This window comes from Sediminibacterium ginsengisoli, from assembly GCF_900167075.1.
In the GTDB taxonomy this organism is placed as follows: domain Bacteria; phylum Bacteroidota; class Bacteroidia; order Chitinophagales; family Chitinophagaceae; genus Sediminibacterium; species Sediminibacterium ginsengisoli.
The window spans coordinates 1-57671 of record NZ_FUWH01000007.1 but is presented as its reverse complement, the minus strand read 5'-3'; the positions used below and the strand labels follow the sequence as shown (position 1 = coordinate 57671).

Sequence of the window (57671 nt, the reverse complement as noted above, 5' to 3'; positions counted from 1 at the left end):
ATGGCGGTGATCTTATTTGGCTGCTGGCAACTGAAAAAGATCCGTTTTTTTCTATTGGCGTTCATACTCGGTAATATTGGTATCATCAGTATCTGGAGCGCCAGGAGTGGTAACCGTTACCTTATTTGTTTCCTGCCCATCCTGTTCATTGCATTTTATTATGGGGTCTACAGCATCATTGAATGGGTGAGGAATCATAAATTAAAATTCAATACTGCTTATTTATGGGGAGCGATGAGCCTGGTGCTGGGGGTGATCCAGTTCCGGAACCTGGCGTTGCTGCACGATTTTAACAAGGACGATTACCCGGCTTCCTACCAGAGCTTTTTCGATATGTCTGAATGGATCCGCGATAACCTGCCCGACACGGCGGTCTACTGCACCCGTAAACCGGAACTTTTCTATATGTTCAGTAAAAGACAGGCGGTGAATTACCTGTATTCCAACGATCCTGCCAAAGTGGTGAATGCCCTTGCCGATGATAAAGTGGATTATGTGGTATTGGATCAGTTCGAATATTCGTCTACCGCTGCCTTCCTGGCGCCGGCCATCGAGAAATACCGGTCTCATTTTGCCATTGTAAACTACATAGGAGAACCGAGGGTATACCTGCTGCGGTTCGACAAGCAGAAAATACCGCCGGAAGCCGCAAAATAAGCCTTGTAAAAGAAGATAACCGAAAAACGGTATTTATTTCACACCTTTGCCGTTTTGAAGCATAGTATTATTATTTCCTCTGTATGAAGAAAAAAGTTGCCATTATCGGCGCCGGCCCCGCCGGACTTACCGCGGCCTACCTGTTGGGCAAGGAAGCCCAGGACGTGACCGTATTTGAAAAAGACCCGCAATATGTCGGGGGAATTTCACGTACCGAATCGTATAAAGGGTATCATTTTGATATCGGTGGCCACCGTTTCTTTTCCAAATCGAAAGAAGTGGAAGATTTCTGGACCGAGATCCTCGGCGATGAAATGCTGGAACGCCCGCGCAGTTCACGGATCTATTATAATAAGAAGTTCTTTTCCTACCCGCTGGTAGCTTTTGAAGCATTGAGCAAACTCGGCGTGATCGAGAGTGCGCTTTGTGTACTGAGCTATTTAAGGGCAAAACTGTTCCCGGTAAAAAATCCAACCAACTTCGAGGATTGGGTTACCAACCAGTTCGGTAAAAGGCTGTTCAATATTTTCTTCAAAACCTATACTGAAAAAGTATGGGGTATTCCCTGTAAAGAGATCAGCGCCGACTGGGCTGCACAGCGTATCAAAGGACTTTCACTCAGCAGTGCTATCTGGAACGCGCTTTTTCCTAAAAAGAAATCAGCAGGTGGCGATAAGGGTAAAGTGATCAAAACCCTGATCGATTCGTTCCGTTATCCGAAGTACGGACCCGGTATGATGTGGGAAGTATGTGCCGAGAAGAGTAAGAAAATGGGGGTACAGATTGAAATGAATTGCGGCGTGAAAGATATCACCCTCGCAGATGGCAAATGGACCGTACTCACTACCGACGGCAGGTCATGGCCAGGCTATGATTATGTATTGTCTTCCGCACCCATGCGCGAACTGGTGCAATCCGTGATCCCGCCATTCCCGCAGGCCGCACAGCAGTCTGCAAAGGCGCTGGGCTACAGGGATTTCCTTACAGTGGTACTGATCTGTAAAGATGAAGATGCATTCAGTGATAACTGGATCTATATCCACGATCCGAGTGTGAAAGTTGGACGGATCCAGAATTTCAAATCCTGGAGCCCTTATATGGTTCCGGACTCTGCAATGGCTTGTTACGGACTTGAATATTTCTGTTTTGAAGGCGACGGACTCTGGACCAGTTCTGATGCAGATCTGATCGCACTGGCTACAAGAGAAATCACCCAGATCGGCCTTACATTGCCGGCTGCAGTGGTGGATGGCTATGTGGTGCGCCAGCCAAAAGCTTATCCTGTATACGACCAGGAATACAAGCATAATGTAGACGAGATCCGTAATGCGTTGAAAGAGTATCCGGGTTTATATCTCGTAGGCCGTAACGGTATGCACAAATACAATAACCAGGATCACAGTATGATGACGGCTATGCTGGCTGCAAAAAATATTGTTGCCGGTGAAGAGCTTTACGATCTCTGGGATGTAAATGAAGATGCTGAATACCACGAAGGCGGCAACAGGGGCGCTGAAGAAACGGGCAAGGTCAGCGAACGACTCGTGCCTGTGCGAAACCAGTAATTATAAAAATATAGGCTATAACAAACCCCGTCTGCAAAGACGGGGTTTGTTATTTTATCGAGAGAGGAGTGAGGGGTAACCTTTGGTGTGGTTATCTTGCCGGTACTACCGGTAAACTTTCATTACCGGTTTCATTCACCGCCTGAACCGCAAAGAAATAATTGTCTTTTGAATACGGTAAGCGGTATTCAAGTTCTGTGGTAAAGAATTTCTTCTGCCAGAATGCGCTGGTGGTTTCGCGCATCAATACATAATACCCTTTTACTTTTCCTGTTTTAGGTTGTTTCCAGGTCAGCGATGTGTAATTGCTGAGTCGCCTCACTTCCACTTTTACATCTTCCGGCATGGCAGGAGCTTTAGCCAGGCTGGCGAGGTTGCTCAGGTTCATGGCCGTATTCTTACGCAGGTATTCAAAATCCATGAATTCGGGAAGATCTCCGTACTGGATGCCGTTCTCAACCCTTACGTTCTGGTGCTGGTGGTAATAGTTTTCGTTCATTTCCGTGATCCTCACAGCTGCATAACCGTTCTCCACATACGGAGAATGATCACCGCCACGCAGGAAACGGTCGTTCCGGTAGATCATCACCACTTCCAGGTTCTCTACATAACGTTCGCCGATCTCTTTTACATAACGGGCCAGCTGGCGTGCTTTACCATCGTTCTCCAGGCCCAGCTGACGGATATTCTTCGCGTTCTTTTCTGTTTCATAGGCAGGTAAACCTTCGCTGAATACGCGTACGCGTGTATTGTCGATGATGTTGGTTTCACTGGTGTTATTGCTGCCCATGATATCGTTGTTGAGCACGGCTTCAATTTCCCAGTTCTCTTTTTTTGCTTTACCAGCCATGAAATTGGCACCGAGCAAGCCCTGCTCTTCGCCACTTACCGTAACAAAGATGACTGTAGCGGGGAAGTTGTGTTTGCTCATGATCCGGGCACATTCTATTACCGCTGCAGAACCGCTGCCATCATCATTGGCGCCGGGTGCATCGCCGGTACGGTCCATCACATTGGTGCGCATATTGTCTAGGTGTCCGCTGATCAGGAAAATGCGTTTGTCCTCAGGGTTAGTACCTTTTAATACAGCCACAACGTTGCCAAGCAGAAGCGTGGTGTCAACCCTTCTTTTATCGGGCTGTAAAGTTGTGGTATCGATAAACGCGGTCATGCGCCCGCCGGACTGTTTCGCAAACTCGTTGAATTTGCTTAATACCCAGTTACGCGCCGCGCCGATACCCCGTTTGGGGTCTGACTGGGTGCTCAGCGTGTTCCTGGTGCCAAAAGCGACAAGGGATTTGATGTACGACTGTAATGAATCAGCAGATGCCTCTTTGACCATTTTATCGATCTCCGGATCGCGGACAATAGTTGTCTGGCTGAAAGCAGTGCCTGCAGAAGATATAAGCAGCAGCAGCGGCAGTAAGGTTTTTCTCATGATAGATGGTTATGTCTTAAAAATACTAAGGATACAGACAAAATCAGCCATCTTTTGATAAAGTGCTAAACAAAGCTTCAGGGCCGATGAACGGGCTATCCAAGGTTATCGAAATGGATGCCGAGATTGTCTAACATTGAATAACCGTCTTCATCGCTACCAACTGCATAATGCATCAGTGACAGGTCTTTATGGCCCGTTGGGGCAAGTTCTGTAGTGGCTTCAGCCAGGAAATTACGATCGTTTTTGGCATTAAGATCTTTACCTCTGAGAGAGGCTGGTTTTACTGAAACCGGAAGTGGTTCGTCTTCGTCTGAGTCGGATCCTTCGGATGGATCAGGTGGTTTAAATCCTGTTTTTACTGCCATTCCGCCTTTCCCTTCAGAGAAATGATCGGCAAATAACAGCGCCTGTGCGACCGAGGGCCACGCATCGGCTACTACAAGGGTATTTTCCGTTTCATGACTATAATCGCCGATAACAACGAAAGTGTGGTCTTTTTTGGAAACCAGTGTCAATTGATATTTTCCGGTTGATTTCAGATATTCAAATACAACAGCTGCATATTGTGCACAAGTACCGCCACGGCTAAGCCCGGCTGCTGCGTTTTCATTTACGCTTTTAATAAGATGATCGCTGGGCATTTCAGCAACCCTTATGGGGTTAATCGCTTTGGCAATATTGCTTCTTTCGCCTGCATTCCCTTCACTCACATGCTGGGCTTCCAGCTGGTTTCCTGCGCCCCACTTAAAAATAGATTTTGCGTGGGCAATTGCGGCTTGTGCCGCTGCAAGCCTGCCAGGTATATCAAAATTTCTGGCATCGCCCGCCTTTATTTTTCTCAGCTTCTGATTTTTCCCCATCATATCGTAGATATAATCCAATACATCATCCAGATCATTCAATCCTGCAAAATCGGATACAAGTTTATTTGCGATCGGAGTGATTACACCCGGATATCTTTTTTTCAGCTTTTCCACTACCTGTGTTGCAGACTCTTGGCCAAAAACACCCTGAACAACCGGTGTTATCATTTCTTTTACCGGTTGGAGAGGGGCGGGCATAAAGGCTTTAACGCCTGGAGGCGCTAATGATTTTCCATTGCCTGTAACAGATGCAGCATTGGATCTGCCGGCGCTTTCTTTCGGGCTGCTGGTGGAGAACATAGGATGCTGTTTAGATGACAATAATTGCAGGCATCCCGGGTAAGATACAAAACAGGTAATGGTAAGATACAAAGAGTTTGTCAGAAGAGGAACATCGGCCTAATAACCGTACTTGTTTTTCCAGCGCTCTTTGAGGAATTTCCTCAGTTCCTGCTCCCGGGCATTATTACCCGGATCATAAAAGCGCGTGCCGGCGAGTTTTTCAGGCAGGTATTCCTGCTCGATGAAATTTCCTTCGCCCTGGTGGGAGTACTGGTAGTTCTTGCCGTAATTAAGGTCCTTCATCAGTTTGGTAGGCGCATTCCTGATATGCAGCGGAACCGGCAGGTCGCCATGTTGCTGAACAGCACTGAGTGCTGCGCCGATTGCCATATACGAGGCGTTGCTTTTTACGGAAGATGCCAGGTATGTGGCACATTGGGAAAGGATGATCCGGCTTTCCGGGTAACCTATTTTTGCAACTGCATCGAAAGTTGCATTTGCCAGCAACAGCGCATTGGCATTGGCATTGCCTATGTCTTCACTTGCGAAGATCAGCATGCGGCGGGCGATGAATTTCACATCTTCCCCACCTTCGATCATCCTGGCCAGCCAGTAAACAGCTCCGTTGGGATCGCTTCCGCGCATACTTTTGATAAAGGCTGAAATAATATCATAATGCTGCTCGCCCTGTTTGTCGTACAAAGCCACTTTTTTCTGTGCAACATTCATCACCAGCGCATTGGTGATAACAATGTTCTTCTGTGCATTTTTCTTTTGCGCTTCTGTTTGCACCACGAGGTCGAACAGGTTCAGTAGCTTGCGTGCATCACCGCCCGAAATATTGATCAGCGCTTCCGTTTCTTTTAATGTGATGATATACTGTTTCAGTACTTCATCCTTTTCAATGGCCTGCTGCAATAATGCAATAAGGTCTTCATCCTGCAGCGATTTCAATACGTATACCTGGCAGCGGCTGAGCAAGGCGCTGTTTACTTCAAAAGAAGGGTTTTCTGTTGTGGCGCCGATGAGTGTAATGGTGCCTTTCTCCACAGCACCCAGCAATGCATCCTGCTGGCCTTTGTTAAAACGGTGGATCTCATCTATGAACAGGATCGCGCCGGGCTGGTGTTTCGCTGTATCGATCACTTCCCGCACATCTTTTACACCGCTGCTGATGGCACTCAGCTGGAAATAAGGCGCATGCAGCGTATGGGCGATGATATTGGCGATGGTTGTTTTTCCTACACCGGGTGGCCCCCATAAAAGCATCGATGGAATACGGCCCTGCTCTATGGCTGTTCTCAGGATACTACCCTTGCCTGTCAGGTGTTCCTGACCGGCAAGGTCGTCCAGTGTTACCGGGCGCATTCTTTCGGCTAATGGTGCTGCATGATTCACAGGGTAAAATTACTTAAAAAAATGTGCCTGTGCTGCGAGGGGATCAGGATGCCCGGAATACGTGCCGGTAAATTTTCATAAGCCTGAAATTCAGGAATACATGTACCAGCAGCAGGATACTGAAGAAGAAGAAAAAGCCGGCCATGCCCTTGAGGATACGCATGAACATATCCACATCGATACCTGCGCCTGCGCCCGACTGTGCCTCGATCAGCTGTGTCATCGCGGAACGTAAAGTAGCGGGATCTGAGATGAAAATGCTTACGGCATTCAAAAAGAACATTATCCCTACAAAAACACATACATACGCATTTACCCTTATCCAATCGCGTAACCCTGGCTTGCAGGGCCTGCCGGATTCAATTCCTTTCTGGAGAAAGCTCAGGCTGGTGAATGAATAAATGGCAATGCACGCGAAAAGAAAGGCGGCAAGTAATATGGCCGGGTTCACAAGCGCTGCCAGCAGGAACAATAATGCGAACAGCCCGAATATACCGGCAAATGGCAAGAGTATAAACGTAAGTAAACGGAAAATAGATAATTGTTTCATACAAAAGTTACCGCAGCAACTGCGCTGCCGTGGCACAAATGTATCAATAAAACGGGCAGCATAAAAAAAGCCGCAATCTTTGGACTTGCGGCTTTTGAAAATGAGGTGGATTTATTTCAGATCCAGTTTTATCTGTAATTCGTCGAATTGCTTGTCGTCTATACTGCTCGGTGCATCCAGCATTACATCGCGGCCGCTGTTGTTTTTCGGGAACGCAATAAAGTCGCGGATACTCTCGCTGCCACCGAGGATTGAACAGAGCCGGTCGAAACCGAAAGCGATACCTCCGTGCGGCGGTGCGCCATATTCAAAAGCACCCAGCAGGAAGCCGAACTTGTGCAGGGCTTCTTCCTCACTCATACCCAGTGCAGCAAACATTTTCTCCTGCAGCGCACGCTGGTAGATCCGGATTGAACCACCGCCGATCTCGTTTCCGTTCAGTACCATATCATATGCATTGGCTTTGATATTGGAATAGGGGTGTTCCAGGTATTTGTCTGCATTTTCAATAACGGGATTGTTATTGATCATCACATCGATCTGGTCCGGCTTCGGTGAAGTGAACGGATGGTGTCGCGCTACCCAGCGGTTCTCTTCTTCCGCATATTCGAACAGCGGGAAATCCATCACCCATAATAACCTGAATTCATCTTCTTTACGTAAGCCTAATCTTTTACCCATTTCAAGCCTTAGCTCACTGATCGCTTTACGTGTTCTTTCTTCACGGCCCGCCAGTATCAATACCAGGTCGCCGGCTTTGGCTCCCGCGGCTTCCGCTATTGCTTTCTGTTTTTCTTCGCTGTAAAACTTGTCAACACTGCTCTTGTAAGTGCCATCTGCATTGCATTTGATGAATACCAGTCCCTGCATGCCGATCTGCGGACGTTTTACCCATTCGGTCAGCTCATCGGTCTGCTTGCGGGTATATTCGCTGCAGCCCGGAACTGCAATGGCCAGCACTGTTTCTGCGTTATCGAAAACACCGAAACCTGCCCCGTTGATCAATTCTCCGGTTGCAGAGATCCGGCCGCCTTTCAGGAATGCCGATTTCAGGTTGGCGATCTGCATGCCGAAGCGGATATCGGGCTTGTCGTTCCCGAACTGCCACATCGCATCTTCCCAGGTCATGCGCTCTACCTTGTCTGTATAATCAATGTCCTTTACATCTTTGAAGATCCTTTTCACGAGGCCTTCGAACATGTTCAGGATATCTTCCTGTTCCACAAATGCCATTTCACAGTCGATCTGTGTGAATTCCGGCTGCCTGTCGGCACGGAGATCCTCATCGCGGAAGCATTTTACGATCTGGTAATAACGGTCATAACCGCTTACCATCAGCAACTGCTTGAATGTTTGCGGCGATTGCGGCAAAGCATAGAACTGCCCGGGATTCATACGCGATGGTACCACGAAATCCCTTGCACCTTCCGGCGTGGACTTGATCAGGAATGGTGTTTCAATATCCATGAACTGGTTCTCGTGCAGGTAGTTGCGCGCCGAACGGTTCACTGCATAACGCAGCTCCAGGTTCCTTTTCACCGCATTACGCCTCAGGTCCAGGAAACGGTATTTCATACGCAGATCATCACCGCCATCGGTATCATCCTGGATGGTGAATGGTGGTACCGCTGATTTATTCAAGATGCTGAACGACTGAATACTGATCTCGATATCGCCCGTAGGGATATGACTGTTCTTGCTGCTGCGTTCTGATACCACGCCCGTTGCCTGCAATACGAATTCGCGTCCGAGCGGGTTGGAATCGAGTAATGTGTTGAGGTCTTCACCAAATAACAATTGCGTAATGCCATAACGGTCACGGAGATCAACAAAAGTGATAGCGCCGAATTTACGAACGGTCTGAACCCATCCGGCCAGGGTTACTTCCTTGTTTACGTCACTGATCCTTAATTCACCACAGGTGTGCGTGCGATACATACGATTGATTTTGCTTGATGTTTATGGCTGCAATCACAGAGAACAACAGCAGGGCTGCTCTTTGCTGCAAATATAGCTGAATTGGGCGTTCGGACTTTTCGTTAAAAAAAATATAAAAGGGACCTGTGACGCCCGGTTTGCAGTTTCTGGTAAAGGAATTGAATAGGTATTCACAGAAACAGTTTGATGTACCAATAAAACCACTGTTATGAAAAGAACTTTACTCATCTCATCTCTTTTACTGGTTCTTGTCTCTTTTACCGCCTGTAAGAAATATGTATCCGTACCTTCTCCGGGTGCTTTATCCGGTTCCTGGATCGTTACGGAAACAAAGGAAAGCAATGGCTATGGCTGGCGCTATTTTAACTCAGGGCTCGAGAACGGCGTTTTCGACTTCTACAGCAACGGCTCTGCGAAATATGATGATGGCTATAACCGTATGAACGGTACCTGGCTTATCAGGTCTGTGGTGGGTGGCTATTACGACCAGTACGGCGATTATTACAATGGTCGCCACGATATGTTTGAAATTCATGTGTACGACCGTTATACCGGAAGCTCTGTAGACCTCTTCTTCGATGATGTGGTGTATACCGGAAACCGCCTGATCGCTACTTTGTACCGCGGCGGTTATGTGTCGAGGTATGTATTCTCACGGTATTAACGAAAGCGGCCGGTTTAACCGGCCGCTTTATTTCTTAGCTGATCAGGTGCGGCACAAACCGGCTGTTGTTGGCCGTGATCAGGTCATTTGCTTCCCTGATACCCATGCCGGCAGGTTCCTGGCCAATAACCCAGCTGCCGATCACAGGATAATTTCCATCGAATTCCGGCAATGTGAACAGTTGCTGGAAAACAGCACCTTCTCCACCATACATGCCTTCCGTATGCTGCAGCAGTTTTCCATCCTGCACCAGGTTGATGTTGGCACCTTCGCGGCTGAGGATCGGTTTTTTTACATAATCTGTAAGCCTGCCCGGCTCAAAATATGCCGGCAGCAGGTAAGGGCAATCCGGGTATAATTCCCATAATACAGGCAGGATCGCTTTATTGGATAAGATCATCTTCCAGGCTGGCTCTATCCATAATGCATGGTTGCTGTCCCGGAGGATATTCTCACCGAATGATTCCTTTAACAGCCATTCCCACGGATAAAGTTTGAAAATATTTTTCACCGGTTTGTTCTCCATGTCTACAAATTCCATGGTGTCGCTGTTCCAGCCCAGATCATCTATAAAGATGAGTTTTGTGTCGATGCCGGCCTGGATAGCACAGTCGCGCATGTACTCGGTGTTGGTCAGGTCTTCCAGCGTTTCTTTCAGGCAGGTGAAATGAAGCGTTCCCGGGTGAAGGTAAGTATGCAGGTATTTCCAGTAGGCGATCAGTTTTTCATGGATACTGTTGAACTGGTCTTTGTTCTTGTCAAAGTCCTGCAGCCAGAACCACTGCACAATGCCGGCTTCATACAGGCTGGTAGGTGTATCTGCATTGAACTCCAGCATTTTTACTTCGCCGTTTTTGTAGCAGAGGTCAAAGCGGCCGTAAATGGCAGGGTGATCTTCTGTCCAGCTTTTTTCAATCAGCGGAATGGCCCATTCGGGAATGGCGAATTTATGATACAGGTTATGATCCATCACATGCTGTACCGCTCCCAGGCAAAGATCCCAGAGCTCCGCAGTTGCTTTTTCAATGAAGAGGATCTCGTCCATCTTCATCTCGTAGTATACAGATTCATCCCAGTAAGGGACGTTGGAAGTATGGAATCCGAATCCCAGTTTTTCTACGGCAGATTGCCAGTTGTTCCGGGGATTGGTTTTTATTCTTTTCATAAGTTGTAATAATGGTTGATGTTCTTGTAAATGTTACGATGAAACACTGAATGCACTGCGTCCGAAACCGCCGCGTGTTACAGCGCCCTTGAACGTGTTGGATCCGATATTCGATCTTACCGGTAATGCCGATGAATAATAACCCGCATGGTTGTATACACCATTGCTGTAGTTACCATAAGGTCTGAACGCATAATACCATAAGTGACTTCCGCCATGATACCTGGCGCGCGTGTAAGGCGCTGTGGAATCGCTTCTGATGTGTATGCGGGCATTATCGTCCCAGTCTGCTTTCCTTTTCGGCTGATTACAACTGGCCAGCGCCGCGGTGATCAGTACCAGTTCTATATAAGATGATTTTTTCATGTTGCTGTTACTTAACGGTAATAAAGATCTCGTAAGCTTTGTTGATCCATACATTTTTTGTTTCGCCTTCACTGTTCTCCGCTTCCGCAAAGGTTTTACCGAGCGAAGGAACGGTATCCTGGTAAATAAAAGCTTTGCTCAGTTCATTCTTTACCCACACGCGGTGTGTGGTAATGAGCAGGTCGTGCTGTTCATCGAGATGTTTCACTTCTACTGAAGTTTCTATGGCACCGTTTTTGTTTACACTTGTACTGATGTCTTCATTCTTCTCTTTACAGGAGATAAGACACATCAGTAATGCAAAAGCAATGATCGTTAAAACGAAGGGTTTCATTTGTTTATTCATAATCGTTGTATAAAAAATAGTGACAGTCCGCTGCATCATTGCAGCATGATCCGTGCAGGCAAAATACCGGCTGTTGACGTGTAATGCCAGGACAGATGTAAAATAGGAAAGAGAAACTAGAGTGTGCGGACTTCCGGTGGTTTTACACGTTGTCTGAAACGGGCAAAAAGGAATTCCAATAAGTGGTTCATATCACATAGGAGCGAGGCTCCGTTTACTTTGATGGTGTAAAGATAGAGAGTGGCTATACCCCATGAAAGCAGAACAGGGCCAAGCGGGACTTGCGTTCATATGAGCGGTAAAGTACCCGTGATGAACGGTAGTTTAATTCAATTACCGGCATATATGGAGGATAAGTGGCAGTCTTTATTGAAATAGCGTTGCAAATAAAGCGGGTGAAATACCCCTTTATAGAAAAAATAAACAGTAAGCGTAAGCTTCATTTCGTGAAAAGAACCGTGAATCTTAAGTGCCAGTGAACGGAAATTTTTGTAAACAGGGATTTCTGTCTGAAGACCTGATGTTTCATGCGATACAACGGATAAGCATGTATGTCCCACGCTTATTTTTATTCTCTGCGCATAGGGATGTGGCGTACCAATTTAAGTTTATGAAAAAAGGGATTTTCCTTGTTACCGTCGTTTTGTTCTTTATGTCATGCGCACCTTACAAGGCCATTGATCTTACAAGGGTCAGCCTGGGGATGAGCAAGGAAGAAGTGTACACTGCATTGAAAAAGAAACCCGATAATGTGATCGGCAGTACACAGTATGGAAACGACGTACTCGAAGTAATGCAATACACCAGGTACGATGCCGGAACCATGCAGATCGCTGAGCGTTATTACCTGTATTTCCTGAATGGCAAACTGAAGCAATGGGGCCGGCCGGGCGACTGGAGAAAAGAAGCCGACCGGATCTATGAATACAGGAATGGATAAAAGCCTGTTTCATGATAACATAAATGACCGCACATGTAAATAAAAAAAAGGACCATTCCTGAAACAGGAATGGTCCTTTTTTTAGTTGAACGGGGATGTTAACTTTTTATATTCAGCCATTCGTTGCGGAGCTTCACCTGTTCAGGGGTAGCTGCCGGATCGAAGGAGAGGACGTTGAGGCGGCGCTGAGTAATGGTTTCAGCTTTTGTTTTCAGCTCAATATTTTTGCTGGCATCGCCTTCTTTTCTTGCTACGGTAACGGTAAGATCATCACCTGCTTTAACGGCTTTCTGCCACTCGGATTGTACCTGCATAAAATTGTTGATGTCTACAGGCCTGCCGTTGATCGCAAGAATAGTGTCACCTACTGCATAGCCCATTTTTTTACCGATATCGTTCAGTGTAGCAGTGCTGGCTATGATCAGCTTGCCATTGCCGGCACGTGCCCTGAAACCACCCAGGCTATATACCTGGAACGGTTGTTCCTTATCCCATTTGATACCTGCGGAAGCAAAGATCTCTTCCAGCGGCAGCGGGGTAGAACCTCCTACATAGGTAGTCAGGAAATCCTTGATCTGCGGATAGGTCAGTTTTCCGATCACATCAAACAGTTCGCTGTCTTTGAATGGTTTTCCTTTCCCGTATTTTTTGGAGAGATCGGTAACGAGGCTGATGATATCGTACTTGCCGCCGGATAACTGCCTTAAGCGCAGATCCAGTGCCATAGCGATCAGTGCACCTTTCTCGTATACGTTTCCGTATTGCGGTGCATATTCCGGCTCGAGCACATGCTTGCTCATGAAGGTGAACGGAAGCGTGTCTTTGTACTGCATCCTGGAACTGGTGATCTTGCCGCCCATTTCTGCAAAGAACTGTTCAGGGGTGATCATACCTGCCCTCACCTGCGCAGCATGTGCATGGTATTCGGTTGTTCCTTCATAAAGCCAGAGATGTTCAGACATTTTCGGGTGTGCGAAATCGAAATACTGGATCTCTTCAGAATGAACATTCAGTGGTGTGAGGATATGGAAGAACTCATGTGCAGCCATATTCTTGAACTGCGGCATGAACTGCTCCGGCGCGCGTTCTATCAGGTTGTAGAATGAGCAGTATGAGTGCTCGAGTGCGCCTATAGAGCCGGATAAAGTTCCTTTGTCGGTCAGGTTGATGATGAACACGTACCTGTCTACCGGCAGCTTACTGCGGATATATTTTCCCTGCGCCTGCAGCAATGTATCAAGGTGTTTGGCCAGTGCGGCTGCGCGGATCACTTTATTGGGTGAATAAACAGAGATCACTACTTCGGCGTTGTTTACTTTAATGGTTGCTGTATCAGGCTCGCAATACATGATCGGGTTGTCTACGATCTCGCCGTAAGTTCCCGTGCGGAATACATCTGCCGTGCGGCTCTGGTCATGATCTGTCATGGCTGTCGAGCCATAGAATCTTTCAGGATGTTTGATGGTAAGCTGGTAAGGAATCTGCTCCATCCCTTCGAAATAACCGAGAACCGCATGTGTGTTGATCACATAGCTGGTGTCTTTCTGGATATTGGTACCGGCGGGTTCAAATACTTTTTCTTTTCTTTCTGCCGCATCATAAGTATCGTTCACTTTGTAAGTGATGCGGTACAGCTTGCTGGCATCGTTGATCTTCCAGGTATTTACATCCGGATGCTCGGTTGTAAGTTCTTTGCCGTTTTTATCGAAGGCTTTCAGTTCCTCAACAAAATAGCCGTAGTTATCATCCGAATAAGTACCGGGTACTGTTTTTGGAATATAATAATGGATGGTTGATGCAGTGATCGCCGGGGTTAACAGTTCCACCACAAAACGGTCTTTGTCGATCTGGTTCAGATCCATGGTGAAATCATACTTCTTAACGGCCTTCTGTGCAGAAGAATGTGCCGTTATTGCGGTGAGCATTACCAGGAACATAAAACCCCTGAATGCCTTTTTTCTCAAATGCGTAATAGCACGTATTGTCATAGGTCTTTTTTTATGAAATTAATGGTTCAGTGTTAATACTGGTACGGATTTGTGTTGACTGGTAAAATTACATGGTTTCTTTTTCGTGCCTGTGTGTAGGTTGCCAATAGATGTAATAATAAGCCAGCATCAGCAGGCCGCTGAAGAAAGGAATGAGTGTCAGGTGTTTAAAGGTGAAGTCGCCCCAGACCGGCAGGCTGTCGAAATGAAAGAACTCGCTGATCATCCAGTAGGAATTGGCTGTGATCCAGACAGTAATGGCAAGGTTATGGCAGCGTTCAGACATCAGGTGCCTCGTGCGCCATGCAATCACGATGGAAATGATCAGGGTAGGAAAGATCATGATGATACCCAGTGGCTTCCAGATCATACACCATGCTACATCTTTGAAAAGCCAGAATACAATGTGCATGTTTTCCATTTTCCGGTACGAGAGCGGAATGGTATACGTGTCTTCCGACGTTTTGCTCATATAGGTTGATTTGGAACTAAGATAAAATTTACCGGCTTAATATTCTTGTGAATCTTCTTACATCCACCTGTGGTGTGAGCGGCGCCTGGTGTACAAGGTGTTGCGCCAGTTCTGCTGCAAAATAGGGCGCCAGAGAACAGCCTTTTGTTCCCATGCCGTTCAGGATGCCAACAGACGGCATTAATGGGTGCAGTCCCGCAAATGGCCTGCGTTCCATATTGGCCGGGCGTTCGGATGCGATATGGTCAACAATGGTATAAGGAAGTCGAAGCCAGTGTTGCAGTTGTTGTTCTGCCTTTTGCCTGAATTCCGGCGAGGGCTGCAGGTCTTTGAAATTCCATTCATAAGTGGAACCGATCCAGAAATGCTCTTCCTGCCAGGGTACAAGACTGATGCCCTGCTTGAAGATATTGGTGCGCGGAAGACCGGGTATATGCGCAATGATTGCCTGGCCCTTGTTTCGTGCATATGGCAGCATGCTGAAATACGGATTATCGAAACCTTCCGTTCCATCACAAAAGAAAATGCCGGATGCACTGATGTCTTTATAGGTGATCTTCTCCGGGGTGATCTCACAGTATTCCAGGCTGAAGCGTTCTTCAAGAAGTGATTGCTGCTGAGAAAGTTTCGCGCGCCAGCCGGCCAGTAATTGATGCAGATCTATCAGCCAGCAGGGATTGATCTCCCCGATACTGAAAGGATAATCGAAATACTCTTTCCACTGATCACTGTTATCGGGAATACGCAGGTATTCTTTTTCTACAGGAATTCTCTCGGCAAATGCGAGTTGCATCTGCGGCGTGGGGTGGAAATCGAGAATATTGCATTGACGGATCAGTGAAACTTCCAGCTCTTTTTCCAGCCGGCGGTAAGTGTCAACCGCAAATGGCATCAGCTTTTCTATCTCCCAGGTTCTTACGATCCGACGGCCGGTTACAGGATTGATCACACCGCTGGCTACTTTGGAAGCGCTGTATGGCCGGCTCTCGTCGATCACCAATACCGAACACCCTGCCTGTACCAGGAAATAACTCAGGAACGTACCGCATAGCCCCTGTCCAACAACAATATAATCTACCTGCATCCGGCAAAGGTGCAACAAATAAAAAACAAAAAGCCCCGCAATCGCAGGGCTTTTCACTGGTGGTATCTGTTTTAATTAGCTACCCTAAGGGTAATACCGTTTGAATGGGCTGTGAATTCCGGTGCGTACATGCACTGGATATTGGCAATGCCTGCAGAGAAAACTCCTGAGTGCGTGATGAATACCGGGTATTCAAACACATAGGTTCCTTTTCGCAGGTTGCTGATGAAGAAATTACTGCTTGCATCTTTGGTGCTTTCGTAGTAACCGAGCCCGTCCTGCCATTTATAGCCGCTGAGCACGTTAACAGGCTCCATGGCTGCTGCACGCATGTCTTTCAGATGCACGTAATCCATATCGCGGTCGCTGCGGATCTCCATGCGGACAACGATCTTGTCGCCCACTTTTACTTCTGCGTTTTCTTCAAGGGCTGTCAGTACTTTTCCTTTGTCTGTGTTCTTTTCGAGGAAAAGCTTTTTTGTGATGGATAATGGCCCGCCGGCAGTGGTGACCTTATCCAGGTTTTCGAAATACTGCCAGTAAACACTGCCCCAGGCAGGCTGGCTGTTTTTGTTTCCGGCTGAGCTGACTGTTACCGTAACATTGCCCATCTGTGGTGTCACATTTTTACTATCGATTCTTTCTTTGAAATAACCGCTTCCTGCTTCTGCAGGTTTATCCTGGCTGCTGATGGTATAATTGCCCAGTGTAATGCTCACCTTTCTGCTGTTGTTCAGCCAGCTTTCGTTGCCGCTGAGCAGCGCATAACATGCATCGGCAGTGGCAACGGTGGTTCTCCAGTTATTGGTCTGTTTGTTTAGCAGTAACCAGGTTCTTGCCGCTGTTATTTTATCAGTAATATTTTTCTGCGGCTGGTTCTGCTGCATTTCCTGCAGGAAAGCGATCATCATCGACTGGTGCTCTACCGGCGATTCATACCAGAAACAGGTCTGGCGGTTCTTCCAGTATACACTGTTTTTCGCAGCATCCGTAACCGAATTCTCAAGCACTGCGGGAAGAATATAATTGTTTACAAACGTTTTCTCATTGTTCTTCAGGTAAACAATACCGAGCATGGCTTTGTTGTACAGGTTCTGTGTATTCCAGGTTTTTTTACCCAGTTCATAATAATAGCTGAATGCTGTTTTTGAAGCAGCAGACTGCTGGATATTACCAAAGAAGCTGCGCATGTACAGGTATTGTATTTCTGTTGTGCTGATGGTCTGCTGCGACGTGGCTATTTTCGATGCAGCCATTCTGTTGAAATAATCGGTTGCAATCCTCCCGTCAAGATAAGTCACCGCATTTCCGATCAGGCTTTGCATGCGCAGTGCCAGGTCTGGGGTAAGCGCGCCGAGTCTTTTCAGTTTGCCGATACCGGTGAGGATATAGTTGGTAATATACCTGTCTTCTCCGCCACCTTTGAACCAGCTGAATGCACCACCGGGAAGCTGCTGATCCTGCAGTTTCCGGATGAAAAGATCCGACTGGCTGTTCAGTGCGGCCATGTCGAATAACTGAGCGATATTCCTGCGCTGCTCGTTCTCGGAAACCGCGTTCATTACCCAGGGCGTCTCCTGTAGGAGCAACTGCTTCAGTTCCTGGTTTTTCTCAAGATTACTTTTCAGTGATGCGGTATCTTTCTTCCAGGCTTCAAATACTGTTCTGATAGCCGGGTTGCTGTTCACGATATAAGCCGCGAGAGTATTCGCATAAAAACGATTAAAGGTTTGTTCTGCGCACTCATACGGATAATTGATGAGATAAGGCAAAGACTGCACGGCATACCATACGGGGTTACCGGTAAATTCAACAGTAAGCGCTTCGTGTGTGAGTGTTTCACTTGAATTGTTCAGCAGTTTGTCGAAGCGGAACGTTCTGGTAGTGTCTTTGCTTACATACAGCGGCAGACTTTCGGTTACCAGTGTACGGTTGGTTACCACCGGAATGATATTCTCCTCGCCATCGCTGAAATTACCTGCACGTGCCACAAAACGCCAGATCAGCGGTTTGTTGAAGCTGAACGGAATCTGTATCGGGAACTTGAGCGCACTTGTTTTACCTGCCCCCACTGTGAAATACTGTACCGGGAACATATTCTGGAACCAGCCATCAACAGGTTTAAGTGTGGCCGCATCCAGCAGTTCAAGTGTAACCTGTCCTGTAAGTTCGCTGTCGCCTGTATTTACTATGCGTGTGGTGAGTTCGATATTGTCTCCTTCGCGCAGGAATCGGGGCATACCCGGACGTACCATCAGTGTTTTCTGTGTGATTACAGAAGCAGAGGCAGTGCCCATGGCGAGATCTTTCGTATGTGCAAAGCTCATCCATTTCCATTCAGTAAGCGCTTCAGGTATGGTGAAGCTGAAATTGTAATTACCTGATGAATCTGTATAAAGATGTGGCAGGAAAAACGCTGTTTCGTTCAGGTTTGTTCTTGGGGTTACAGGTTCTGATGACCCTGGTTTGGTAGCGATGATGATCGCGCCATTTGCACCTGCGCTTCCATACAATGCCGTTGCATTTTCTGCGTTCAGAACACTTACGTCTTTCACATCATCTGCATTCACGCTTTCCAGGCCCGCTACCTTTCCATTGAGGACCATCAATGGTGCGTTTGCCGGAGATGCACTTGCAGCACCCCGCAGCACAACACGGCTCGCAGTTTTAGAAGCGCCGTAGCCAACAGTTACCACTTCGTTCAGCGCACCATCCGAACGGCCCATGCTGTATGCCTGTGCAAGCTCGTAGTAACGACTGTATTTTTTCAATTTGTCGTTATCCATCAGCAGTTGTGCAATATCTGTAGCCAGCTGATAATAGGTATTTACAGGCAAGTCAAGTAAATGCAGGTCAATATAGTTCTCATTGGAATTAACGGAATTGAAATTATTGCTGCCTGAAAAAAGCCCCGATGCTGCTGTGGTTTTCCAGAGCAGTGGCACGCTCCAGTTATTCTGCCTGAACTGATCCAGCGAAGCATCATACATGCTGGTGAGCAACTCTGCATTCACAGCAGAATCCTTATTGCCTTTTACAGATACGGTCCATTTTTCCCGGCTGCCCGGTTCTGTTTTATTGCGGTAGCTGGTATATGTTACTTTCAGGTCTTTATTGCTCCATGGCACATTTACATAGTACTGATGCGTATACAAACGATTATTGTAGATATATGCCTCATCGATCACCACACCACCGCGATCATTTTCTGCGGGTGTGTAAACGAGTTGTTCAGCACCCTTCTGTCTTTCCTGGTAACTGTAACTTCCTTTACTGTCTGAAGGTTTGGTGGTTTTCCTGATCACATAGAGGTTGTTAACATTACTTCCGGCAAGAAATACAGCTTTTTCGCCAGGCTGCACTACATCTTTAATGTTGTAGCTGAAGTCAATACCCGGACCAGGAAACTTCCCTGTTGAAGCCTGGAAGAGTTGCATATAACGGATGTCTTTCACTGTGTCGCCATGTTTATCCCTGGTGATGGATTCAATTTTATAAGTGCCGGGCTGGAGGCCTGTAACGTTAAATTGTTCTGTATCTTTTGTATTCACTGTATACTCCCCGGCGTTACGTGCAACTTTCCAGGTAGTATAATCCGTTTCATGTTCATATTCATCATTGGGGAAGTAACGCTCGAATTCACTACGCGTCATACTGAACTGATCCGGACGTTGCCAGTATCTTTTCCGTAATGTTTTATCCGGGGCCTGAAGCTGATAGAAACGAATGTTCACCATAGCAGGTTCTTTTTCACCTGCCAGGTTGGTAACCGATACGGATAATTTTTTCAGGCTGTCCGCATCTGCCATCACAGGTGTATTTACAGCGAGTAAAAGTGAAGTGTAACCGATGCGGATACTGATGCTGCTGCTTCTGGTTTCACCACCCGGATCGGTGATGTCTGCCTTAACCGTAAAACTGAATACCGGTTCTCCGCTGCGGTCGGTAATATCATCTGCAAGTGCTGCAAATGGGATGGAGAATTTGCCGTCTGCATCCGTAACCAGTTCGCCATGGCTGATCTCTCTGGCAGGTAATGGCATTGTACGTAACCATGGATATAGTGCACGGGCATTCCTGGTTACAGTATAAATTACTTTGGCATTACCTATCTTATTTCCTGCGTAAGCGGTTGCTGTTCCGTTTACTGTAATGGAATCATTTAAACGGTAACTGCCTTTGGGTTTGTCGAATGCTACATTGAAAGTAGGGCGTTTATATTCTTCTACTGAAAAATAAGTGGCTGATTGATTAAACCCACCGGCTTCGATACTGAACTGTCCTGTCAGCAGGTTTTGCGGAATGCTGAAACGTCCGCTGAAAGAACCATAACTGTTGAGTGCATAGCGAAGCGAATCGATTTTTTTCCGGTTGGCATCTTTCAGGTAAACCCATGCTGAATCATGTGTCTCGATCAGTTTGCTCTGGCCATTCGCACGATCCCGCGTTACTGCGATCCCTTTGAACTGAACGGTCTGGCCCGGGCGGTAAATGGACCTGTCTGTAAAGAAGTAAACCCGGCTGTTATTCTTTTCCAGCCGTTTTATATTTTCTTCAGTTTCATTTTCCGTGTCGTTTTCATACACGATATAATCGTTTTCGCGCAGATCGAGTTTTTCCTTGTCTTTTACAAAAGTGTATCTGAAGGAGCCGTCGCGCTCTTTACCGGCAAATCTGAAAAAACCGTTTTTATCCGTCTTTCGGGTGGCGTAAGGTTGAAACACCACCATCTGGGCTTTGTTATTGTAAATGCCTTTCGAGATCGTAACAGTTACATCGGCCAGCGGAGCGCCTGTTTGCCTGTCGGCGACGAAAAAGTCGTTCCCGTTGCGGATATAAGCGATATTCGAAACGGAGAAGAATTGCATGCTGAGTTTACTTGCAGTGTCGCTGAATGCAGCATCTGAAGAGCCGATGATGGTATAATTGCCGGATGGCAGCCCGTCGATCCTGATCTCGGTAGCGTGCCGCTGGTGATCATTTGTGGCGGGTAGCGGCTGTGTGAATGTTTTATATACCGGCAGCTCCGTTATTTTTTTCCAGTAACCATCGAGCCAGTACTTATTCCTGATCGCATCATTGTCGTCTATTTTCACAATGCGGCCATATAATGTATTGATGTTCCTGTAAGATACAAGTGCACGGAAGGGTAGGCCGGGAAGATTGACCTGTTCTGTTTCCGTGCTTAATTCTTTTCTGTTGATCTGCAGCAGCAGGTTCTGCATATTGATGACGCCTTCTGTTTTTTTATCAAAAAGCGGAACAGCTCTCTCAATGATCTGCCTTGCCCTTACATGCGCATAGCGGTTGGTGCTGTCTCCGAACGGAGTGTACCTGTAACCCTTATCGTTTTCATAAACAGCCAGCATATACCAGGCATTGGCAGCAGCGGGGTGACTGCCGTATGTTGCCGCGGCGTTTTTCAAAGCCTGCACATAACGGTCTTCTTTATAATTGAACCCTGCATGTTCATAAGCCCATTGGATCCGCTCGATATCGGCATAAGACAAAGCGGTCTTGTCTGCATCATCGAGGTGGGCAAGGATGAGTTGCTGATAGAGCAGTAATGCTTTGTAATCTGGAAGAGTAGTATCCTTAACCGAAAAACGTGTTGTGGCAAATTGCCGGTAATCGGCCAGCAGGGCGGGATCGGTAACCAGGAAAGCAGGAAGTGCATTCCTGGAAAAAGCGGCGGCAGAGGTAAAATAGTAAAGAGCTTCATGAACGATCACATCGTATAAGGTAGGCCTGGCGCTGATATTGCTGCCTTTGATCAGTACGGCTGCATAATGCTGCACGTTTGTCCGGAGCAATGCAGCATGGGGTTCGAGACTGGCAATGAAATGACGGGCGATGGCTTTCTCAAAATCAGCGGCGCTCCAGGTGCTCAGATCGGCGTGGGTATAATTTTCTGTTGATTTACGATTGTAGATTACCCAGCGCTGGTTGTTAAAATACTGGTTAAGATATTTGGCCGCCAGCGCGTGCAGTACACTTTTCTGAACAGGATCGGTTGCCTGGCTGATATCTTTTTCAAGGGAACTGAACTTTTTCAGGCTGGCGTTTTCCTCCACTTCGTTTTGAAGTGAGTAACGGTAGATCAGGGCTTTGATCACCTGCGGATACAGGTTTTGCTGCCTTGCTCTACCGTAGATCGTTTCTACTTTGGTGAGAGCCGATTTGGTCAGGTTACGTGCTACAATAAGGGTGTCGATCTCAAGCCATTCTTTTTGAAATGCCGTATCTGCGCTCCGTTGTGCTGACAATGCCGTTACAGAGCAAAATAAGCCGACTACGATACAAAATTTCTTCCATGCCATGCTGTAGGATTTTTGGGTGAAAATACACTGTTGTGATTAAGGATGCCCGATTGAGCGGAATTACACAACCTGCGTTGCATGATTCATGCCTTTTATACCAAAACCAGGCCAGTATTTAAAAAAAGAGCCCGGTTAATCAGGTTAACCGGGCTCTTGATATGAGATGCTGAAGTTTATTTTTTGAGTGCTTCTGCCATGGTCTTTCCGATATCAGCCGGGCTGGCTACAACATCGATACCACATTCTGCCATGATCTTCATTTTAGCGGCTGCAGTATCGTCTGCGCCACCGATGATCGCACCGGCGTGACCCATACGGCGGCCGGGAGGAGCTGTCTGGCCTGCAATGAAACCTACAACTGGTTTGGTTTTGTTTTCCTTGATCCAGCGTGCTGCTTCTGCTTCCATGCTGCCGCCGATTTCACCGATCATGATGATACCGTCTGTTTCAGGATCGTTCATCAGTAATTCTACCGCTTCTTTGGTAGGGGTTCCGATGATCGGATCACCACCGATACCGATAGCTGTGCTGATACCCAGACCGGCTTTAACCACCTGGTCAGCTGCTTCGTAAGTAAGGGTACCGCTTTTTGAAACGATACCGATGCGGCCTGGTTTGAAGATAAAGCCTGGCATGATACCTACTTTCGCTTCCCCTGCGGTGATTACACCCGGGCAGTTTGGCCCGATCAGGCGTGTTTTGGTACCCTGCAGGTAGTTTTTAACTTTCACCATATCCTGTACAGGGATGCCTTCTGTGATACAAACAACCAGTGCAATGCCTGCTTCTGCGGCTTCCATGATGGCGTCTGCTGCAAATGCAGGCGGCACGAAGATGATGCTGACATCAGCACCGGTGCTTTTTACTGCATCAGCTACAGTATTAAAGACAGGTTTATCCAGGTGAGAGCTGCCGCCTTTACCCGGGGTTACACCGCCTACTACATTGGTACCGTATTCAATCATCTGGGTAGCGTGGAAGGTACCCTCAGTTCCTGTAAAGCCCTGAACAATGATCTTCGATTGTTTGTTCACTAATACTGCCATGATATGTGATTCTGTAGTTTGAAATTTGCCGCAAAAATAGGTTAGAGTTTGGAGTTTGGGGGAAAAGCGGAAAGTTTTTTTCGGCCGGAGGCAAAAACATAATCTCCTGTTCGTCCGTCTGCAGGCTTAAAACAAGAAATTTCTGTCAATAATTTAGTATTTACTGCCCGTCATGCCTACTTTTGCGCCTGCCCGCAACGGGCAGCTATAAAAAACAAAGAAAAATGGCAACTACATCAGACATCAGCCGTGGTATGATCTTAAAGTTAGACGGCAGCCTGTATTCCGTGGTGGAATTCGGCGAAAACAAGACCGCCCGTGCCGCCGCCAAAGTGTGGGCGAAGCTGAAGGGAGTGGACAATAAACGTTCTATTGAAAAGACCTGGAACAGCGGTGAAACCATTTTCCCGGTACGTGTGGAGAAGAAAACCTTCCAGTTCCTGTACAAGGATGATACAGGTTATAACCTCATGAACAACGAAACATTCGAACAGATCGCCCTCGCGGAAGAAATGATGGATGCGCCACAGTTCCTGAAAGATGGTTCTGAAGTATTCGTATTCATCAATACCGAAACCGACCAACCGATCGGTGCAGAGCTTCCCGAAAAGATCGTTGTACAGATCACATACTGTGAGCCGGGCGTAAAAGGCGATACCGCAACACGCGCCCTGAAAGCTGCAACCGTTGAAACCGGTGCTACCGTAATGGTACCCCTGTTTGTGGAAGACGGCGAAATGATCCGCGTGAACACCAAAACAGGTGATTACGTAGAACGTGTAAAATAATTCCGCCGGCCGGCGGTTCCTCATGGCAGCCCTTCCGGCTGCCATGTTTTTTCAGCAAATAAAATACCAGTTCCGGTGGGAAAAAAATGAGTTGGGGAAGAGATTTCCCGAATTTGAGAAAAACGACGATTTTTATCAAAAAAAGGCTATTTTGCCCCCCGATTTGACCAAATCTAACTGATTTTACCCAAAAATTGCCAATTATGGACTTAAAGCAAATTCACGAATTGATCAAAATCATCAATAAAAGTAATATTGGTGAGATCAGTATAGAAGATAAGGATGGTAAGGTTACCATCAAGCAGAAAGAAGAAGCTCCGGTTACCGTAGCAGCTCCTGCTCCACAGGTTTACACAACAATGCCACAGGCCCCGGCCGCAGCACCTCAGGCCGCTCCGGCAACCACTCCCCAGGCAACGCCGGCCGCTCCGGCTGCACCAGCCCAGGCAGATAACCTCATTACGGTAAAAAGCCCGATGATCGGTACTTTCTACCGCCGCCCTTCTCCTGATAAGCCGGTACTTGCCGAAGTAGGTACCGAAATCGCTCCGGGAAAAGTGGTATGTATCATCGAAGCGATGAAACTCTTCAACGAAATTGAAAGCGAAATATCCGGCACAATCGTAAAAGTACTGGTAGAAGATGCCAGTCCTGTAGAATACGATCAGCCTTTGTTCCTGGTAAAACCCTAATGGTTACCGGTTGGTCCATAGCCCATAGTCTCTTTTGCTTAGTATAAATAAGCGATCAGGCTATTGCCTATGGGCTTTTTTAATTAGATCAAGATTAAATCAAGAACCGAATGTTCAAAAAAATATTAATTGCCAACAGGGGAGAGATCGCGCTCCGGGTCATCAGAACCTGCCGCGAAATGGGGATCAAGACGGTGGCTGTTTATTCTACCGCAGACCGCGACAGCCTGCACGTTCGTTTTGCAGATGAAGCAGTTTGTATCGGTAAGGCGCAGAGCGCAGATTCTTACCTGAATATCCCGCATATCATGGCCGCTGCAGAGATCACCAATGCAGATGCCGTACACCCTGGTTACGGCTTCCTGGCCGAGAATGCGAAATTCTCCCAGATCTGTGCCGATCACGGGATCAAATTCATCGGGCCAACGCCTGAGATGATCAATAAAATGGGCGACAAGATCACCGCGAAGGATACTATGATCAAAGCGGGCGTTCCTGTAGTACCAGGCGGTGAAGGATTGCTGAAAGATGTGGAAGATGCCAAATCCCTGGCGCGTGAGATCGGTTACCCGATCATCATGAAAGCAACTGCCGGCGGTGGCGGTAAAGGTATGCGCGTGGTATGGGATGAATCTGAAATTGAAAAAGCCTACACCACTGCAAAGATCGAAGCAGCAGCTTCATTCAAAAACGATGGTATCTACATGGAGAAATTCGTGGAAGAACCAAGACATATCGAAATACAGGTTGCGGGCGATCAGTATGGTACCGTTTGCCACCTGAGCGAAAGGGACTGTTCCATTCAGCGCCGTCACCAGAAACTGGTGGAGGAGTCGCCGTCTCCTTTTATGACGCCGGAACTGCGTCACCGTATGGGTGAAGCTGCCATCAAAGCGGCATCGGCCATCAATTATGAAAGCGTGGGAACCATCGAGTTCCTGGTAGATAAACACCGTAACTTCTACTTCATGGAAATGAATACCCGTATCCAGGTAGAACATTGTGTTACGGAAGAAGTGGTAAGCTACGACCTTATCAAGGAACAGATCAAGATCGCCATGGGCGAAAAGATCTCAGGCCGTAACTATGAGCCGCAGATGCACGCCATCGAATGCCGTATCAATGCGGAAGATCCGTATAATGATTTCAGGCCTTCTCCCGGAAAGATCACTACGCTCCATACCCCGGGCGGTCATGGTGTACGTGTAGACAGCCATGTATATGCAGGTTATGTGATCCCGCCGTATTACGATTCCATGATCGGAAAACTGATCACGGTAGCGCAGACAAGGGAAGAAGCCATCAATACCATGTACCGCGCACTGAGCGAGTATGTGATCGAAGGTGTCAAGACCACCATTCCATTCCACCTGCAATTGATGCAGAATGAAGATTTCAGGAAAGGTAACTTTACCACCAAATTCCTGGAAACATTCAAAATGCAATAAGAAACGAAAAGTATAAGCATAAAAAAATCCTCATGATGAATGAGGATTTTTTTATTGGTAGTAAAACCGGAAATTATTTTTTTCCGCCACCGCCGCCACCCGGACGACCACCGCCACCTGGGCCACGCTGCATAGACATAGCTTCGATCACTTTCTTAGCGAGGTCAGCAGGCAAAGCTTTTTCAAGCCTCTTGTTGCGCTCGTCAGTGATCTCTTTCATTTTTGCAGGTCTGTCAGCTTCGCTGGCATCTCTCAGGGCCATCATTTTAGGCCTCATGTCGTTGCTGATCGCAATAACAGAGTCAACCTGAACATCGTTCAGACCCATGTCTTTGTACCTTTGTTTCTGAGCAGCCAGACGTGCAGCAGGATCCTGTTGTCCGCCACCGCCCTGCGCCATTACAGTTGTAGCAGAACAACCGATAACAATCGCAAATAATGCAATTACTTTTTTCATACTTGTAAAGTTTAGTTTTACAGATTTAAGAAGAGAAAATTAAGCTATTTGACTATTCTGCAAGTGTTATTTTCGGTGGACAGCGGCATTTTTCCGGCATTCACATAGTCAGCAAGCCTGAAAATCGTGGGTTGGGCAGGTCTTGTTAAATGACCGTTAAGGATTGGCATAAAAAAAGCCCCACTCCTGGAAAGGAACGGGGCTATGATTGCTCAAGTCAAAAAAACTTATCTTAAAAACAACATCTCACGGTATTTGGGAAGTGTCCATGTTTCGTCGTCAACCAGTTGCTCCAGTTTGTCAACATGGTAGCGGATATCGTCGAAGAAGGCAGATTTTACCTGGCTTTCGTAAGCGATCGCTTTGGTACGTGTGTCTTCCATATTGTTGACGATTTTTCTTGCTTCTACCATGGCGTGTACTTTGTCATGGATCACCTGGATATGTTCGCTCACTTCTGTCAGCATCACCAGCTGGCTTTTGTAAGCAGTTTCCGGTAAACCTGCGGCTTTCAGGCCGTTGATATTGGTCAGCAGTTCGTTCTGGTATTTGATAGCAGCCGGCAGGATATGGTTGATTGCGAGATCGCCCATGATGCGTGCTTCGATCTGTACTTTTTTAATGTATTTCTCCAGTTCGATCTCGTGCCTTGCTTCCAGTTCAACGTGGGTATAAACACCATTTGATTCGAACAGCTTTTTAGCTTTATCGGTGATCATGGCATCCAGGGCGATAGGAGTGGTTTTCAGGTTTGGCAGACCGCGGCGCTCTGCTTCATGATGCCACTCATCGCTGTAACCGTCGCCTTCGAACAATACAGATTTGCTTTCAACGATGTACTTCTGGATCACATGCATGATCGCGATCTCTTTCTTATCTCCTTTTTCGATCAGTCCGTCTACCTCAGCCTTGAATTTCTTCAGGGTATCGGCCATGATCGTGTTCATAACGGTCATGGAAATAGCACAGTTTGCAGATGACCCTACTGCACGGAACTCGAATTTATTACCAGTGAAGGCAAAAGGAGAGGTCCTGTTCCTGTCTGTATTGTCGAGCATCAGTTCAGGAATGCTGCGGTGCAGATCCAGTTTCAGGATGGCTTCGTCCTGCTCGTCGAATTTGGTATTTACCCTTGTTTCGATATCTGCAAGTACTTTAGCGAGGTACTGACCTACGAAAACAGAGATAATGGCAGGAGGGGCTTCGTTGGCGCCGAGACGGTGATCGTTCGGTGCTGAAGCGATCGCAGCGCGCATAATATCTGCATAGTCATGAACCGCCTTGATCGTATTCACAAAGAAGGTAAGGAACATGAGGTTGGTCTTCGGAGTTTTGCCCGGGGCCAGCAGGTTAACGCCGGTATCAGTGGCCATGCTCCAGTTATTGTGCTTGCCGCTGCCGTTGATGCCTGCAAATGGTTTTTCGTGCAGCAGAACTACCAGCCTGTGACGTTTAGCCACGCGGCTCATGATATCCATTAATAAGGTATTGTGGTCAACCGCGATATTCACCTCTTCAAAAATAGGCGCACACTCAAACTGTGCAGGCGCTACCTCATTGTGGCGGGTACGTAAAGGAATACCGAGTTTGTAAGCTTCCTGTTCGTAATCGCGCATGAAAGCATATACACGCTCAGGAATAGAACCGAAATAATGGTCTTCCAGCTGTTGTCCTTTCGCTGGAGCAGCACCATATACGGTACGGCCGCACTGGATCAGGTCAGGACGCGCATTGGCGAGTGCCTCATCGATCACGAAATATTCCTGTTCCCAACCGAGGGTAGCAGTTACTTTGGTAACGTTCTTGTCGAAATAATTACAAACCTCAACGGCAGATTTGTTCAGCGTTTCCAGTGCTTTCAGCAACGGTGCTTTATAATCCAGTGATTCGCCGGTATAAGAAACAAAGATGGTAGGGATACAAAGTGTTTTACCCTGGCCGATCTCAAGGATGAATGCCGGTGAAGACGGATCCCATGCAGTATAGCCGCGGGCTTCAAAAGTAGCGCGCAGACCACCGCTGGGGAAAGAAGATGCATCAGGTTCCTGCTGGATCAGCGCAGCGCCGTCGAATTCTTCAATAGCAGTACCGTCGCTTTTTATGGTAAAGAAAGAATCATGCTTTTCAGCAGTAGTGCCGGTCAGAGGCTGAAACCAGTGTGTATAGTGGGTAACACCCTTGCTTTCTGCCCAGGCGCGGATACCGTTCGCGATCTGGTTGGCAACGTTCCTGTCGATTTTTTTACCACCCTTGATGCTGGTAATAAGGCTTTTGTAGCCTTCTTCACTCAGGAATTCGCGGGCAGTTTTCAATGTAAATACGTTAGAACCGAAGATCCCGGTGATCTTCGAACTCGCAGGAACCACTACCGCTTCTTTCTCGGAACCAGAGATGCTGCTGATAGCATTAAATCTTAAAGACATATAGTTTAGTTTTTTTGACGCCCCAAAATAAGTTCAATTGCAGCAAAAAATCAATATTGTTTGATGAGTGGGTGCAAAAAATTGAATAAAATGTTAAAAAAATAAACATGTAATTTATTTTAATTCGTTTTTTGGAGAAGCAGGGGTGCCTGGTCATGCATATTCCGGCCATCGGTCGGTGTCTTATATTAATTAAAAAATAATGTGATATTTTTTTTCAATTCCTGTAACCTGGAAATAATCGTTGCGTTAAATAATAAATAGAGTGCTGTATGAAACAAAAATTACTGCTTGTAACCCTGGTTTTGATCTCATTTGCTGCGGTTGCACAATGGCCTTTTAATAAAGTGGAAGGCAATGGGGTAATTAAAAAAGAAAAAAGAGAAGTGGGCAGCTTTTCTGCTATTTCGTCTTCCGGTGCCTGGGATGTAATGCTGGCCTACGGGAACAGCGGCAGCATTGAAATCGAAGGCGATGAAAACCTGCTGGAGCATATCGAAACCAAAGTGGAGGACGGCAAACTCATTATCCGTACCAAAAACAGGGAAAATATCCAGTCGCGCAGGAAAATTGTGATCTATGCTTCTGCCACCACCCTGAAAAGTGTAAGCCAGTCGGGCAGCGGCGATATCATCGGTGAAGGAAAATTCGAGAACAGCGGTTCAACCAAGATCAGCGTTTCCGGATCGGGGTCCATCAGACTCAATTTCAAACAATTTGCCCAGACTGATGTGAGTGTATCGGGCAGCGGCAATATAAAACTGGAAGGCACAACACAGAAATTATCCGGGCGGGTATCCGGCAGCGGTAATATCGATTGCGATAACCTGATTGCAGACGATGTGGAAGCCGGAATCAGCGGCAGCGGCAACATGAAAGCTTATGCTGCAGTGAGTATCAGCGCATCTATCAGCGGCAGCGGCAATGTGTATTACCGCGGTAATGCCAAACAGGTGTCCACACGTACATCCGGCAGCGGACGTGTAAAAAAGAGAGATTGATTTAGATTCAATATATGGCGCGAGTAAGGCCCGGTACTGCAATACCGGGCCTTTTGCGTTTTTTTATACAGTTCCTGTAAAAGTTCTCTTGCCTGCAAACGGCACTTCCTTACCTTTGCGCCATCATGGAAATTACAGTTAAAACAGCCCAACAGCTTCGCCTGACCGAAGAGGAATTTGAGTTGATAAAGCAAAAACTTGGCAGAACGCCCAATTTCACGGAATTATGTGCATTCAGTGGCATGTGGAGCGAGCACTGCAGTTACAAGAACTCCATCAAATGGCTGAAAACACTTCCGCGCGATGGCGGACGTATGCTGGTAGCCGCCGGTGAGGAAAATGCCGGTCTGATGGATATGGGTAACGGTTTCGGCGTAGTTTTCAAGATAGAAAGTCATAACCACCCCAGCGCCATCGAACCGTTCCAGGGAGCGGCAACAGGTGTGGGTGGTATCCAGCGCGATATTTTCACCATGGGCGCACGGCCGATCGCTTCTCTGAACAGCCTGCGCTTCGGTAACCTCAACGATAAAAAAACACAACGCCTGCTGGGCGGTGTAGTACATGGTATCGGCCATTACGGTAACTGCTTCGGCGTACCAACCGTAGGCGGCGAAGTTTATTTTGAAGATTGCTATCATACCAACCCGCTGGTGAATGCCATGAGCGTTGGTATCATGAAAGCGAAAGATATGATCAGCGCTACTGCCGCAGGTATCGGTAACCCGGTATTCTTTGTGGGCAGTGCAACCGGGAAAGACGGTATCGGCGGTGCTTCCTTCGCATCTGCGGATATTACAGCCGAAAGTGCCGAAGAATTACCGGCCGTTCAGGTGGGAGATCCTTTCCAGGAGAAAAAACTGCTTGAAGCCTGTCTTGAAGTGATCGGCACCAACGCCGTAGTGGGTATGCAGGATATGGGCGCCGCGGGCATTATCTGCTCTACAGCGGAAATGAGTGCCAAGGGTGGTGTAGGTATGCGCATCGACCTGGAAAAAGTACCAACGCGTCAGCAGAACATGAAAGCATGGGAACTCCTGCTGAGCGAAAGCCAGGAACGTATGCTGATCGTTGTGGAAAAAGGAAAGGAAGATGCGGTGCTGAAAGTGTTTGAGAAATGGGACCTGGCTGCTTCCAATATCGGCGAAGTGACCGGCGACGGCATGCTGCGTTTCTACATGCACGGAGAACTGGAAGCAGAGATCCCCGCACATGAGCTGGTACTCGGCGGCGGTGCCCCGCAATACACGCGTGAATACAAAGAACCCGCCTATTTTGAACAGATCAAAGCATTCAATGCAGATACTGTAGCAGACGTTACAGATATTAAAGCCACTGCTGAAGCACTGGTTCAGTTACCGAATATTGCGTCTAAAAGATGGGTGTACACACAGTACGACAGTATGGTAGGTGCTGCCAATACTTCTACCAATGCTCCCAGCGATGCCGCGATCGTGCTGGCAAAAGGCACCGGCAAAGCGCTGGCTGTAACAGTGGATTGTAACAGTAAATATGTTTTTGCAGATCCTTATACAGGAGGAATGATCGCTGTTGCTGAAGCGGCCCGTAATATTGTCTGCAGCGGCGGTGAGCCGATCGGCGTAACCAACTGCCTCAACTTCGGTAACCCTTACGATCCTGAAGTATACTACCAGTTCGTAAAAGCCGTGACCGGTATGGGCGATGCTTGCCGCAAATTCAATACGCCTGTAACCGGTGGTAACGTAAGTTTCTATAACCAGAACCCCGACGGGCCGGTGTATCCAACTCCAACGATCGGTATGGTAGGTGTGCTGGATAATTTCGAAGACCGTATGACCCTGGATTTCAAATCAGCCGGTGATGTGATCCTGCTGATCGGAAAACAACAGAACGACATCGCTTCTTCAGAATATCTCCACAAGCTTAAAAAAGTAACGCATTCACCTGCTCCGCATTTCAATCTGGATGAAGAATTTAACCTGCAGCAATTTGTGGCGGGCGTGATCAAAAACAGGCAGGTGGTAAGTGCACATGATATCAGCGAAGGTGGCCTTGCCGTTGCACTGCTCGAAAGCAGCTTCAACCGCGGACTCGGATTCGACATTACCATAGACGAGGCCGGAATCCGCAAAGATGCATTCTGGTTCGGGGAAGCACAGAGCCGCGTTGTGGTGAGCACAACCGAAGCAAACCTTGCATCACTTGAATCTGCATTGAACACAGCAGGTATCTCTTATACAAAACTCGGAACAGTTACAACCGGTGATATCCGTGTAAACGGTGAAAACTGGGGTACTGTAAAAGAATGGAAAGAGAAATACGATACCGCAATCGAAAAAATATTGCAGTCGGTATAACTAAGTCAGGGTACATTATTGCAGCAGCTAAGGCGGGTTTACCTGCCTTAGCTGCTGCAATCCGCATAAACCTCAAACCATGAATTCCGAAACATCATCATACATCATAGTAACCGGCGCGGCAGGATTTATCGGCTCGCGCATGGTGCAGTACCTGAACCAGCAGGGTAAGACCAACCTGGTACTGGTAGATGATTTCGGGGTGGAGAAGAAAAGACCGAACTGGGAATCCGCATCTTTTGAACATATTGTAGAACGCTATAATTTATTTTCCTGGCTGGATACCCATGAGCCCGTAATAGACCTCGTGATCCATCTGGGCGCAAGGACCGATACCACTGAGTTCGATTATGCCGTTCATGAAACCCTGAACGTTGCTTATTCGAAGGAAGTATGGGAGTACTGCACTGCCAAACAGGTGCCACTGATCTATGCATCTTCAGCTGCCACTTACGGCGCAGGTGAGCTGGGCTATTCAGACAGTCATGCGCTGCCGGAACAGCTGAAACCACTTAATCCTTACGGGATCAGTAAAAACGAATTCGATAAATGGGCGCTGGTACAGGAAAACTGTCCGCCTGCATGGACAGGGCTTAAATTTTTCAACGTATACGGACCGCAGGAGTATCATAAAGGCCGGATGGCAAGCGTGATCTGGCATGCATACAACCAGATCCGCAAAGACGGGAAAATGAAACTTTTCCGTAGTCATAAAGAAGGCTTCAAAGACGGCGAACAGCTCCGCGACTTTATCTATGTAAAAGATGTGGTGAAAGTAATCTGGTGGATGAGCGAACTAATGCTTGAATCAGGCTGGTCCGAAGAAAATAATGGTCTCTATAACCTTGGCACCGGCAAAGCCCGTACATTCAATGACCTGGTAAAAGCAACCTTCGCAGGCATGGATCTGCCGGTTAATATCGAGTATATAGATATGCCCGAAGATATACGCGACAGCTACCAGTATTACACGGAAGCAGACATGAACAAGCTTCGTGCAGCTGGTTATAAAGCGCCATTTTATACACTCGAAGCAGGAGTTGACGATTATGTCCGTCATTATTTAACTGCCCTGTAATTATTGCCCGTTTATTCCCGATTCCTGTTTAACTTTCCTGCAAAGCAATCGTTATGAGTAATAGAATTGCCATCATTGGTGGCGGGAACCTTGGCATGGCTATGGCCGAAGGGCTGGTGAGCAGCGGGTTCATACAGGCGGGTGACCTTATTGTTACAAGACGTAATCTTTCTTTACTGTCTTCCCTGCAGCAAAAAGGGGTAGCTGTAACGACCGATAATCGTGACGCAGTTAAAAATGCCCGCTGGATCATCCTGGCGGTAAAGCCTTTCCAGGTAAAAGAAGTACTTGAAGACCTGAGGCCGGTACTCGATCCGTTAAAACATATACTGATCTCAGTGGTTACAGGTGTGTGGATCAAAGACCTTCAGGAAGTGGCTGGTCCGCAGTTTCCCATTTTCAGGGCAATGCCCAATACTGCGATAGCCATCAAACAAAGCATGACCTGTATCTGTTCCGAAAATGCGGATGCGGGGCAGCAGCAATATGTAAGTGAGCTGTTCAGCCAGCTGGGACGTTCCGTATTAATAGAAGAAAAACTGATGGATGCTGCTACCGTTTTAGGTGCCTGCGGAACAGCTTATGCCATGCGTTATATCAGGGCCAATATCCAGGGCGGAATCGAGATCGGTTTCAGTGCTGCCACAGCTTCACTGATTGCGGCGCAGACGGTGAAAGGCGCTGCGGAATTATTGCTTACGGCCAATACGCATCCTGAACAGGAGATCGATAAGGTAACTACGCCTAAAGGCTGTACCATTGCCGGGCTGAACGAAATGGAACACCAGGGCTTCAGTTCTTCGCTGATCAAAGGGATCGTGACCAGTTACAAGAAGATCGTAAATGATATGTAGTTAAAAGGGCGATCACTGATCGCCCTTTTACTTTTTTACATATGTGCTTTCAGGAAAGCGACAGCTTTTGCATGCGCATCCTCCGTTGCTTCTTTGTTGAATGCGGGGTTGCTCGGGTTGGCAAATCCATGGCCTGCATCATATTTGAAGGTGGTCAGCTTCTTTCCGGCAGTCTGCATATCCTGCTCAAACCTGGCAACCATTTCAGGGGAAGGACTTTTATCCTTGTTGCCAAAAAATCCGATCACATCACAATTGAGTGTTTTCAGTTTCTCGATATTGGTTTCGGGTCTGCCATAATACATCACACAGCCGGCAGCCTGTTTTCCAGCGAGTAAACTGGCCTGCAGGCTCCACATCCCGCCAAAACACCAGCCGATGGTATAGATCTTCGCGTCTTTGCCGGTATACGCAACAGCACCTTTGATGATATTTTCAAGCCGGTCGGTTTTGGCCCCCTGCACCAGTTTCATGGCGCTGTCGGGTGTGGCGGCAACTTTCCCGTCGTAGAGGTCCAGGGCGATTACATTTACATTGTCCAGTTCTTTCCACAATACATCACTTTCGCGTTTAATATAATCGTTCAGTCCCCACCATTCCTGGATCACGAAAATCCATTTATCGCTTTTCTTTTTGCTTTTGATCTCGTAGCCCATAGCGGTGGAACCATCAGCAGCTTTGAAGGTGACAGGGGTACCCAGTGCCTGTTCGAGCTTGTAATAAGCCGGTTTTTCGTGCATCATGGCGAATGCGGCGGTATTGGCTTCCTGGCGGAATTGTTCGCGTACATCGGCATTGAAACAGCTGACATAGCAGGCAGGAGTAAGAAGTTCAGGTTCAGCGGTTTTATAGCTGGAACTCAGCAGGGCGGCGGTACAGAATGCCGCAAGTATGATAAACAGGAATTTTTTCATAGCAAATTTTTTAGTTAAAAGATGTGCACCTCAAATTAACAATTCCCTTACTGAAATCATCGCGCCAGAAGACCTATTTTTTTTGACCGGTTTTTTTGCTGTAGTTTTGTATGACCTCTGAAGTATTTCATCATCATTTTCCAAGGTCATTTTTGTTAGTTCGCGGGCACAAAGGGCAGATAACCAGTTGAGCCGGAGATTTTTTTGTGTTTTATAAGGGTTTGAAAAATATTTAATAGACATATCATGGCCAAGCACATTTTTGTTACCGGGGGAGTAACAAGTAGTTTAGGAAAGGGAATTATTGCCGCATCGCTCGCAAAGCTGCTGCAGGCAAGAGGATTAAGGGTTACTATCCAGAAGTTCGATCCGTATATCAACGTGGATCCGGGTACGCTTAATCCTTATGAGCACGGAGAATGTTATGTAACAGAAGATGGTGCTGAAACCGATCTGGACCTGGGGCATTACGAAAGATTTCTCAACATTTTTACATCACAGGCCAACAACGTGACCACTGGTCGTATTTACCAGACCGTGATCAACAAGGAAAGGGCCGGCGATTTTCTCGGAAAGACCGTACAGGTGGTTCCGCATATCACCGATGAGATCAAACGCCGCATGCTTTTGCTGGGAGAAGACGATAAATACGATATCATCCTTACTGAAATAGGTGGTACCGTGGGCGACATCGAAAGCCTGCCGTTCATTGAAGCGGTACGCCAGCTGCAGTGGGAACTGCCGGAAGAAGATGTAATGGTAGTACACCTTACACTGATCCCTTACCTGAAAGCAGCTAAAGAACTTAAAACCAAGCCGACCCAGCACAGCGTTAAAATGCTGAGCGAAACCGGCGTTCACCCGGATATTATCGTTTGCCGCACGGAAGAGCCGCTGAACAATGATATCAGGAGAAAGATCGGCCTGTTCTGTAATGTGAAGCCCGAAGCCGTGATCGAAGCGATGGATGCAGCCACTATTTACGAAGTGCCTCTGCTGATGCTGCGTGAAAAACTGGACCTGCTCTGCCTGAAAAAAATGAAGATCACCAACTACGGTGAGCCTAACCTCGACAAATGGAAATTATTCCTCGATAAGCTGAAATACCCGAAAAGCAAGGTAACGATCGGCCTCATCGGTAAATATATCGAGCTGCAGGATGCCTATAAATCAATCCTGGAAAGCTTTGTACATGCCGGTGCCATCAATGAGGTAAAAGTGCAGGTGGTGAATGTTCACAGTGAATTCATCACGGAAGAAAACGTAGCGGAAAAACTCAGCGGTCTCGATGGCTTGCTGGTAGCGCCGGGCTTTGGTCTGCGCGGTATTGAAGGTAAGATCGTTGCTGTAAAATATGCACGTGAGAACGGATTGCCATTCTTCGGTATCTGCCTCGGCATGCAAATGGCCGTGATCGAATATGCAAGAAATGTACTGGGGCTTACCGATGCACATTCAACGGAAATGGATACATCCACACGTCACGCGGTGATCAATATGATGGAAGAACAGAAGAAGATCCGCATGATGGGCGGAACCATGCGCCTGGGTGCTTATCCATGTGAGATCAGGGAGAATTCACTGGCACATGAACTCTATGGTAAAACCATGATCACGGAAAGACACCGTCACCGTTACGAGTTCAACAATGAATACCTGGATCTGTTTGAAAACAATGGTATGTTGGCGAGTGGTCGTAACCCGGAAACAGGGCTGGTAGAGATCATCGAATTGCCGAACCATCCTTTCTTTATCGGCGTTCAGTATCACCCGGAACTGAAAAGTACGGTAGAAAGCCCTGCGCCGGTATTTGTAGGTTTTGTAAATGCTGCAAGAAAATACAACGAGCAGAATGGTTCGGTTAAAAGAACTGCATTACAGAGTGAGAACAGGTAATCTCATTTTCTATATTATAAAGAATAAGGCCCGGTAATGCGGGCCTTATTCTTTATGCGTATTGACTGTATCATGCATGTGTTGCCAGTTCTTTTTTCAATTCTTCATACAATGATTTAAACGGTTGTCCGCTTTCCTGCCAGGCTTTTATCTTCTGCTGTAATGCCTGTTGTCTTACAGGATCGGTTGCCGCAAAAAAAGCTGCCAGTAATTGCCGGTCGTGCTCGCCAGCCTTCTCAATATAACTTTTGCCGGTTGCCATTTCTCCTGCATGACGCGTTTCCTGCAATTCCTTTTCGAGCTGTTCACGGAGTTTTAATTTTTCTTCGTAACTCCCTTCCGGTAATACAAGCTTTGCAATAACAGGCATCAGTTCTATCAGCATGAGCAATGCTACCAGCAGGTAATAGCGGTAGGCCACAGCTGTATTATTACTCACAAGATGCTGCAGCGCTTCGATCCTCGTAATAAATCCGTCGTTCAATAACTGATCGAAAGCGGCCTGTTCCTGTATTTTCCGCTGGCTGAGTACCTGGAGGTTACTGTCTGCCCGCTGCAATTGCGGTTGCAGGTTGTTGCCGAGCTGCCGGTATGCCTCATCCAGTTTCTGGTATTCCCGTTGTTTGGCCTGTGCAATATCTTTCATACCAACTTTGCCGCTGCCGCCGGTACCATCGGTTTCGGCGATGAAATTCTCGCGTGCTGCCGCCACTTCACGGTAACGGGCGGTGAGCTCGGCCTGCAGGTTTTGTTTTTGCAGATTGAGGGATGTGACGGCAGGCTGGTAGAGCGAATCCAGTCCTGCGAGCTTCTCTTTCCTTCGTATTTCATTGTCGAGCGATACCTGCACTTTGATCTCTTTATTAAACAGGTACAGCAATGCCGGCTGCGCCATGAACAGGCCGATCACCAGTGCAAGCAGTAACCTGAATAGTACCGGAACCGCTTTGCGCCCGGACGATCTGCTGATACCGCGGATCAGGGTACGATCTATGGAAAGCACAATACCGCCCATCAGTATCCCTAACAGAATAGCAACCATCAGGTAAGGCGTGACCGTACTGAAGAAATAAGTCCAGGCGAGCGTGGCGAACAGCCATGTTGCCAGCACATTCATCCCGATAATGGCATAACGTCCACGATCGATGCTGCAATCGCGCAATAAATCGGCTTCGGCTGTTGACAGCCACCATAAAAAGCGTGTTGCCGGGGTAGGGGCATACCTGTAACCGCCGGGAACAGGGGTATTGTTTTCCTGCATAACAAAAAATTAGCGGTTGAAGCGGGGAAATGTCCTTTTGTGTGTGAAAGAGACGTAAAGAAACGAAGAAAAACAGCGCGCCGGACCTTTCATATTCAATTTAAAGCTATTTTAACGAGGCCCAAAGTTCGGTACTACAATCTTCGATCCATGTACTACCTTTGCCGCTCAACAAAAGTTACTATGAAGACGGATAAGAACACGGTCATTGGTTTTGTGTTGCTGGGTATTTTATTTTTCCTCTATTTCTGGTTTAGCAACAAGCAGCAGAGTGCTGCCATGGAAACAAAGAAAAGACAGGAAGATTCCCTTGCACGCGTAGCAGCTGCCCGCATTACCCCGCAGGACAGGGAGAATGCAAGGCTGGATTCCCTGCGCAGGGATTCTGCATCCCGCGTTTCTGCCGCCGGTGAATTTGTAAGTGCCGGTATCGGTACAGAACAACTGGTAACTGTTGAAAACGATGTGATCAAAGCTGTTTTCACCAATAAAGGCGCACAGGTTAAAAGCGTTGAACTGAAAAATTATAAAGGCGCTATCGATGGCAAACCTGTAGTACTTGCTTCCAATAACCAGGTTGGCTACAGCATCAATACAGGTGCAAACCAGTCGGCCCAGACTTCAGGTCTCTTCTTTACTGCCGCCGAACCTGTAAAAAATGCAGACGGAAGCACTACAGTGAATTTTACATTGGGTGCAGCTAACGGACAGCAGATCGTTCACCAGTACGTGGTAAAAAAAGACGCGTACATGATCGACTGGAATGTGATCCTCACAGGTGCAGACAGGCTGCTGAGCCAGGGTCAGATGAACCTGTCCTGGAAAACGGAAACCTACCAGCACGAAAGAACTGCTGCGTATGAAAGGCAGATGTCCAATATCTGTTTTTCAGAAGGCAATGACTTTGATTATATCTCTGTAAAGAATGAGAAGAAATTTGAAAAACCGGTACAATGGGTGAGTGTTGTGCAGCAGTTCTTCAATACCACACTGATCGCGAAGAACAGCTTCAGCGATGGCCAGGTAAAATGGGAGCGTAAAACGGATTCGAGCAATGCACTCGCAAATGCTGAAGCCGACCTGAAGCTCAAAGTGCCTGTTGCAGCTTCTGCAAGCGTGCCTTTCCAGCTGTATTTTGGTCCCAGCGATTATAATATCCTGAAAAAACAGGCGCCTGAAATGGACAAGATCGTGAACCTCGGTCGCGATATGTATTCTTTTGTACGTCCCATCAACAAATACATCATCATGCCTGTATTCGATTTCTTTGCATCATTTGTAAAGAACTTCGGTTGGGTAGTATTGCTGCTGACATTGTTTATCCGCCTTGTTACATCACCATTAACTTATACCAGTTACCTGAGCGGTGCCAAAATGAAAGTACTGCGCCCGGAACTGGATGCGCTTAAAAAGAAATTCGGAGACGATCAGCAGGGTTTTGCGATGGAACAGATGAAACTGTTCAGGGAAGCTGGTGTAAACCCGCTGGGTGGCTGTATTCCAGCCTTGCTGCAGATCCCGATCTTCTTTGCGTTGTATAGCTTCTTCAACTCTAATATTTCACTGCGCGGACAGGCGTTCCTCTGGAGCCCGGATCTGTCGTCTTACGATGTGATCGCAACACTGCCGTTCAGTATTCCGTTAGGTTTCGGAGATCATATCAGCCTGTTTACCATTACTGCGGTAGTGACCAGCTTCCTGATCTCTATCTACAACATGAGCATGACACCGACGCAGGACAATCCTATGCTGAAGTATATGCCTTATATCTTCCCGTTCATGTTGTTGTTCATCTTTAACAAACTGCCATCGGCACTGACCTGGTACTATACGGTTTCGAACCTGATCACGCTGGGATTACAGTTTGTGATCCAGAATTATATCATCAATCATGATAAGATCCTGGCCAAGATAGAAGAGAAGCGGAAAGCGCCGAAGTCGAAAAGCAAATGGCAGGAGCGTTATGAAGGGATGATGGAAAGTCAGAAAAAGCTCCAGGAGCTGAAGGAGAAGAACCAGAAAAGAAAATAGAAATAGTTAATAAAGTACATGCCCGTGGTTTTAAAAGATCACGGGCATGAATTTGGATAAGATTGTCTAAAGCTTTACGCTATGAAAAGAATAATAGGTTCCTTTTTATTACTCGTTGTCTGCACAGCAGCAATGGCACAGCAAAGGGTAGTGGCAGAATGTACTGTCACATACAGTATAACACTGGAAGACGGTGCACCGGATAATGAAATGACAGAATCTTTGAAATCCAGCGTAAAAACGGTTTATATCAAAGCGAATAACAGCCGCAGCGATATTATGAGCCCTTCTTTTAAACAATCACTTATTTACGATAAATCTGCGGGTACGGCAGTGATACTGCGTGAATTCGGGAACAATAAATTCATGACCAGGCTGGATAATGCCAAATGGACAGCATTGAACAATGCATATGAAGGCATGACCATCAATAACCTGAACGAGACCAAAACGATCCTTGGTTATGAATGCAAAAAAGCGGAGTTAGTACTGAAGGATGGCAGCAGTTTTATTATTTATTACGCCACCAATATTGTTCCTTCCGTAAAAGAGTTTGAATACCAGTTCAAGGATGTGCCTGGTTTTGTGCTGGAATATGAATCTAAGGAAGGCAACAGCGGCAAGATCCGGTTTACTGCAACCAAGATCAATACCAATCCCGTTCAGCTCTCCCGTTTCGACATCCCTACAACGGGCTACAGGCTGCTGAATTAATAAATTAATATATTACCGGCTAACCTCACCAATGCACTGACCACTTGTGGTCATGCCCCCTCACTTCGCCCTCACTATAAATACCAGCGTGCCAATAATCAACCAGATGATCCCTCATCCAGCAATCAACCCCTTAAAAACAGGAAAAATTAATGATGAGCCGGAGCCGGCGTCTTGAATTTGGGAACTTTTACCTTAAACTTGTAAGGATAGATGTAAGTAGTATTCCCGTTATCATATTTCAGCAGGGAGCTCACTTCAAGACCATTGCTTGTCTCTTTGGGTTGAAAGGTTTGTGTACCTTTGAACTGAAGATTGGTCTTTAAAGAAGTGTAAGTCAATCCTTTATGTGAAAGACTATTCAGATTTTTGAGCGAATACTTGCTGTTTTTGGTCTTCTCATCTGAGAGGCCGGTGAATGAAAAGGCAGCAAAAGCAACCTGAACAGCCACCGTAAGAATGGCCGCCGCAGCGATTTTGTGTATATTTTGCCTGATTTTCATTAGTACAAAGGTATGCAATTCTTAAATAAAAAACAATTATGACTTCATTAACTAAACGTTAATCGGTCAAAAAAGTTACAAAAAAGGTGAAAAAAGCCAAAAAAGGTATTTAAATTAGGTAAACCAATAGACGATGAGAGAAAATCCATACAGAGAAGACAGGGAGGGACTGAAAGAGCTATTGAAACAATATCAGAACCTCAGAAATGGCAGGAGCCATAGTTTTCTGGAAGAAGAGGCATTTGAACGTATTATCGATTATTTTGATGACAAGGACAATGTCCCCGAAGCCCTGGAGGCGGCCGAGACCGGCCTGGAACAATTCCCGTATTCATCGCAGCTAATGATCAAGAAGGCAGATCTGCTGCTGGCCACGCGCAAATACAGTGAAGCGCTGGAAATACTGGAGCGTGCTGAATTATTCGACAGCAGCGATATCAATCTTTATATTCTTAAAACCGATGCTTACCTGGCACTCGATCAGCAATCCCGGGCCGTGGAACTCCTTGAGGCGGCTTTGCAGCTGTTCGAGGGTGAAGAACGCCTCGACCTGCTGTTTGAGCTGGCCGATGTATATGATGATTATGAGGAGTTCGATAAAGTGTTCGATTGTCTGAAACTGATCCTGGAGGAAGAACCGAATAACGAGGAGGCATTGTATAAGATCTGTTTCTGGACCGATTTCACAGGCCGCAATGAAGAAAGTATCCGCCTGCACCAGCGAATTATAGAAGATTATCCTTTCAGCGAGCTGGCCTGGTTTAACCTGGCTGCGGCATTCCAGGGCCTGAAACTGTACGAAAAAGCGATTGACGCATACCAGTACGCTGTAGCAATAGATGAAAAATTCGATTATGCTTACCGTAATATGGGCGATGCCTACCTCCGTTTACGTAAATACAAGGAAGCCATTGAAGTGCTTGAAAAAGTACTGGAACTGACCAGGCCCGAAGATGTGATCTATGAAGCGATCGGGCATTGCTACCATCGCATGGGGAATTATGCGCAGGCGAGATTCCACTATAAAAAAGCGGTGCACTTAAACCCTGACGACAGTAAACTGCATTACAAGATCGCCGTTACTTATATGCTGGAAGAACAATGGCAGAGTGCGGTGAAACAACTTGAAAACGCTATGCGCATTCATCGCTCGGTGCCGGAATATAATCTTGCTATGGGTGAATGCCGTATGCAGCTGGAGCAATATAAGGAAGCGATCCATTATTTCAGTGCAGTGGTACGCAACAAGCCGAGAAATGTGGCAGGCTGGGAAGCGCTGATCAAATGCCTGATCAAGGCGGAATTTTTCGATGAAGCGATAGAACAGACCCAGGCAGCGCTCAAATCAACAGAAGGTAAACCGATCTTTTACTTTTACCAAAGTGCTATCCACTTCCTGGAAGGCAAATCCAGGGAAGCCCTGCTCAGGTTGGAACTGGCGATGGAGAAAGCCCCCAGGCTGCTTAAAAAATTCCTCGACCTCAATCCTGCCATCCTGCAGAATAACCAGGTTGTAGACATCATAGCCCGTTACAAAAAAGGGAAAAAAATCTAAGCATTTCAGGCCGGGGGAAAAGCCCCGCTGTGCAAGTCGGCCGATTAACCTATTTTTGCCGCCGACAAGCTAAAACAAACAGCAATGAATTTTAATCTGACGCAGATGCCAGTCCGCACACAGCAACCTCGCAGTGCCGGAGTGACAATGGTAATGGACAAAGGACTAAGCATTAATGAAGTTCATAATTTCCTGAGCATATCGGGGCCGCACGTAGATATTGTAAAGCTTGGGTTCGGGACATCTTATGTGACACCGAATCTTCGTGAAAAGATAGAAGTATATCATTCCTATAATGTACCCATATATTTTGGAGGAACATTATTCGAAGCTTTCCTGATCCGTAACCAGTTCGACGATTATGTGGCGATGTGTAAGGATTACGGTGTATCCTATATGGAAGTGAGCGATGGCTCGATCAGCATTCCGCATGCAGAAAAATGCGGCTATATCGAAAAACTCACACAGCATGGTACTGTATTGAGTGAAGTGGGCAGCAAAGATGCTGCACATATTATCCCGCCTTATAAATGGATCGAACTGATGCGCGCAGAACTTGAAGCGGGTTCTTCCTACGTGATCGCAGAAGCAAGGGAAGCAGGTAACGTAGGTATATACAGGGGAAGTGGTGAAGTACGTGAAGGCCTTGTACAGGAAATCCTGACACAGATACCGGAAGAGAAAATATTATGGGAAGCACCACAGAAAGCCCAGCAGCTTTACTTCCTGGAACTGATCGGGTGTAATGTGAATCTCGGAAATATTGCCCCGCATGAAGTAATAGCACTGGAAGCGATGCGGGTAGGACTTCGTGGTGATACCTTCGAACTTTATCTCGATAAAAAATCCTGATCATCATGCGGCGGTTTGGACTTCTCGGATTCCCGCTTACCCATTCATTTTCCCAGGGATATTTCACTGAAAAATTCCAGCGGGAGAATATTACAGATGCGGGATATGAGAATTTTTCGCTCGAGAGAATAGAGTTGCTGCACGATGTCTTAAAGAATTATCCGGACCTGGCCGGCCTCAACGTAACCATTCCTTATAAGAAACAGGTGTTGCCTTTTCTTGCCGATGCTACTGAAACGGTTAAGGAAATGGGTGCCTGTAACTGTATTAAAATAACGGATGGTAAACTATACGGTTATAATACGGATACAACTGGTTTCAGATCTTCACTGGTACCGTTCTTAAAACCATCACATACAAGAGCGCTGATCCTGGGAACGGGAGGCGCTTCGGCAGCAGTAGCTTTTGTATTGAGGCAACTCGGGATCGGTTACCTGTTCGTATCACGCCGGCCTTATGAAGATGCGATCAGTTATGAAATGATCGATGAAACGATACTCGATTCCCATCAACTGATCATCAACACAACACCATTGGGTATGTATCCGAATGTGGATGCCTGTCCGCCATTACCTTACCATTACCTCACAGCAGGCCATCATTTGTATGACCTGACTTACAATCCACCCGAAACACTTTTCCTGAAACAGGGAAGGGAGGCAGGTGCTACCATTCAGAACGGAAGGGAAATGCTGGTGCTGCAGGCGGAAGAAAGCTGGGAGATCTGGAATAGTTGAAATAAGTTACTCAGAAGGACGCTTGCTTAACCTGGCGATGGCTTCCCCGGGAATACTTACTTTTTTTCCCGCTGTATAATCATAGCACATCATGCCTGTTTTGGCCACACCGGCAAGTATTGGATTTTCAGGTGTAAGCAATTCTATTTTATAGTAGAGATCAAACCCGAGCCGGTCGAAATCGGCAGCGGCAACGGAAATCCTGACGCTGTTTCCATAGTTCAGTTCTTTTTTGTATTCGATTGCCACATCTGCCATAATCAGCCCGTATCCTGCAAACCCCAGTTCGGTGTACCCATGCGAAACCAGGAATTGCTGCCTGGCTTCATGGATCAGTGAAAGGAATGCATCATTCCCTACATGACCGCCATAATTAAGATCAGTGATGCGGATGGTGAGCTCCGTAGAAAAATAGAAGTCTTCCGGCAGTGATAATCGGATGCGGTTCATGTTATTGCTGTTCTTTAAGAAAACTGATCAATTTTGCTACTGCTTTTGCACGGTGGCTATAGTTGGCTTTTTCCTGCATAGTCATATCAGCAAAAGTTACCGAAGCGCCATCGGGAATAAATACAGGGTCGTATCCAAAACCCTTGTTACCGGATTGTGCCGTTGTTATGCGGCCTTTGCAGATACCTTCAAACTGGTATTCTGTATTGTTAAGGATCAGCGAAACTACTGTTCTGAATTGCGCTGAACGGTCCGGCTCACCTTCCAGTTTCTCCAGCAATTTGAGAATATTCTGCTGAAAATCCCTGCCATCACCTGCGTAACGGGCACTTTTAACGCCAGGTTCTCCGTTCAGGGCAGCTACTTCAAGTCCTGTGTCTTCACTGAAACAATCCTGCCGGGTCAGTTGATGGATAACGGTAGACTTTTCCCTGGCATTTGCCTCCAATGTGTCGTGAGGCTCAGGGATATCAATGTCGATGCCGGCTTCCTTTAAAGTCATGATATGGAAAGAATCAGACAGAACCTGTCTTATTTCATCTACTTTATGCTGGTTATTGGTTGCGAATATGAGAGCAGGGCGCATATATTTTGTTTTAAAGAAATCTAGAGTCCGAATATCTTTTTCAGCGAAAGCCATAGTTTGCTTTTTTCAAGTTTCGCTTCCTGGCTATTCCCGAGCATGGCGGAAAGCGGTGGTGCAAGCAGGAACTGGCATTTGTCATAAGCCTGCACCTGGTATTGCGGAACCACAAACGGTAATTGCACCAGCCTGGTATCGATCCCGAAAAGAAGCAGTTGTTTGGGCTGCATCTGGCTTTTCAGGTAGTCATAGCTGATATCGTTATGCTGTGCGTTGATAATGGCTACATCACCCAGATTCAGTTTGCAGGCACCTAAAATAGCGGAAAGGAACTGGAGCGCTTCATCATTCAGGTGTACGCTTGCCGGATCGCTGACCAGGATCAGGATATTCTTGCCATTGTTGCCCAGGAAGGAGAGTTTCTCACTGGCCGGAACATTTGCCGGAATTACAGCCGGGACAGGAACCTCAACTGCTGGTGTTGAACGGACATTTACCACAGGTGATGGTGGCACAGCTGCAGCCACAACCGGATCCGGTGCAGGCGGGCGCGGGGCTGCCACAGTAGCCAGGGCCCTTCCTTCCACATCATCCAGCACCACCAGGCTGCTTTTGTAAAGCTCCGCCAGCAAAAAATCAGGCAACTGCACTTTATCTCCGCTCATAAATATTAACGACTGTTAGTTTTTATTTTTTTTGTTTCTTTGCGTCAAATATAAAACTATGACAGCAGCACAAGTGATAAACATTACGAAAGTTGAGACGAGTAAGCTGAACGACCTGAGCCTGGAGAATATTCCTTTCGGCCGTTATTTTTCCGATCATATGCTGGAGGCTGATTACGAGAATGGTGAATGGAAGAATGTAGAGATCAAGCCATACCAACCCCTGCTGTTTGATCCGTCACTGGCCGCATTTCATTACGGACAGGCCATTTTTGAAGGTATCAAAGCCTACAAAAGTGAAAGCGGAGAAGCATTTATTTTCAGGCCTTATGATAATTTCCGCAGGTTTAATGTGTCGGCAGAGAGGATGTGCATGCCAACCGTACCGGAAGAAATATTCATTGAAGGAATGCGTCAACTGATAGAGATCGATAAAAACTGGATCCCTGCAAGAAAAGACCATTCTTTATATATCCGTCCGTTCATGATCTCAACTGATACGATGCTGGGTGTAAAACCTTCAGAAACGTATAAGTTTATGATCATCCTGAGCCCGACCGGTCCTTATTATGCAACACCAATGAAGATCAACGTTGAAGAACGGTTTACACGCGCTGCTCCGGGTGGTGTAGGGTTTTCGAAGAATGCCGGTAACTATGGCGGTAGCATGAAAGCTGCAAGAGAAGCCAACAAACAAGGCTATGACCAGGTGCTGTGGACTGATGCGGTTGAGCACAAATGGCTGCAGGAAGTAGGCATGATGAACGTGTTCTTCCTTGTTAACGGAGTGGCGCTTACACCTTCACTGGAAGAGGGAACCATTCTCCAGGGTGTAACCAGGGACAGTGTGATCACTTTACTGAAGGAAGCCGGCATACCTGTTGAAGAAAGAAGGATCAGCATTGATGAACTGATCACAGCATATAAAGCAGGACAACTGCAGGAAGTATTTGGTACAGGTACTGCAGCAACGATCGCATATATCAAAGAACTGAAATATAAGGACGAGGTGATGACTTTCGACACCGACAGCTGGAAAACAGCACCTTTCCTGAGAAAACAACTGGGTGAGATCCGTGAGTCAGCTATCCCGGATACGCACAACTGGATGTTTAAAATATAATTGATCAGCAGATGATATGAGGCCGGCCCGGTCAGGGCCGGCTTTTTTATTGTATTCACTGCAGAATAACCTTCTGTGTTCGCAGTAGGGTCCCGGATCGCGCCTGTAAAATATAAATCCCTCTGGCCAGGTCATTTACATATAAAACGCAGGAGCCTTCCTTCTGAATGCCTGGTGTTACCTGTTTTATTTTATGTCCTGCTGCGTTGAAAAGCTGAATTACAGTAGTAGCCGGCACGCTTGCCGCAAACCGGATGTTGATCTTTTCCCTTGCGGGTACCGGGTAGACCTGAATATGGAAAGCAGAGAGTGCCGGTAATGTATTCTTCTCTCCGCCAGGATAAGCTTTGATCTCAAACCTTTTGGATTGTGACTGCGGATCGGCCTTACCCGATTCAAAATAATAGCTGTTGTCTTTTTCAAGAGCCATCCAGGTATCTGTTTGTTTATCGTGCAGGTAAAACTGTAATTGGCGGGGAAGCTTTTTTTCTGCTACTGTCAGCGTAAAAACACCGGCTTCCGGTGTACTGATACCAATGGGGATAATGGCCGTTGAGTCGACCGGGCGTGCATCGATCGCCAGCATGTGATTATCATCACTGTAGCTGAATAAATTATTAACCGGGTTCATGATTTTTTCGGCATCCAGCCTGTCGCGTTTAGCTTTCGAACTGTCTACGGAATAAATCCTCAGTTCGTCCTGTAAAATGCCATCGCACTCCAGTTTTAATACGATGCGATAATTTTCATCTTCCTGCATAACCCCTGTTGCAGGGGATAGTTTACAATTTTCAGTAAATAATAATTCGTTGACAGTATTGGCGTCGGCTTTTACAAAAAAGACCTGCGACGGTGCCAGTAAACCTGGCGAACCGAATAATCTGCATTGGTAACCACCCGTTCTGCCCAGTAGAGGATTCCAGGTCCAGTAATAAGGTGCTAGTCCGCGGGACCTGCCAATACATGAAATATCTATGGGGCAGAGGTAAGGATTTGTTACTGCACGATAACCTGTGTATTCGTTAGCTGCCAGACTGACCTGCCGGTCTCCCTGAGTGAGTTCGCCGCTCATTGAAAGCCAGATCCGGTCTGTCTTTTGGGAAAAGGAATCAGTTCCGGAATGCAGGGTTGAAGGATAAATGCGGATGACCTGTTGTTGCCCCCAATTACCGATCAACGGAATCCATGAGGCATGATGGTTGAATGGCAGGTAGCCTGTACTATCATCATAACGAAACAGGGAAGAATAGTATTGACTGAGGCTTGCGGGATAACCGGGTTTTGCTGTGTCTGTAAACAGGTAACTGGTTCCGGGATCAACAGGTGTAGTGAAAGGATGACCCAGCAGTAGAAAACTGTTTTCAGCGTCTCGGAATTGCTGCAGAATGTTGACATTACCCCTGATATATGCATTCTGGGCGCCAGCTTCTACGATCGCATCTTCAGCCATAGTAAGATTGTTATTTGTAAAAAGGTAACCGGTTTGCATTGTAACGGATCCTGTAATGGTTAAAGCCGCTGGCAGCGATACATAGGTTTTATTATTAACGACAAGTTTTTTAAGCTCACCATTTACTAACATACCTGAAGGAATCGATTGATGTGTGTTGCCGTTAAACAGTAAACCTCCTTTTGCAGCATTTATTGCACCGGCTCCTGTTACTGCTCCATAAACAGCAAGATCTTTTTGTATGAAGAGGCTGGCATTGGCTGCGATATGCAACTGATTGCATGCTGCGAAAGCATTGATAACCGGCGAGTAGGCTGTGCCGGCCTGTACCAGCACATCTGTTGAATTTGCAGGCAGACTGCTGTTGCACCAGTTTGCCGTATTATGCCAATCATTGCTGTGCTGCCCCAGCCATAAACCAGCGCTCATGGTTGTGATCAAAACCGGATCACTATAGCCTGTACAATGCCCGGCAATGTTTTTTCGTCTGAACCAGGTATTTGTTTTTAGTGCCGGAGGTGTATAGTATAGTGTGTTGCCTGTACCTGTAACTACGGCAAAACCTTTGGTCGTATCCGTAGTTGATTCCCATTGATAGGTAAAAAGTTTGCCGGTATCGGAAGGTGCGGCAAGTTCTAACTGTTGCGGCCTGCTTCCGGAACAAATGGTCTGCGCTGCGGGAGCGTGTTGTTGCCGGATTGCAGGTGTTGGAATAACGACAAACCGTAGCGTATCATTGTTAACTCCATCTGATACGGTAATAGAAAACGAATCCGTATTACCATTTGCTGACGGTAAATAATAAACAGATAGAGGTGTGGTAATACTATTAGGAAGAGACGTTCTGGCCGCATCAAAGCCGGTCAGCTGACCATAAAGCGGTAAATTAATAACACGCCAGGTAAGAAGTTCGCCACTTTCGGCATCAGTTGTTTCAAGATAGTCGGATAAAGCTACTGTTTTTGTATCGGTACATATTTTTACCTGCTGCGGTGAGACATTCCGGAAAATAGGCCCGATACCGTCAAAATACACTTTGCTGAGAGGCGCGATATTTTTTAATACGGGTGTTGCTGCATTGCCAATGGAATCACGGATAACAGAACCGTTCAGCTGCAATGTTGTATTAAGTGAAAGTCCTTTTTTAGCAAGATCATTTTGCTGCACTTCATAAGAAAAACGCAGTATAGCGGTTCCGCTGCCACCGGTATAGAATGCCTGCCGCGTAAATACGCCCGCAGTGAAAAGCAGAAAGGGTTTGCCGGTACCGGTATCAACAAAAACATCTTTTGTAAACTGGACAGTAAAATGAACCAGGCTAGCTTTTCCGTATGTTGATTCTGCTGGTACAGTTACGCCGGAAGGTGCAGGTGCTGCCGCATCGATCCGGATATTATTTTGTATGCCTGCACCGGGAACGGTTAATACTCCCGGATTACCCGCCAGATCTGTAATTACAGAGCCGTTTAATAGAAAAGGGGTGTATATTCGTATCCCATCCCGGGCTGTCTCGCCGGCCTGTACCGGATAACTGAACCATATGCGATCGGAGCCGGAACCTGAACTGTAAATACAATTTCTGATCCTTGATCCTATGGTTACCTGCACTGATGGCAACCCGCCTGCAGAATCCACATAAACCGCTTCACTGAATCGCAGTGCAACGTTCAATGTATCGTTTGTTTTATATACACCATTGCCGGGAATTTCCCAGGTAACTACAAACGGCTTGTTGGCATCGACAGGATCATTGGGTTGCTTGATCGAAGTTGTATAAGGAATACTCGAATTGCCTGCTGCATCTTTCAGAATGACCCTGACTGAAATATCGTCTTCCGCGGCAAGGTCTTTGCCGCCGTTCAGAATTGTTATTACAGCCGTATAACTACTGTCATTAACCTTCGAAAAGGAAGCCAGTTGAATATTATTGATGCTTCCTGCGGACAGTTTGAAGATGTCTGTATCCGGATCTGTAGAAATACGCACCATAACGGCATCTCCAACGCGCATGGCCGTATCCCGGATACTGACAGACCTGATAATTGGGGGAGACTTATCAATGTATAGGCTGCTGGTTGCCGTGTATGGAATATTCTGTATGCCGGGAGTAAGATCGTTATCGTTCTGAAGTACCAGGCGTAATGTTCCGCTGCCATTACCGGTAAGAACTGTTATCGTATAAATTGTTCCGCTCCTTCGTATACTTTTTATAGAATAACCTGTGAGGTCTCCGTCTCCCTGCAAAAAAAAATGAGCAGGTTGCAAGTCACCGGCTGACTGGAGTAAATTCAATATAAAAGTTGCGCTGTCTTCCGTAATAATTTTAGAACTGCCTGCAATAAGAGAACTCACCACCGTTTTAGTATAAAATGATACCGTATTTCCATATCCTGTCCCCGCATTGTTTGTGGCAAATGCGCGCAGGTAAATGAGTGTACCGGATGGTAAACCGTACAGTTGCTGCGTGAAAGGCGAATAATTACTGTTGCTGATAACCTTATTGTCCGTATTAAGAGGTAATGCTTTGACAGACCAAGCAAAGCCTTTTTCTGTGATATCTGCCTGCTGGCCGACCAGCATTCCTGTTGCAATTGCAGATTGTTCTGATACAACTACAGGGGCAAGTGTACTGACGACCGGCAATGGTACGGGAATAGTAAAGGAACTGACCGGCGATGCCACAGTACCTGCAATATTACCAGCGGCGACCCGTATAAAATAACGACAGGCAGGCCGTAATCCTGAAATAACCGCATTAAGGTAAGTTGTGCCGCTGTCTTCGGAAAGGGGAGAACCTGCCGGTACAACATTTTTGACTGTGCGGAAATCAGCAAGGGTATCATAAAACAAAATGATGTTTGTTTTTGCATTATTAGGATGAATGCGCATTGTGATCCTTGCCTGATCCTGTATGGTGTCAGTAACAAAAACGGTGTCAATAAGTGGCGGACTTGTAACCTTGTCTGCAGAAAAACTGAATTGATCCATGGCCATGGCATCATCGGAGCCGGCTTCATCGGTATCATCCCAGCGCAGTAATAATTGTTCTCCATTTTTCCAGGTAATGCCGGTGAGTGTAAATGATACCGACAACTGGTTCTCCTGTAAGCGGCCATTTAATGTTAAGGCGCCGGTAGTTGTATGAACTGAATAAAAATCCAGTTGCGGAATCCGGGTAAGCCCCTGCTGAAGAATATCAGTGAATATTCCTGTTTTGTAGTTGCATTGCCAGCTGTTCCTGTTACCGGAACCACCTTTCCGCCATTGCTGGGCCGAAAATGAAACGGTGATACTGTTGAGTGTTATACCCGTCTGGTTGGTGAACAGTACCCCTATTGCATAGATACCTGTGCCGGATGCGAGTGTGCCGAGGGACCGGTCTGTATTACCGCTATTGCCAAAACTATAGACAGCACTGGTGGTTGCAGAACCGGTTCCGGTGGTAAAAACTGCACTGGAGCCCGATCCGGATAACATACAGGCCTGCCAGCCTGCTGCAGCCACTGCATTAACAGGAGCTGCGGAAAGGGTAATTCCATCTTTTGGCGGCAAAGAAAATGAGCCGGTAACCGGCAGGCTGTTAAAATCCTGCAGGTAAAGGGCGTTCCTGGCAGGGTAGGGAACAGGAGCGACCTGACCGAATATCCGGAAGAAAAACAGGATAGCCGGGAAAAACAGGCATATCCTAAGCAACTTTTTCATGATCTACATTTTGAGTACAGAAAAAGCCTGCTGTTTGTGCGGAACGAAAGTAAGGGAGGTGGGTCCGTCCGGACAAGAGGGGAAATCAAAACAGGTAATAATACGGGTGGGGGTAAAGGTATTTGTACTAGAACCAGAAAAGGAGTGTATCTTTGCCGGGCAAAAAATGAACAGCGGTGGGTAATTTGAGGCTGTTTTAATAGTTTTCCCCAAAAAAAGCGGAAAACTTTCTAAAACTTTTTGGTTTTTCAGTTTCAGCCATTACCTTTGCCGTCCGAAATTTTAAATGGTTTAGAATGCCTACAATACAGCAATTAGTTAGAAAAGGCCGCGAAATTATCAGGGCTAAGAGTAAATCAAGGGCTTTGGATGCATGTCCTCAGCGTCGTGGAGTTTGCACAAGGGTGTATACTACCACTCCAAAAAAACCAAACTCAGCTCTGCGTAAAGTAGCGAAAGTGCGTTTGACCAACAAGGTAGAGGTAATCGCCTACATTCCGGGTGAAGGCCACAACCTGCAGGAGCACTCAATCGTACTGATCCGCGGAGGTCGTGTAAAGGATCTGCCGGGTGTGCGTTACCACATTGTTCGTGGTAGCCTGGATACTGCTGGTGTAAAAGACCGTAAGAAGAGCCGTTCTAAATATGGTACCAAGAAAGAAAAGGCTAAAAAATAATCAAGTTAATCTGTTAATTAGTATATCTCATGCGTAAAGCACAAGCCAAGAAATTACCCCTCGCTCCTGATGGACGTTTCAACGATAAGCTGGTTACCCGCTTCATCAACAACCTGATGTGGCAAGGTAAAAAGAGCACTGCCATCACCATTTTTTATGATGCAGTAGATAAAGTGAGCAAGATCACAGGCGAAGATGGTTATGAAACCTGGAAAAAAGCGGTAGCTAATGTTACACCAGCTGTAGAAGTTCGCAGCCGCAGGATCGGTGGTGCAACATTCCAGATTCCTTCAGAGGTGCGTGCAGACCGTAAGATTTCACTGAGCATGAAGTGGTTGATCCGCTACAGCCGTGAAAGGAATGGTCGTACTATGGCTGATAAGCTGGCTAACGAAATCATCGCGGCAAGCAAAGGTGAAGGCGCTGCTTTCAAAAAGAAAGAAGATACTCACCGTATGGCTGAAGCGAACAAGGCATTCTCACACTTCAAAGCTTAATTCTTCAGGCCGGCAAGTCCGGATGAAATGAATATATCTGACTGAGACCCCGTAAAAAAACGGGGTCTCAGTTTTTATAAAATATACGGCCGAAATATTGCAGTTTCAATGATTTCGCCTATTTTTGATCAGTAGAATCCAATTCCCCTCAAGACTACTACCAATCCAATTCAAGGATGTGTTAAACATCCTCCCAATTCCTACACAAAGGCCCTTTTGTAAAGTCATCCCGGAACGAATGATGATTTGTCATTCCATCCATCGTCCAATCCTGTAAAATTGCCATCGCATGGTCATTGCTTAATTATAAGCAGCCGTGAATCCTTTTCCAATCCTACCAGAAACCGGATATCATCCAATCCGAATCTTCCATGCGAATGGAGGCTGCTATATGCAACCTTTCATTACCTGACAGCTTCATCATCCTCTGCTCAAAAACCACACACCAGCATTATTGCTGATAGCAAACATCGAAGCATTTATCAGGACTCAATCAATGAAAAGAACGATCAATATAACAGGAATACTTCTCTGCTGTTTATTGCTGCTCGGCACTGCATGTAACAAAACACCGGAAACCGTAAAACCGGAAGATATGCTCGTGACCTACCTTACCAGTGAAGCCGGTAACAGGGTATGGCGTATCAGCAAAATATACGAGAACGGCACGGAGAAACCTCTCACGGTTGACCAGATCACTTATACCAAGACCTATACCCGCATTCCCGGTCAGTCTTATATCGGAACTTTTACGGATTCTGATGGCTATAAAGGAAAGTGGAGCCTGCCTTCAGTTATCATTCTGAGCGAAGTCATCAATAATAACCCCACAGGCGATGTGAAGATCGATCTCACCATCAACAGCCTTACCCGGAATGGTATGGATGTGGAATATACCGCTAACGGCAAAACCATCAGAACTGTATACTATGCGTTGTAAGAGTGTATATATGATGGTGGTGCTGCTGCTGCTTACGATAGCCGGTAAGTCGCAGCTGCTTACCTCTTTCTCGTTTGGTTCTATGGGCATGTCTGACAATACGGTAACTGCCAGCGGCGGTGCAGCGATTGTGTTTGACGGGAAAGGAAAATGTGTGAGCGTTTTAAGTGGCGTGAATACGCTGATGACCAGTGAAATCAAAAGCGGCGTATTCGGTGAAAGCTGCAGGGAAATACCGCCGGTAGCTGCGGTGGATCTCTCATTAACCGTATATCCGAATCCGACAAAAGGTATGAGTATCCTTCAGTGCAAAGGAACGATCGATGAATCGCTGTCCTGCCTTGTTCGTGTGATCAGTGCAGATGGAAAAACAGTATTGAACCAGATGGTGTCAGTGACAGCATTGAAAGCAGGTTTTATGATCAACCTCAATGCACATGCTGCCGGCACTTATACGGTGATGGCCGAACTGATGAACAAACGTTACAGCCTGCGGTTGATCAAACTGTAAGGCGACGATGATCAGAATAAAGAATTTATGTATAACCCCGGGATCCGGTGTCCTATGAAAAACTTTTAAAAGCCGTGTCCTGTGAAAAACCATTTTAAGTCCTGTCCTATGAAAAACTATTTTAAAAATATTAATCACATCCAGCTTATATGAAGTGCATATCTACACTCGTTCGCAACATTTTAATGGTTGCTTTTTTGCTGGCAGCTGCTGTTGCCCAGGCTCAGCCTCCTGCAGGATATAGTTTCCAGGCTGTAGCAAAAGATCCGTTGGGTAATGTAGCCAAGAACAGAACCGTGTACGTTAAAGGTGCTATTTTTCAAACAGCGGCTATTGGCGGTACATTAATGCTGGAAGAGACTTTCCAGGTACAATCTAATAACGATGGCGTTTTTACCATCATCATCGGTCAGGGCACCAAAACACAGGCAAGTCCGCTCAATAGTCTGGCCCAGGTACCATGGGCAAACGGACCTTTTTTCTTTAATCTAAAAGTAGCGATCGCTCCCACCATTCCTGCATCATGGTGGGTGGCAGCCGATAACTACCAGGACTATGGCACAACCCAGTTATGGAGTGTGCCATACGCGTTATACGCAGGTAATGCAAGTGTAACCAATGTGAATACAAGCATACAGGCTGGTCCGCCTAATACTTTCCTGGTAACGGATAGCCTTGGAAATGTGAACTGGCGTACACCACAGGCAGCGCAGGTGAATGTAACAGAAGTAAGGAATGTGAATCTTTCCGTGATCACAGGTCAGTCGGTGAATATTCAGCCGAATACAACATCTGTGGTAAGGATACCGATGCCAGGTGTGAAGCAGGGAGATCCGGTACTTATTTCCGCACAGGGAGATTATATCAACTGGTCTGTATACAATGCATGGATAGGGGTGAACGATACAGTATCTGTAAGGTTTGCAAATTATACAGATGCGCCGGTAACTGTATTCGGTAGTCAGTACAAAGTAGTTGTTATCAAATAATATTATCGTTTTCAGATTGAAAACGACGCATGTTGAAGCTTAAGCAAATGAAATCCTGGTCGATAAAAAACAATATGAGAAAAACAATACACCGACGCATTTTACTTAGCATCGTGATGCTTTTCTCAATCGGGTTAACCGTAAAGGCGCAGAACTTTGGGGATAACCTCGGTAAGCATATTGCCACCGATACGCTGCGTATGCGCGGTCATTATATCATGAATGCAGCCGGCGTAGCCATCGGATCATCCACTATGATCAATGGTAGCGTGGCACTGCAGATAGATGGTGCAGACAAGGCATTGTTGCTTCCGCGTATTCCGGATACATCTGCTATCATGAGTCCGGTGAATGGTATGCTGATCTACAGTTTTTCAGATGATAAACTGTATGTAAGGCAGGGTGGTGTGTGGACGACTTTTGGTTCCTTTGCAAATGGCGTAACCACCTTGAACGGCCAGGTGGGTGCTATCACACTCACTGGGAATGCAGGGAACAATACCATTACGGTAGCGCAGACCGGCGGTACGATTACAATATCAGCTAATAATACCGTTGCATTGTGGAATGCCAACAGATTGATGGGACGTTATTTGTCCAATGCTGTTCCGGCGGCAGGCCAGGTGCTGATGTGGAACAATACAAATCAGGCTTGGGAACCAACGTCGATCAATACCCTGAATAATCTTAACCTGTCGAATGGATTAAAATCAGACTCGATAGTAACAACACTGAACGGTGTTTTACGCAAGATCCCGGCTTCGGATATACTTTTTATTACGGATACAGCAGCGATGCTGAATAAATATCTGCGATTATCAGATACCGCAGCGATGCTGAATGGCTATGCCAGGAAGACAGCATTGGATGCGAAGCTGAATATAGCAGATACAGCAGCGATGCTGGCGAGTTACCTGCGGGCAGCTTCTATTTCAGGGCTGCTTCGTACGAGTGATACAGCTGCAATGCTTAGCGGTTATTTAAAAGCCGCAGCACTGAATGGAAAACTTAATGTAAGCGATACTGCTAATATGCTGGTGAATTATGCGAAGGCGCAGCGTATGCTCGATTCACTTGCTGCGATGCAGAATCGCCTGAATGACAAATTCAATATAAGCGATACAGCGGGTTTATTTGGAAGTTATATCCGATCCCAGGCATTCCTGGATTCGCTGGTGAATGTGCAGGGGCGATTGAATGCTAAACTGGATGTATCGGACACAGCTAATATGCTGTTGAATTATGTGCGGGTTCAGCGTTTCCTGGATTCTTTGTCTGATGTACAGTTACGGATGAATACGAAGCTGGATAAGGCAGATACAGCGCAAATGCTGAGCAATTATGCGAAGACGCAACATATGTTGGATTCTTTGACGAATGTTCAGTCACGTCTGAATACAAAGTTGAATTGGGCTGACACCTCATCAATGCTTGCAAATTATTTAAAGAGTCAGCA

46 protein-coding genes (1 of these 46 running past the window's edge) are annotated in these 57671 nt (G+C 46.6%); 24 read left to right on the top strand and 22 right to left on the bottom strand.

Translation table 11 applies throughout. From position 1 onward, the window contains the following. Both B5D42_RS12340 and B5D42_RS12335 read left to right on the top strand, forming a co-directional pair. On the top strand, positions 1–657 hold the 3' end of the coding sequence (locus B5D42_RS12340) for a glycosyltransferase family protein (RefSeq protein WP_078831826.1). The gene continues 900 nt to the left of window position 1, outside the view; only the last 657 of its 1557 coding nucleotides appear in the window; its start codon lies beyond the left edge, outside the window; it ends in the stop codon at positions 655–657. 83 nt (positions 658–740) lie between these two features. Beyond that, positions 741–2222: an NAD(P)/FAD-dependent oxidoreductase gene (locus B5D42_RS12335; RefSeq protein WP_078831825.1), complete on the top strand. Its 1482-nt coding sequence runs from the start codon at positions 741–743 to the stop codon at positions 2220–2222. 91 nt (positions 2223–2313) lie between these two features. Here the strand turns inward: B5D42_RS12335 and B5D42_RS12330 are convergent, their stop codons facing one another. The 5 genes from B5D42_RS12330 to aspS all read right to left on the bottom strand — a co-directional run bounded on the left by B5D42_RS12330 (position 2314) and on the right by aspS (position 8694). Then, positions 2314–3660: a M28 family metallopeptidase gene (locus tag B5D42_RS12330; protein WP_078831824.1), complete on the bottom strand. Its 1347-nt coding sequence runs from the start codon at positions 3658–3660 to the stop codon at positions 2314–2316. A gap of 95 nt (positions 3661–3755) precedes the next feature. Continuing rightward, positions 3756–4826, bottom strand: coding sequence for a hypothetical protein (locus B5D42_RS12325; protein ID WP_078831823.1), 1071 nt, complete (start codon positions 4824–4826; stop codon positions 3756–3758). 99 nt (positions 4827–4925) lie between these two features. Continuing rightward, entirely contained in the window at positions 4926–6206 is a 1281-nt protein-coding gene (locus tag B5D42_RS12320) for a replication-associated recombination protein A (RefSeq protein WP_139367139.1), read from the bottom strand. Between the two features lie 43 nt (positions 6207–6249). Next, the gene (locus B5D42_RS12315) at positions 6250–6756 is read right to left on the bottom strand and encodes a hypothetical protein (RefSeq protein ID WP_139367138.1); all 507 of its coding nucleotides are present in this window, start codon (positions 6754–6756) and stop codon (positions 6250–6252) included. 111 nt (positions 6757–6867) lie between these two features. Beyond that, entirely contained in the window at positions 6868–8694 is a 1827-nt protein-coding gene (gene aspS, locus B5D42_RS12310) for an aspartate--tRNA ligase (RefSeq protein WP_078831820.1), read from the bottom strand. Positions 8695–8902: 208 nt separating this feature from the next. On the opposite strand from aspS, the gene B5D42_RS12305 reads away from it, so the two are divergent. Beyond that, positions 8903–9358, top strand: coding sequence for a hypothetical protein (locus B5D42_RS12305; RefSeq protein ID WP_078831819.1), 456 nt, complete (start codon positions 8903–8905; stop codon positions 9356–9358). Between the two features lie 34 nt (positions 9359–9392). Here B5D42_RS12305 and B5D42_RS12300 read toward each other — a convergent pair whose 3' ends face one another. Genes B5D42_RS12300 through B5D42_RS12290 form a run of 3 tightly spaced genes read right to left on the bottom strand, consistent with a single transcriptional unit; the run spans position 9393 to position 11235 of the window. Further along, a complete protein-coding gene (locus tag B5D42_RS12300) occupies positions 9393–10523 on the bottom strand; it encodes a glutathionylspermidine synthase family protein (protein ID WP_078831818.1) in 1131 nt (376 codons plus the stop codon). A gap of 33 nt (positions 10524–10556) precedes the next feature. Further along, positions 10557–10889: a hypothetical protein gene (locus B5D42_RS12295; RefSeq protein WP_078831817.1), complete on the bottom strand. Its 333-nt coding sequence runs from the start codon at positions 10887–10889 to the stop codon at positions 10557–10559. Positions 10890–10896: 7 nt separating this feature from the next. Then, entirely contained in the window at positions 10897–11235 is a 339-nt protein-coding gene (locus tag B5D42_RS12290) for a hypothetical protein (protein ID WP_078831816.1), read from the bottom strand. Positions 11236–11845: 610 nt separating this feature from the next. On the opposite strand from B5D42_RS12290, the gene B5D42_RS12285 reads away from it, so the two are divergent. Continuing rightward, a complete protein-coding gene (locus B5D42_RS12285) occupies positions 11846–12175 on the top strand; it encodes a hypothetical protein (protein WP_139367137.1) in 330 nt (109 codons plus the stop codon). A 98-nt stretch (positions 12176–12273) separates the two neighbouring features. Here the strand turns inward: B5D42_RS12285 and B5D42_RS12280 are convergent, their stop codons facing one another. From B5D42_RS12280 to sucD, 5 genes are all read right to left on the bottom strand, one after another. Further along, the gene (locus B5D42_RS12280) at positions 12274–14163 is read right to left on the bottom strand and encodes a M61 family metallopeptidase (RefSeq protein ID WP_078831814.1); all 1890 of its coding nucleotides are present in this window, start codon (positions 14161–14163) and stop codon (positions 12274–12276) included. A gap of 67 nt (positions 14164–14230) precedes the next feature. Beyond that, on the bottom strand, positions 14231–14635 hold the full coding sequence (locus tag B5D42_RS12275; RefSeq protein ID WP_245825664.1) for a hypothetical protein: 405 nt from the start codon (positions 14633–14635) through the stop codon (positions 14231–14233). A 28-nt stretch (positions 14636–14663) separates the two neighbouring features. Next, positions 14664–15719, bottom strand: a complete 1056-nt coding sequence (locus tag B5D42_RS12270) for an NAD(P)/FAD-dependent oxidoreductase (protein ID WP_078831813.1) — start codon at positions 15717–15719, stop codon at positions 14664–14666. 71 nt (positions 15720–15790) lie between these two features. Then, on the bottom strand, positions 15791–22039 hold the full coding sequence (locus tag B5D42_RS12265) for an alpha-2-macroglobulin family protein (protein ID WP_078831812.1): 6249 nt from the start codon (positions 22037–22039) through the stop codon (positions 15791–15793). Positions 22040–22212: 173 nt separating this feature from the next. Beyond that, on the bottom strand, positions 22213–23085 hold the full coding sequence (gene sucD, locus B5D42_RS12260) for a succinate--CoA ligase subunit alpha (RefSeq protein ID WP_078831811.1): 873 nt from the start codon (positions 23083–23085) through the stop codon (positions 22213–22215). Between the two features lie 224 nt (positions 23086–23309). Between sucD and efp the strand changes: the two genes are divergently transcribed. The 3 genes from efp to accC all read left to right on the top strand — a co-directional run bounded on the left by efp (position 23310) and on the right by accC (position 26013). Then, on the top strand, positions 23310–23873 hold the full coding sequence (gene efp / locus B5D42_RS12255; RefSeq protein ID WP_078831939.1) for an elongation factor P: 564 nt from the start codon (positions 23310–23312) through the stop codon (positions 23871–23873). Positions 23874–24076: 203 nt separating this feature from the next. After that, positions 24077–24565 (top strand): acetyl-CoA carboxylase biotin carboxyl carrier protein, encoded by a 489-nt coding sequence (accB, locus tag B5D42_RS12250; protein ID WP_078831810.1) that lies wholly within the window; start codon positions 24077–24079, stop codon positions 24563–24565. Between the two features lie 110 nt (positions 24566–24675). After that, positions 24676–26013 (top strand): acetyl-CoA carboxylase biotin carboxylase subunit, encoded by a 1338-nt coding sequence (accC, locus tag B5D42_RS12245; RefSeq protein ID WP_078831809.1) that lies wholly within the window; start codon positions 24676–24678, stop codon positions 26011–26013. A gap of 73 nt (positions 26014–26086) precedes the next feature. Here accC and B5D42_RS12240 read toward each other — a convergent pair whose 3' ends face one another. Together B5D42_RS12240 and B5D42_RS12235 are read right to left on the bottom strand one after the other, a co-directional pair. Further along, positions 26087–26470, bottom strand: a complete 384-nt coding sequence (locus B5D42_RS12240; protein ID WP_078831808.1) for a hypothetical protein — start codon at positions 26468–26470, stop codon at positions 26087–26089. 227 nt (positions 26471–26697) lie between these two features. Further along, positions 26698–28893 carry a glutamine synthetase III family protein gene (locus B5D42_RS12235; protein WP_078831807.1) on the bottom strand — a complete coding sequence of 732 codons (2196 nt, stop codon included), beginning with the start codon at positions 28891–28893 and terminating at the stop codon, positions 26698–26700. Between the two features lie 272 nt (positions 28894–29165). Between B5D42_RS12235 and B5D42_RS12230 the strand changes: the two genes are divergently transcribed. The 4 genes from B5D42_RS12230 (at position 29166) to proC (ending at position 34165) form a co-directional block, all read left to right on the top strand. Continuing rightward, positions 29166–29894 (top strand): head GIN domain-containing protein, encoded by a 729-nt coding sequence (locus tag B5D42_RS12230; RefSeq protein ID WP_078831806.1) that lies wholly within the window; start codon positions 29166–29168, stop codon positions 29892–29894. Between the two features lie 125 nt (positions 29895–30019). Next, positions 30020–32233: a phosphoribosylformylglycinamidine synthase subunit PurL gene (gene purL / locus B5D42_RS12225; RefSeq protein WP_078831805.1), complete on the top strand. Its 2214-nt coding sequence runs from the start codon at positions 30020–30022 to the stop codon at positions 32231–32233. A gap of 79 nt (positions 32234–32312) precedes the next feature. Continuing rightward, positions 32313–33311 (top strand): ADP-glyceromanno-heptose 6-epimerase, encoded by a 999-nt coding sequence (gene rfaD, locus B5D42_RS12220; protein WP_078831804.1) that lies wholly within the window; start codon positions 32313–32315, stop codon positions 33309–33311. Positions 33312–33364: 53 nt separating this feature from the next. Further along, positions 33365–34165 (top strand): pyrroline-5-carboxylate reductase, encoded by an 801-nt coding sequence (proC, locus tag B5D42_RS12215; protein WP_078831803.1) that lies wholly within the window; start codon positions 33365–33367, stop codon positions 34163–34165. A gap of 35 nt (positions 34166–34200) precedes the next feature. On the opposite strand, the gene B5D42_RS12210 is transcribed toward proC, so the two are convergent. Further along, positions 34201–35079: a dienelactone hydrolase family protein gene (locus B5D42_RS12210; protein ID WP_078831802.1), complete on the bottom strand. Its 879-nt coding sequence runs from the start codon at positions 35077–35079 to the stop codon at positions 34201–34203. A 246-nt stretch (positions 35080–35325) separates the two neighbouring features. Here B5D42_RS12210 and pyrG point away from each other — a divergent pair, with 246 nt between their 5' ends. Further along, a complete protein-coding gene (pyrG, locus tag B5D42_RS12205; RefSeq protein ID WP_078831801.1) occupies positions 35326–36975 on the top strand; it encodes a CTP synthase in 1650 nt (549 codons plus the stop codon). Positions 36976–37045: 70 nt separating this feature from the next. On the opposite strand, the gene B5D42_RS12200 is transcribed toward pyrG, so the two are convergent. Next, complete coding sequence (locus B5D42_RS12200) at positions 37046–38236, bottom strand: DUF4407 domain-containing protein (RefSeq protein WP_078831800.1); 1191 nt, start codon at positions 38234–38236, stop codon at positions 37046–37048. 183 nt (positions 38237–38419) lie between these two features. Here B5D42_RS12200 and yidC point away from each other — a divergent pair, with 183 nt between their 5' ends. Continuing rightward, positions 38420–40267 (top strand): membrane protein insertase YidC, encoded by a 1848-nt coding sequence (gene yidC / locus B5D42_RS12195; protein ID WP_078831799.1) that lies wholly within the window; start codon positions 38420–38422, stop codon positions 40265–40267. A gap of 81 nt (positions 40268–40348) precedes the next feature. After that, a complete protein-coding gene (locus B5D42_RS12190; RefSeq protein WP_139367136.1) occupies positions 40349–40981 on the top strand; it encodes a DUF244 domain-containing protein in 633 nt (210 codons plus the stop codon). A 149-nt stretch (positions 40982–41130) separates the two neighbouring features. Here the strand turns inward: B5D42_RS12190 and B5D42_RS12185 are convergent, their stop codons facing one another. Further along, positions 41131–41484, bottom strand: a complete 354-nt coding sequence (locus B5D42_RS12185; RefSeq protein ID WP_078831797.1) for a hypothetical protein — start codon at positions 41482–41484, stop codon at positions 41131–41133. Positions 41485–41617: 133 nt separating this feature from the next. Here B5D42_RS12185 and B5D42_RS12180 point away from each other — a divergent pair, with 133 nt between their 5' ends. The 3 genes from B5D42_RS12180 (at position 41618) to B5D42_RS12170 (ending at position 44628) form a co-directional block, all read left to right on the top strand. Continuing rightward, positions 41618–43039 carry a tetratricopeptide repeat protein gene (locus tag B5D42_RS12180; protein WP_078831796.1) on the top strand — a complete coding sequence of 474 codons (1422 nt, stop codon included), beginning with the start codon at positions 41618–41620 and terminating at the stop codon, positions 43037–43039. An 84-nt stretch (positions 43040–43123) separates the two neighbouring features. Next, positions 43124–43891, top strand: coding sequence for a phosphosulfolactate synthase (locus tag B5D42_RS12175; RefSeq protein WP_078831795.1), 768 nt, complete (start codon positions 43124–43126; stop codon positions 43889–43891). Between the two features lie 5 nt (positions 43892–43896). Next, on the top strand, positions 43897–44628 hold the full coding sequence (locus B5D42_RS12170; protein WP_078831794.1) for a shikimate dehydrogenase family protein: 732 nt from the start codon (positions 43897–43899) through the stop codon (positions 44626–44628). 6 nt (positions 44629–44634) lie between these two features. Here B5D42_RS12170 and B5D42_RS12165 read toward each other — a convergent pair whose 3' ends face one another. From B5D42_RS12165 to B5D42_RS12155, 3 genes are read right to left on the bottom strand one after another with little or no spacing between them, the layout of a single operon-like run. Next, on the bottom strand, positions 44635–45078 hold the full coding sequence (locus B5D42_RS12165; protein ID WP_078831793.1) for an acyl-CoA thioesterase: 444 nt from the start codon (positions 45076–45078) through the stop codon (positions 44635–44637). Between the two features lies 1 nt (position 45079). Beyond that, a complete protein-coding gene (gene rdgB / locus B5D42_RS12160) occupies positions 45080–45664 on the bottom strand; it encodes an RdgB/HAM1 family non-canonical purine NTP pyrophosphatase (protein WP_078831792.1) in 585 nt (194 codons plus the stop codon). 20 nt (positions 45665–45684) lie between these two features. Next, positions 45685–46326: a hypothetical protein gene (locus B5D42_RS12155; RefSeq protein ID WP_078831791.1), complete on the bottom strand. Its 642-nt coding sequence runs from the start codon at positions 46324–46326 to the stop codon at positions 45685–45687. A gap of 58 nt (positions 46327–46384) precedes the next feature. Between B5D42_RS12155 and B5D42_RS12150 the strand changes: the two genes are divergently transcribed. Beyond that, complete coding sequence (locus B5D42_RS12150; protein WP_078831790.1) at positions 46385–47449, top strand: branched-chain amino acid aminotransferase; 1065 nt, start codon at positions 46385–46387, stop codon at positions 47447–47449. 55 nt (positions 47450–47504) lie between these two features. On the opposite strand, the gene B5D42_RS12145 is transcribed toward B5D42_RS12150, so the two are convergent. After that, the gene (locus B5D42_RS12145) at positions 47505–52601 is read right to left on the bottom strand and encodes a DUF8696 domain-containing protein (RefSeq protein ID WP_078831789.1); all 5097 of its coding nucleotides are present in this window, start codon (positions 52599–52601) and stop codon (positions 47505–47507) included. A gap of 296 nt (positions 52602–52897) precedes the next feature. Between B5D42_RS12145 and rpsL the strand changes: the two genes are divergently transcribed. From rpsL to B5D42_RS12115, 6 genes are all read left to right on the top strand, one after another. After that, on the top strand, positions 52898–53278 hold the full coding sequence (rpsL, locus tag B5D42_RS12140) for a 30S ribosomal protein S12 (RefSeq protein WP_026767866.1): 381 nt from the start codon (positions 52898–52900) through the stop codon (positions 53276–53278). A 29-nt stretch (positions 53279–53307) separates the two neighbouring features. Then, positions 53308–53775 (top strand): 30S ribosomal protein S7, encoded by a 468-nt coding sequence (gene rpsG / locus B5D42_RS12135; RefSeq protein WP_078831787.1) that lies wholly within the window; start codon positions 53308–53310, stop codon positions 53773–53775. Between the two features lie 496 nt (positions 53776–54271). Then, positions 54272–54715: a hypothetical protein gene (locus B5D42_RS12130; RefSeq protein ID WP_078831786.1), complete on the top strand. Its 444-nt coding sequence runs from the start codon at positions 54272–54274 to the stop codon at positions 54713–54715. Further along, positions 54705–55226: a T9SS type A sorting domain-containing protein gene (locus tag B5D42_RS12125; protein ID WP_078831785.1), complete on the top strand. Its 522-nt coding sequence runs from the start codon at positions 54705–54707 to the stop codon at positions 55224–55226. Before B5D42_RS12130 ends, B5D42_RS12125 begins: the two co-directional genes overlap by 11 nt. A gap of 149 nt (positions 55227–55375) precedes the next feature. Continuing rightward, on the top strand, positions 55376–56215 hold the full coding sequence (locus B5D42_RS12120) for a hypothetical protein (protein WP_139367134.1): 840 nt from the start codon (positions 55376–55378) through the stop codon (positions 56213–56215). Between the two features lie 74 nt (positions 56216–56289). Continuing rightward, positions 56290–57671: phage tail-like protein (locus B5D42_RS12115; RefSeq protein WP_139367133.1), on the top strand; the 1382-nt coding region annotated here is incomplete at its 3' end.

Excerpts from the sequence above, each read along its gene's own strand:
- B5D42_RS12270 (WP_078831813.1), bottom strand. The coding sequence starts at position 15,719 with ATGCAGGTAGATTATATTGTTGTTGGACAGGGGCTATGCGGTACGTTC.
- rpsG (WP_078831787.1), top strand. The coding sequence starts at position 53,308 with ATGCGTAAAGCACAAGCCAAGAAATTACCCCTCGCTCCTGATGGACGT.
- accB (WP_078831810.1), top strand. The coding sequence starts at position 24,077 with ATGGACTTAAAGCAAATTCACGAATTGATCAAAATCATCAATAAAAGT.
- accC (WP_078831809.1), top strand. The coding sequence starts at position 24,676 with ATGTTCAAAAAAATATTAATTGCCAACAGGGGAGAGATCGCGCTCCGG.
- B5D42_RS12335 (WP_078831825.1), top strand. The coding sequence starts at position 741 with ATGAAGAAAAAAGTTGCCATTATCGGCGCCGGCCCCGCCGGACTTACC.
- B5D42_RS12180 (WP_078831796.1), top strand. The coding sequence starts at position 41,618 with ATGAGAGAAAATCCATACAGAGAAGACAGGGAGGGACTGAAAGAGCTA.
- efp (WP_078831939.1), top strand. The coding sequence starts at position 23,310 with ATGGCAACTACATCAGACATCAGCCGTGGTATGATCTTAAAGTTAGAC.
- B5D42_RS12275 (WP_245825664.1), bottom strand. The coding sequence starts at position 14,635 with ATGAGCAAAACGTCGGAAGACACGTATACCATTCCGCTCTCGTACCGG.
- pyrG (WP_078831801.1), top strand. The coding sequence starts at position 35,326 with ATGGCCAAGCACATTTTTGTTACCGGGGGAGTAACAAGTAGTTTAGGA.
- B5D42_RS12130 (WP_078831786.1), top strand. The coding sequence starts at position 54,272 with ATGAAAAGAACGATCAATATAACAGGAATACTTCTCTGCTGTTTATTG.
- B5D42_RS12185 (WP_078831797.1), bottom strand. The coding sequence starts at position 41,484 with ATGAAAATCAGGCAAAATATACACAAAATCGCTGCGGCGGCCATTCTT.
- B5D42_RS12230 (WP_078831806.1), top strand. The coding sequence starts at position 29,166 with ATGAAACAAAAATTACTGCTTGTAACCCTGGTTTTGATCTCATTTGCT.
- B5D42_RS12280 (WP_078831814.1), bottom strand. The coding sequence starts at position 14,163 with ATGACAATACGTGCTATTACGCATTTGAGAAAAAAGGCATTCAGGGGT.
- yidC (WP_078831799.1), top strand. The coding sequence starts at position 38,420 with ATGAAGACGGATAAGAACACGGTCATTGGTTTTGTGTTGCTGGGTATT.
- aspS (WP_078831820.1), bottom strand. The coding sequence starts at position 8,694 with ATGTATCGCACGCACACCTGTGGTGAATTAAGGATCAGTGACGTAAAC.
- rfaD (WP_078831804.1), top strand. The coding sequence starts at position 32,313 with ATGAATTCCGAAACATCATCATACATCATAGTAACCGGCGCGGCAGGA.
- proC (WP_078831803.1), top strand. The coding sequence starts at position 33,365 with ATGAGTAATAGAATTGCCATCATTGGTGGCGGGAACCTTGGCATGGCT.
- purL (WP_078831805.1), top strand. The coding sequence starts at position 30,020 with ATGGAAATTACAGTTAAAACAGCCCAACAGCTTCGCCTGACCGAAGAG.
- B5D42_RS12265 (WP_078831812.1), bottom strand. The coding sequence starts at position 22,039 with ATGGCATGGAAGAAATTTTGTATCGTAGTCGGCTTATTTTGCTCTGTA.
- B5D42_RS12305 (WP_078831819.1), top strand. The coding sequence starts at position 8,903 with ATGAAAAGAACTTTACTCATCTCATCTCTTTTACTGGTTCTTGTCTCT.
- sucD (WP_078831811.1), bottom strand. The coding sequence starts at position 23,085 with ATGGCAGTATTAGTGAACAAACAATCGAAGATCATTGTTCAGGGCTTT.
- rpsL (WP_026767866.1), top strand. The coding sequence starts at position 52,898 with ATGCCTACAATACAGCAATTAGTTAGAAAAGGCCGCGAAATTATCAGG.
- B5D42_RS12155 (WP_078831791.1), bottom strand. The coding sequence starts at position 46,326 with ATGAGCGGAGATAAAGTGCAGTTGCCTGATTTTTTGCTGGCGGAGCTT.
- B5D42_RS12315 (WP_139367138.1), bottom strand. The coding sequence starts at position 6,756 with ATGAAACAATTATCTATTTTCCGTTTACTTACGTTTATACTCTTGCCA.
- B5D42_RS12290 (WP_078831816.1), bottom strand. The coding sequence starts at position 11,235 with ATGAATAAACAAATGAAACCCTTCGTTTTAACGATCATTGCTTTTGCA.
- B5D42_RS12235 (WP_078831807.1), bottom strand. The coding sequence starts at position 28,893 with ATGTCTTTAAGATTTAATGCTATCAGCAGCATCTCTGGTTCCGAGAAA.
- B5D42_RS12125 (WP_078831785.1), top strand. The coding sequence starts at position 54,705 with ATGCGTTGTAAGAGTGTATATATGATGGTGGTGCTGCTGCTGCTTACG.
- B5D42_RS12150 (WP_078831790.1), top strand. The coding sequence starts at position 46,385 with ATGACAGCAGCACAAGTGATAAACATTACGAAAGTTGAGACGAGTAAG.
- B5D42_RS12190 (WP_139367136.1), top strand. The coding sequence starts at position 40,349 with ATGAAAAGAATAATAGGTTCCTTTTTATTACTCGTTGTCTGCACAGCA.
- B5D42_RS12285 (WP_139367137.1), top strand. The coding sequence starts at position 11,846 with ATGAAAAAAGGGATTTTCCTTGTTACCGTCGTTTTGTTCTTTATGTCA.
- B5D42_RS12300 (WP_078831818.1), bottom strand. The coding sequence starts at position 10,523 with ATGAAAAGAATAAAAACCAATCCCCGGAACAACTGGCAATCTGCCGTA.
- B5D42_RS12175 (WP_078831795.1), top strand. The coding sequence starts at position 43,124 with ATGAATTTTAATCTGACGCAGATGCCAGTCCGCACACAGCAACCTCGC.
- B5D42_RS12165 (WP_078831793.1), bottom strand. The coding sequence starts at position 45,078 with ATGAACCGCATCCGATTATCACTGCCGGAAGACTTCTATTTTTCTACG.
- B5D42_RS12145 (WP_078831789.1), bottom strand. The coding sequence starts at position 52,601 with ATGAAAAAGTTGCTTAGGATATGCCTGTTTTTCCCGGCTATCCTGTTT.
- B5D42_RS12240 (WP_078831808.1), bottom strand. The coding sequence starts at position 26,470 with ATGAAAAAAGTAATTGCATTATTTGCGATTGTTATCGGTTGTTCTGCT.
- B5D42_RS12120 (WP_139367134.1), top strand. The coding sequence starts at position 55,376 with ATGAAGTGCATATCTACACTCGTTCGCAACATTTTAATGGTTGCTTTT.
- B5D42_RS12210 (WP_078831802.1), bottom strand. The coding sequence starts at position 35,079 with ATGAAAAAATTCCTGTTTATCATACTTGCGGCATTCTGTACCGCCGCC.
- B5D42_RS12170 (WP_078831794.1), top strand. The coding sequence starts at position 43,897 with ATGCGGCGGTTTGGACTTCTCGGATTCCCGCTTACCCATTCATTTTCC.
- B5D42_RS12330 (WP_078831824.1), bottom strand. The coding sequence starts at position 3,660 with ATGAGAAAAACCTTACTGCCGCTGCTGCTGCTTATATCTTCTGCAGGC.
- B5D42_RS12200 (WP_078831800.1), bottom strand. The coding sequence starts at position 38,236 with ATGCAGGAAAACAATACCCCTGTTCCCGGCGGTTACAGGTATGCCCCT.
- rdgB (WP_078831792.1), bottom strand. The coding sequence starts at position 45,664 with ATGCGCCCTGCTCTCATATTCGCAACCAATAACCAGCATAAAGTAGAT.
- B5D42_RS12325 (WP_078831823.1), bottom strand. The coding sequence starts at position 4,826 with ATGTTCTCCACCAGCAGCCCGAAAGAAAGCGCCGGCAGATCCAATGCT.
- B5D42_RS12295 (WP_078831817.1), bottom strand. The coding sequence starts at position 10,889 with ATGAAAAAATCATCTTATATAGAACTGGTACTGATCACCGCGGCGCTG.